Origin of the sequence: Granulicella sp. L60 (assembly GCF_009765825.1) — a bacterium.
GTDB lineage: Bacteria > Acidobacteriota > Terriglobia > Terriglobales > Acidobacteriaceae > Edaphobacter.
Genome location: NZ_LMUR01000003.1, coordinates 97,864 through 154,313 on the forward strand (window position 1 = coordinate 97,864; position 56,450 = coordinate 154,313).

Consider the following 56,450-nt stretch of genomic DNA (forward strand, 5'->3'; position numbering starts at 1 on the left):
GGGGGTTTGTTCGAGGAGGAGGCGGTTGGTGAGGTCTTCGGGGGTTCCGCCGCCGAGGGCGAGGACGGTGTTGCTGAGGGCGAGGGCGGAGGCGAGGGCGGTGGACTCGAGGCGGCGGAAGCGGGCTTCGCCGTGGAGTTCGAAGAGCTGGGGGATGGTGGCGTTGGTGCGGGATTCGAGGTGGGCGTCGAGGTCGAGGAAGTTCCAGTGGAGGCGGGCGGCGAGGAGGTGGCCGATGGTGGACTTGCCCGCTCCCATGAAGCCGGTGAGGACGAGGCGTTTGAGGTTGGGGAGGGTGGCTGGGGTTGCCGGGGTTATGGTGGGGGCGGTCTTGAGCACGGTCTTCGTGTCTTCCTGGCTGGCTGTGTTGGGTTCGGTGGACGTCATGGCTTCTCCTGGTAAGTGTTTCGTGAAAATGAAAGAGCCGCAACCTTTGTGGGTTGCGGCTCGGGAAGTTCGAAGACTCTGAAGGGTATTAGGTGTTTTCAGAGATGCATGCGAGAACTCCACTGGCCGCTGAGTAGCGCCAATAGGAGCAGGTAAAAAACACGTTCTGGAGACGTCTCGTCATGCTGGATAGACGATACACCTGGGGTGTGGGGGATGGCAAGGATTGTGGTGGGTGGGTCAGCTTCGAGTCTGGACAAGCGAAGTTGCCGAAAACGCCGTTTTCGGGGGGTGCCGATGAGAGTCGCCCGAAGGGAAGCCGCTGCTAGATGCCCAACTCATCTACTTATCACTTGGAAAGGGATCTGCGGTCGGGAGCAACTCTCTAGCATTTTTGCATCCCTTGTATCTCCACAGGCACCCGTAATCGTAGGCGGTGTAACGCTGCCGATCTGCTGCCGAAGCCTTAGGGGTCATATACACGGTGAACTCCAGATAGCGATACCGATCTGAGGAACGCCAGCCAGCGGCAACCGGCTCGGGTATAAGGCTACGACCCCAGTGTTCTTGCTCTAGTAGCCCTATGGATGACGGGTTGAACTCCGTCTTCTTCCCGATCCCGTATCCAGTATTCTTGCGCACGACGACTGAATCCTTCACGTCAAAGGCCACAACAAACGCCGCGCCTGAACCTCGCCACCACCGTGGAAGTTCAACATTGTCCATCCTTACAGCCCATTCGCAGACCGATCGATCACAGGGGCCGTTCGGATTGGCATCGATTCTCCTGGCCACGCGCTGAGCATCATCGAAAGTGGAATGCCCTAATTGGAGAGTTTCCATTTGACTGAAGAGATAGCGGGCCCGAATCGCTGGATAAAACAGGTAGGACATACAAAGCGCCATGAGAGCGGAGGCAGTCAGCCCTGCTATGAATACGAATCGGCGTCGAGATGCTTGCTTGATGCTCATATGTGAGCTGATGCTAACTGAGAATCATCACGAAGCTAATACTTCCCGCAAAGTCAGGTTTCTGCAAGTTGAGTTGTTCAAATCAAACTGACCCAGTGTTGGTAGTGGTCAGGCTGAAATTTATAGAGTGGGGCTAAATATCAAGTGCAGCAGGAAAGACCAGAAGCCATAATGAGCGATGTAATACACGCTCGCAGTGATCGCGAAGGTTAGCAAAAGCACATTTACCCAGGTGGGTAGTTTGTCTATGGCGCTTGAAATCACTCCCATGCCAGCGATGGTCTCATGCCTGTTAGAGGCCTACAAGCTCTTCCACCGTCGGTAGTGTACTGAATAGGTTTGCGGAGCGACTCTTAGTCGGCTATGGATTCGAAGAGGGCGGTGGATTCTTCTTCGGGCGTTTCTTGTTTTTTGTCTTTGTCTAGGGTGAGGGGGAGCCTTAGGGCGGCGAGGAACAGGATGGCGTGGAGGGCGCAGAGCAGGAGGAAGGCGGCGGTGAATGCGGTGGAGAGGGTGCTGCCGGTGGCGGCTGATCTGAGTCTCCAGCCGAGGAAGGTGGCGCAGAGGGTGGTGAGGGTTGGGCCGCCGAGGCGCTGGACGATGTTGAGCGAGGTGGTTGCCATGGGCAGGTCTTCTCGCTTGACCGAGGAGTAGGCGGCAGAGATGGAGGGGATGCCGACGGCGCTGAGTCCGGCTCCGCGGAGGAAGAGGGCGGCGACGAGGATGGCGAGGGAGAGTCCGTGGCTGGCGAGGTAGATGAAGGGCATGGTGCCGGCCAGGGCGAGGAGTGCGCCGGTGGCGGAGACTTTGCGGATGCCGAAGCGCTGGGTGAGAGCTCCCATCCATGGGTAGGAGACGATCATGCCGATGCCGAGAGGCGCGAGGAGCCAGCCGGTGGCGCTGGGGGAACGGCCACAGGCGCGGATGAGATAGATGGGGATGAGCATCTGTCCGGCGAAGGCTATTCCGTTGGACATGAACTGGGTGATGGCGGAGGCGGAGAAGACTTTGCCCTTGAAGAGCTGGAGGTGGATGAGGGCGGCGTTGCCTTTGCGGACGGCGTTCCGGAAGAAGAGGGCGAGCAGAACAATGGAGGCGAGGAGGGTGAGGATGCCTGCGCGTTCGCCGAGGTGGTCGGAGCTGTAGAGGAAGAGGACGAGGCCGGGCGAGAGAAGGAAGAAGCCGAGGAGATCAAGGTTGCGCGAGGTGGTCTCTTCACGGTCGTTGGGGAGGAAGAGGATGGAGAGCACGATGGCGAGTACGCCGACGGGCAGGTTGACGAGGAAGAGCCAGCGCCAGGAGGCATGTTGCAGGATGGCTCCGGCGATGACGGGTCCGAGGATGGGGCCGAGCATGACGGGGACGGCGGCGTATCCGATGATGCGCGCCATGTTTTTTCCGGCGACGCGGGCCATCATCATCTGGGCCATGGGGGCCATGAGGCCTCCGCTCATGCCCTGGAGGATGCGGAAGGCGATGAGGGAGTTTGCGGACCAGGCGAGGCCGCAGAGTCCGGAGGATAGGGTGAATGCCGAGAAGCACCAGAGATAGACGGACTTTGCGCCGATGCGCTCTACCAGCCAGCCGTTGAGCGGGAGCATGAGTGCGAGCGCGAGGAGATATCCGCTGGTGACCCACTGGATCGCCGTGAGGCTGCTGTGCAGCTCCACGGCGAGGCTGGAGAGAGAGACGTTGACGACGGTGGCGTCGAGCTGGGCGAGGAAGGAACCGAGCACGGCGACGGAGGTGATCTTCCAGACCAGTGGATCCAGGCGATCGCTTCCTTGGGAGGGTTTAGGCAAGGGAGGCGAGGACCTCGGCGGTGGAACGGACGCGGGAGAGGCGGGGGAAGATCTTCTCGAAGGCGAAGGTGTGTTGTTCGGCGTCCTGGGCGGAGCAGGCGTCTTCGACGACCACGAAGGCAAAGCCGAGGCCGGTACCCTGGCGGGCGGTGGATTCGACGCCGATGTTGGAGGAGATGCCGGTGAGGACGATGGTGTCGATGCCGCGGGAGGTGAGCTGCTGCTCGAGGTCGGTGCCGGCGAAGGCTCCCCAGTGGCGCTTGGTGACGAGGATGTCACCGGTCTGGAAGCCGGCGGAGGGGGCGATCTCGGATAGGGCGTCGGGGAGCGGGCCGTCGCCCATTCGCTGTGGCTGGTCTACGGGGAGCTTGCGGAAGTCGTTGAGGTCGACGCGGACGTAGACGACGGGGGCGCCGTGAGCGCGGAAGGTTTCGGCGAGCTTGCGGGAGTTTTCGACGACCTGTGCGGCAGGGTGCGGCACGGGGTTCATGGCGACGATGCCGTTCTGCAGGTCGATGAGGACGAGGGCCGTTTTCTTGGGGTCGAGCTGGAGTTCTGCCATGGGTTTCCTTTGGGTGGGAGATGCACTTTGGAATTCGAGGGTTCCCTCGACTTTATGTCTGTAGAATACGAGGGTGTCCTCGACTTCGTCAAATCCGGTTCGGGTTGCGCCACAGCAGGAACGCTCGGCTCGGAGGCTTGCGGGTTTTCTGGATGCAGCGGCGGAGTTGTTCGTCGAGGTGGGCTTTGAAGCGACGACGATGACTGCGATTGCGGAGCGCAGCGGGTCTTCGATCGGCGCGCTGTACAACTACTTTCCGGATAAGCAGTCGGTCGTGTTTACGCTGCTGAACCAGTATGCGCAGGAGCTGGAAGGGCACTGGAAGCCGTGGATGGAGCAGGCGGAGACGCTGAGTTACACGGAGTTCGCGGATCTGTTTATTGCAAGCATCACGGAGTTCGTGCAGGCGCGGCCCGCGTATCTACGGCTGCTGACTGCGCCGATTCGGCTGCGCCGCGATCCTGCGGCTCGAAGGGCGATTCGGGTTGCGATTGCGAGTGCATTTCGGGCGAAGAATCCTGCGCTGTCGCATGAGCAGGGCCTCCTGGCGGCGAATGTCTCGCTGCAGGTGATGCGGGGCATGATGGCGGTCTATGCGGACGCGGGGGCGAAGGAGAAGCCGCTGGTGGTGGCGGAGTTCAAGAAGGTGTTGACGCTTTATCTGGGAAGTATCTTGGCCGACTAGGCAGCGAGGATTTTTGCGTGTGCACGCACGAACGGCGCACCACTTTGCGAAGAGACCGCGAAGGATGCGCCGTTCGTTTTGTTGGAGAGGGGCTAGACGGTTTGGGGAATGGGCAGGTCGTCGTCTTCGGGGCCTTGTTGTTTGAGTTTGTTCTGGATGTTGCTCCAGACGGCGTCGCTGGGATCTTCTGTGGGTTCAAAGAGACTGCGGGCCTGATCGGCGATCGCTTCAAGGTCGCGGACGAGGGCGGCGCAGTCGGGGTTATTTTTGAGGAAAGTCTGGAGGCGCGGGTCGGTGCTGACGTGGCCGTCGCCGTTGGCGAAGAAGTCGGGCAGATATTTTTCGAAGTCCGCTTGGGTCATTGTGTCGAAGTCGGGCAGGCTGTCGGTCATACCGTCACCTCCTTCAGGCTGGCCGGCTGGGCGGTCGGTTCCGGTTGGCGCAGGAGTTCGCGGAGCTTGAGGCGGGCCTTGTGAAGCTGGGATTTGCTGTTTCCGGTGGAGCATTCGAGCATGGTGGCGATCTCGTTGTGTTCGAAGCCTTCTACATCGTGGAGGACAAAGACCATGCGGTAGCCGGGAGGAAGCGAGGCTACGGCGCGCTCGAGGGCGACACGGTCTACGGAGCCAGTGAGGTGGATGTCGCGGCTGCCGAAGTCGCGCTTTGGCGCGTCTTCTTCCGAAGGGTTGATGGTCTCTTCGAGGGAGACGAGGTTGAGGCCCTTCTTACGCAGATGCATCAGTACCAAATTTACCGTAAGTCTATGAAGCCACGTTGAAAAGGCCGACTCGCCGCGGAAGCTGCCGATCTTGCGGAAGAGGTGAAGGAAGGCCTCCTGGGTCATGTCTTCGGCTTCGGAGACGTTGCCGAGCATGCGGAGGCAGAGGGTGTAGACGCGGCGTTTGTGGAGGGCGTAGAGCTTGGAGAACGCCTCTGCGTCGCCGTTCTTCGCTGCTTCAATTGCTTCTGCTTCGCCGGCGATAGGCGGGTTGCGCTTGAAGACGCCGGGAGATGGTGTATTTTGTGTCATTTGTAGGCCTTGGACGTCCATAGCTAGACTCCGGACTAAGTAATCGTTCCCCGTTAAGTTTTCGCCTGCTTTGAGCCTACCGCAAACGTAATGATGCGCATTCCTGATTTGAGTGGGTTGAGGGTGGAAAGGTTGTGTGGAAGGAAGGGTGGTGGAACGTTATGTCCATGAGAATGCGGGGCTGCTGCGTGATGGATGTTGATGTGGGTGGAGGATGGGCGGGCGGTTTTACGATCCGATGAAACGGGTGTAGAGGGAGCGGGCGAGGGTGATGTCGGTGGTGCCTTGAATGAGGGCGCGGCCGTCGGGAAAGAGGGTGAGGGTGTGGGGGCCGCGGCGGAAGCGGAGTAGGAGTTCGTTGAAGCGGAGGTCCTGGATGTCGGTGTGGCGGCTGAGGCGGGCGCTCATGGAGGCGAAGTCCACGGGACGATGGTGCTCGTGGATCTGGACGGAGTTGCGGCCGCAGAGGGTGATGTGGGGGCGGCCTTCGCCGGCGAGGTGGGAGAAGATGCGCTGGCCGCAGACGGTGCAGTCAGGGTTGGGGGTGGAGGTGTTGATCTCGCTGCGCTCGTTGGTCCAAAGATCGTGCGACAGGAGGGTGCGGCGGATGAGGTGGGGCTGGTTGGTGAGGAGCTTAAGGGCCTCGTTGGTCTGGAGGGAGGCGGCGAGGTTGACGGCGGTGGAGAGAATACCGGAGGTGTCGCAGGTTTCGACGGGGCCGGTGGGGGGCTTGGGGAAGATGCAGGCGAGGCAGGCTGTGGGTTTCCAGGATGTGGGCGCTGGAGGTTCAACGGTGGGGATCGGAAGGATGTTCATGGTGGCGGCGTAGGCGCCTATGGCTGCGGCGTAGATCCAGGGTTTGGAGTGCTGGACGGCGTAGTCGTTGATGAGGTAGCGGGTCTCGAAGTTGTCGGTGGCGTCGAGGATCAGGTGGGCGGGGGCGAGGAGGTCGTGGATGTTGGCGGGGACGAGGTCGGCGATGTGGGGGTGGACGGTGATGGAGGAGTTGAAGAGGGTGATCTTGCGGCGGGCGGCCTCGGCCTTGGGGAGGGATTCGCGGGCGTCGGCCTCGTCGAAGAGGACTTGGCGCTGGAGGTTGGAGGATTCGACGAAGTCGCGGTCGATGAGGGTGAGGGTGCCTACGCCGGCGCGGGCGAGGAGCGAGGCGGTGGCGGCTCCGGTGGCTCCTACGCCTACGATGGCGACGTGGGACTGGGCGAGAAGCTGTTGGCCGGTGGGGCCGATGCCGGGGAAGAGGATCTGGCGGGAGTAGCGGTCGTGATCGGGGATGGGCTGGAGCGCGGAGCCGGGGTTTGCGGATGAGGAGGAAGGATCGAGAGCGGCGGCGGCGGAGGGGTTTGGATGCTGAGGCATGGTGTGTGACCGAACGCCCAAAGACGCTCCTGTTTCGTAGTATAGGGAAGGATGGATGCGCAGGGAACCGACACACGGTGACGGCTTTCGGCATCCAACGGGAAAAAAGGGCCTGGAACGATATAGAGGCTTGGATGGGTACGTTGCTGGACGGGTTGCGCTTTTTTTAGGGGGGACATGCGGAACTCCTCGATGAGAACAGGAAATGGTGGGTGGTTTTTTGGGTCAGGTGCAACAAGGTCGCGCGCGAATACTTCGAGGATTGAGGTATGGTTGCGTTCTGGCGATCGTCTGCGCGATGGTGGGTGCGGCGATTGGGCAGAGCGTGCCGGCGGCGTCGACGCCTGCGCAGACCCAGGGGGCGGACCAGAGTGGGGCGGCTGGGGCTACGCCGGCGCAGACACAGCAGACTGCTAAGCCGGGAGCGGATGCGAACCCCGATAACGCGATTCTGGATAACGGCGCGGGGCTGACGACGTCGGTGTGGCAGTGGAAGGGTCTGCGGGTCGACAAGATTTTGTTTGAGGGCGTGACGTTCGATAAGACGGATACGCTGCCGAATGAGTTGACGCAGCATGTGGGGGAGCCGCTGGATCCGCAGAAGGTGCGGGCGAGTATGCGGCGGTTGTTTGCGAGCGGACGGTATCGGGACATCGAGGTGCGCGGGGTGAGGCAGGGTGACGCGGTGACGCTGATCTTTGCGGGGCCGGTGAGGTACTACGTGGGGCGGGTGACGATCGATGGGGTGAAGAGCGATCGGCTGACGTCGCTGCTGGAGTTTGCGACGAAGCTTTCGCCGGGGACGGCGTTTCGCCAGTCGCAGATTGAGGCGGGGAGCGCGGGAATCACGGAGATTCTGAAGCAGCAGGGGTACTACGAGTCGAAGGTGGCGGTGAAGCAGGAGACGGATGAGGCGGGCGACCAGGTAAATGTAACGTATACGGTTGCAATTGGTCCGCAGGCGCGGGTGGGAGAGATCACGCTCGAAGGCGCCAATATGGGGCTGACGCCGGAGGAGTTTCGAAAGAAGGCGAAGCTGAAGAAGGGAAGCAGGGTTTCGCGGGATACGACGAGCAATGCGCTGGATCGGCTGCGCAAGCTGTATCAGAAGAAGGACCGGCTGGAGGCGACGATTACGCTGCAGAAGCAGACGTATGTGGAGTCGAGGAAGCAGGTGGACTATGAGTTCCATGTGAACGAGGGGCCGGAGGTGAAGGTGGCGGTGGAGGGTGCGAAGATCTCGAATAGCCGCCTGCATCTGCTGGTGCCGATCTATGAAGAGGGGACGATCGATAACGATCTGTTGAATGAGGGGATCTTCAACATTCGTGACTTTCAGCAGCAGCAGGGATACTTCGAGGCGAAGGTGGATGTGAAGGTGGTGGGGCAGGACACGGCTGCGGAGAGCGTGGTGTTTACGGTGGACCGCGGAGTGAAGCACAAAGTGCAGGACGTGATTTTGAAGGGCAACAAATACTTCACGGACGATCTTCTGCGGGAGCGGATGAAGGTGCAGAAGTCGAATGCGTATCAGCGGAGCGGACGGTATAGTCCGGCGCTGGTGTCGTCAGATGTGAGTTCGATCCAGGCGCTGTATCGGGCTAATGGATTCGATCAGGCGACGGTGACGACGAGTGTGAAGGATACCTCCGAGACGGCAGCGGGAAGGCCGCTGAAGGTGGGAGAGATCCAGGTGACGTACACGATCGTCGAGGGGCCGCAGCAGAAGTTCGGCACGGTGGCGCTGGTGGGCGTGGGTCCGAGCCGCGTGCAGGATGTGAAGGGATTGATGAATGCGCAGGAGGGACAGCCGTTTTCGCTGGTGACGCTCTCGGGCGATCGCGATACGGTGCTGCAGTACTACCTGAGCCACGGGTTCGACCAGGTGAGGGTGGAGATTAAGCAGACCAAGGAGAAGGCGGACGCGGACCACACGGACGTATCGCTGAATGTAACGGAGGGACAGCAGGTGTTCGTCAATCGGGTGCTGCTGTCGGGTGTGGTGCATACGAAGCCGAAGATGGTGGAGTCGCAGATCCTGGTGCATCCTGAGGATCCGCTGGACCAGACGGCGCTGCTGCAGACGCAGAGGAATCTGTACAACATTGCGCTGTTCAACGAGGTGGTGGCGGCGGTGCAGAATCCGGCGGGAGATGCGCCGCAGAAGAATGTGCTGCTGCAGTTGACGGAGGCGAAGCGATGGAATGTGACGTACAGCTTCGGCTTCGAGGCGCAGACGGGAACGCCGGTGTCGGGAACGATCTCCGAGGCTTCGTGTATTTTGCTGGGGCTCAATCCATGCAATTTGACGCAGGAGGGGAAGACGGGAGTGAGCCCGCGGGTTGGGCTGGATGTGTCGAGGATCAATCTACGTGGCACGGACGACTCGTTGACGCTGCATACGACGTATGGATTGCTAGAGCAGGTGGCGATCCTGACACTGCTGAATCCGCATCTGCGTGGGAAGAAGAATATCTCGGCGTCGATCTCGGGCGGCTACTCGAACGTGCAGGATATCTCGACGTTCTCGGCTTCTACGCTGCAGGGTGACTTTCGCGTGACGCAGAAGTTCAGGCTGCGGGATACGTTCATCTACGACTTTCAATATCGGCGGGTGCAGGTGAATAGTGTGCAGGTGTCTGCTGACCTGATTCCTTTGCAGTCGCAGCCGGTGCGCGTGGGCGGGCCGGGGTTGACGTGGTTTCACGATACGCGGTCGCCGGGGCCGCTGGACGCGGTGAAGGGATCGTATACGACGGTGCAGGGATTTTATGCGTCGTCGAAGTTTGGATCGCAGTCGGACTTCTGGAAGCTGGATGGAACAAACTCTACTTATTATCAATTTGGAAAACAGAAGTATGTGTTCGCGCGCAGCACGAGGATTGGATACGAGCAGGCCTCGGGGCCGAATCCGAATGTGGGGAGCGCGGCTTGCGCGAATGCGAACGGCGTCGATCTATTGACGACCAATCCGAGCTGCAATGCGATTCCTCTGCCGGAGCGGCTGTATGCGGGCGGCGCGAACTCGCATCGCGGATTTCCAATCAATGGAGCGGGGCCGCGGGACCTGCAGACGGGATATCCGGTGGGAGGCTCGGCGGCGTTTGTGAACACGTTTGAGATGCGGCTGCCGCCGCCTACGCTGCCGCTGGTGGGCAACAGCGTGAACTTCGTAATTTTTCATGACATGGGGAACGTGTTTCAGAATGCGAAGGATATGTTCCCGAGTTTTCTGCGGTTCAATCAGCCGGATAAGCTGACTTGCGCGAATGTTTCGACGAGCATCGGGACTTGTAACTTCAACTACTTTTCTCATGCGCTTGGGTTGGGAGCACGTTATAAGACGCCCGTGGGGCCGATTCGCGTGGATTTCAGCTATAACTTGAATCCGCCGGTCTATCCGGTGATTTATGACTTCTATAACAACCCTCCGCATGAGGCGCAGGCTGCACACTTCAACTTCTTCTTCAGTATCGGAGAGAGCTTCTAGATGCGTTTGAAGGCATTCAATTCGGCGGACCGCTGGGCGCGCGGGAGAGCTGCGCTTGCGATGATGCCGGTGTTGATGTGCTTATGGATGGGCGGGGAGAGCTGCGGGGCGCAGAGTGCTGCGGCGCAGGCTGCGGGTGCTCAGGTTCCAAGTGCTCCTGTTGCTGGTGCTCCGGCTACTGCTGCGGCGCAGGCGGGGTCGGCTTCCAGTGCTGCTGCGCTTCCGGGCACGGGACAGGGAGAGGTGTTGGACCGGATCGTTGCGGTGGTGAACGGGGAGGTGGTGCTGGAGAGCGATGTGGATGAGGAACATCGGTTCGAGGACATCCAACCCTATCGCAGGACAGCTGTGGACAGTTCGAGAGAGAAGACGGTGGAGCGGCTGGTGGACCGGACGCTGATTCTGCAGCAGTCGGCGCTGGAGCCGGAGGATGCGGTTTCGGATGAAGAGCTGGATCAACAGTTGGCGACGCTGCGTAAGGATATCCCGGACTGCAAGCAGTACCGCTGCGAGACGGATGACGGATGGAAGCAGTTTCTGAGTGCGCACGGATTTACGGTGGAGGAGTTTCGAGATCGCTGGCGGCAGAGGATGGTGTTGCTGAAGTTTATCGAGGTGCGGTTTCGGAATGGGATCACGATCTCGGACGATGAGATCAAGAAGTTCTATGAGACGAGGATGCTGCCGGAGTATGCGAAGCGGAATGTGACGCCGCCGAAGCTGGAGGCGATCTCGAAGCGGATTGAAGAGGTGTTGCTGCAACAGCAGGTGGGAGCGCTGCTGGTGGATTGGCTGAAGTCGCTGCGGGCGCAGGGGAGTGTGCGGCTGATGACGTCGGGTGAGGTGGCGCCGTGAGCGATCTGGAGAAGAGGCTGGAGCAGAAGAAGGACGAGCTGGAGGCCAGGGTCGCGGGGAAGGTCGCGAAGGTGAAGCGCTCGCTGGCCACGCGGATGGGGCGTGCGTTTTTGTGGACGGTGGGTGCGGTGCTGTTGCTGCTGGCGATTCTGTTTGGGATGTTTGCGTGGTATTCGACGACGACGGACTTTGACCGGCGGGTGAGTGCGGAACTGGTGAAGGTGCTCGGCGATGCGACGGGTGGGCGCGTGGAGCTGAAGACGATTCGTTTCGATCTTTGGCATCTGGCGGTTGAGGCGGATGGGCTGGTGATTCATGGAACGGAGGGGCCGGGTGAGGCGCCCTATCTGGCTGTCGATCAGATTAAACTTCGCGTGAAGATCTTCAGCTTCTTTTCGCATGTGTCGGGTGCGGGGATTGCGTCGCATGTGCGGCTGAACTATCTGGGCGTGGTGCATCCGCAGTTTCACCTGATTGTGGACAAGGATGGGAAGACGAATCAGCCGGAGCCGAAGCATCCGAATAAGAGCAATGTTTCGGTGACGGATACGCTGCTGGATCTGAAGGCGCAAGAGGTGGAGGTGACGGATGGGTTGGCGCTGCTGAATGATCGGGCGATTCCGTTCGATATGGCGGCGCGGGACCTGGGTGCGGAGGTGCACTACATTGCATCGACGGATCGTTATGGCATGACGATTGACCTGCGTGATCTGCGAACGAAGATTGCCAAACGGCCTGAGGCAAGCTCTGCGCTGCATTTGGCGGGAGAGTTGGGACGGGACGCGGCGGAGTTGAAGCAGCTGGATTTTTCGAGTGGAGGTAGTTCGAAGCTGCAGGCGACGGCCGGCATCAAGCACTTTGCGAAACCGGAGTGGCAGGCGGCTGTGAAGGGCTCGGTGGATCTGAAGCAACTTTCGATCATGGCAGATGTGGATGGGTTGAATGCAGGAACGGTGGATCTGGATCTGCATGGTCATAACTGCGTGACGTCTCCGGGAGTTGCGCAGAAGCATCCGCCGTTCTGGCGGCGAAGCCATCCGGCGGAGTCGACGGTACCGCCGAAGCCGCTGCCGCCTGACCCGGATTGCGTGGCGGGATATCTGCTGGTGGGGACGGCGAAGATTCACAAGGCGGCTTACCGGAATGAGGATGTGCGGCTGCACGATATCGATGGCGGTGCGACGCTGCATGTGACGCCGACGGAGCTTCTGCTGACGGCGCTTACGGGGTATCTGCCGGGCGGGGGGAGCGCGACGGGAGAGCTGCGAATCGCAAACTGGTTGGGCGAGGTGCCGTCGACGGATATTGAGGCCAGCTCAGCTTCGACAAAGGCCGCGGTGACGACGACCAACAAGGTGGCGAAGACGATTGGGGCGAAGGCTCCGATGGATGAGACGGTGAAGGTGCCAGCGGTGCAGACGGCGCATGCGTATCTTACTGCGACGCTGAACAGGATTCCGCTGCGGACGATTATGGACGTGACGGCGCCGGAGCATTATGGCGATCTGGGATTCGATACGGCGGTGAGCGGGCCGGTGAAGGTGCAGTGGGGCGGCCCAGCGAAGAACATCTCTGAGACGGTGGAGGTGGATGGGAGCTTGTCGTTTGCGCCGACTGGCGTGAAGCGGAGGGGCGCGCTGAACGATGTTCCGGTGACGGGGCAGACGGTGGCGCATTATACGGGACGGAATGAGACGGTTGTGATTCAGAAGGTCACACTGCAGATGCCGGCGACGAACTTTGAAGCGTCGGGCATTCTTGGTGTGAATGACGGCGACCCCTTGACGGATCTGCGGGTGGACCTGACGGTGCGCGATCTGTCGGAGTACAACCAGCTACTGACGACGCTCGACTTGGAGGCGAACGGGAAGCGCGGCAGGGCGGCGATTCCGGTGGATCTGCATGGTGCGATGCAGTTCAATGGGACGGCGAAAGGACGGATTGCGGATCTCGACGTGAAGGGACATCTGCAGGCTACGAATGCGGAGCTCGCGCTGGGAACGACGAATGTGTTGATCGATTCGCTGGTGACGGATGCGGAGTATTCGCCGAATACGGGTGTGGTGGTGGCGAGTTCGACGATCAAGCGTGGGAGTGCGGTGCTGAACCTGGAGGGCAAGATTGAGCCGCGGAAGGTTGTGTCGCGGCGTGGGAAGGTGACGTTCGTGTGGGATGGCGGGATGGCGCTGGATGCGAAGGCACAGCTGGCGAATGCGCAGATCGTTGATGTGTTGCAGATTGCAGGACAGCAGGAGAAGGTTCCGGTGACAGGAACGATTGCGTTGAATGGGCATGCGGCGGGGACGCTCGACAGTCTGAGCGGGGGAGGACATGTTTCGCTGATGAACGGCGTGGCGTATGACGAGCCGTTCGACTCGTTAGGCGTGGACCTGACGGTACAGGGGAAGGACGTTGAGGCGAACAACGTGGTGCTGAAGCTGCATGGGATGCAGGTTGCGGGCAACGGCGGATATGACATGGGAAGCAAGCATCTGCATGGACATGTTGAGGCGCATGCGATTCAGCTTTCGAAGTTTGTGGCGGTGCAGCATGCCAAGACGGATCTGGACGGCATCGTCGATGTAGTGGCGGACGCGAATGGAACGGTGACGGAGCCGGGGGTAAAGGCGAGTGTGAAGCTGACCGGGGCGACGTATCAGGGGCAGGGAATTGGGTCGGCTTCGGTGGATGTTCACAGCGCGGGATCGCTGATGTACTTCACTGCCCAGTCGATGCTGGTGGGAGCGACGTTGAACGCGACGGGACAGGTGGAATTGACGGGCGACTACCAGGCGCAGGCGAAGCTTACGGTTACTGGGCTGGATATCGGGAAGCCGATGGAGATGTTCGGGCCGGGCGGGATGAAGGCGCAGTCGCTGATTAATGGCGAGGCGACGGTGAGTGGGCCGATGAAGACTCCGAAGGCAATGAGCGGAAGTGCGGAGCTGAGCCAGGTGGATGTGAAGATGCAGGGTGTGGAGCTGAAGGCCGCCGAGCCGTTGAGGCTGAGTCTGCATAATGGCCTAGCGACGTTGGAGAACGTTCACATCACCGGCCAGGATACGGATATGCGGGCGAGCGGAACGGCGGAGGTGCTTGGAGCGACGGATCCGAAGGGCGGCAAGCTGGATGTGAAGGCGGTGGGAACGATCAGCATGACGCTATTGCATACCTTTGACTCGGATATTATTTCGACCGGTAAGGTGGAGTTCACGGTGGGGGCCGGTGGACGGGTGATGAATCCGGAACTGAAGGGAACGGTGCAGTTCGACAAGGTGAATATTGCGATGGACGGGGTGCCGAATGGTCTGAGCAATATGAACGGCACGCTGGCGTTCAACGGCGATCGGCTGGAGGTTAAGAGTCTGACGGCGACGACGGGCGGAGGGACGCTGAAGATCGGCGGGTCTATCCGGTACCGGAATGGAGTGTATGCCGACCTGACGGCGACGGGCGATGTGGTGCGGGTGCGGCTGTATGGGCTGAGTGCGACGGCGAATGCGAATCTGAAGCTGCAGGGAGGGATGCAGAGCACGCTATTGAGCGGCACGATTCTGATGACGCGATTCGGGATTGGACAGGATGTAGACTTTGCGGCGTTCGGCTCGGCTGGCGGCATAAGCGCGCCGCCGGATCCGAACTCGCCGGCGAACAAGATTCATCTGGATGTGCATGTGACGAGCGCGCCGCAGCTGGACTTTCAGAACTCGTATGCAAAGCTGGCAGGAACGGTGGACCTGCAGATTCGCGGGACGGCTGCGGTGCCGTCGGTGCTGGGGCGGATCGAGATCAACGATGGGAGCGCGACGTTCGCAGGGACGAAGTATCAGTTGCAGCGAGGGGATATCTATTTCACGAACCCTGTGCGGATCGATCCGATCATCGATCTCGATGCGACCGCGCAGGTGGAGAACTATGACATTACGATTGGGCTGCATGGAACCTCGACGAATCTGAAGCCGACGTACCGTTCGGAGCCGCCGCTGAGCGAGAGCGATGTGTTTGCGTTGCTGGCGTTGGGAAGGACGCAGGAGGAGGCGCAGCTGTACCAGGAGCGGCAGGTGCAGCAAGGGACCGATCCGACGACGAGCGCACTGCTGGGAGGCGCGCTGAACGCTACGGTGAGCAATCGTGTGGAGAAGCTATTTGGTGTGGGGAGTGTGAAGATCGACCCGGCGTTTGTGGGGACGCTGGGCGGGTCGTCGGCGAGGATTACGGTGCAGCAGCAGCTATCGCGGCAGATTACGGCGACGTTTGCGACGAATGTGAACACTTCGGCGCAGCAGCTGATCCAGGTGCAGTATGACCTGAACCACGATAATGCGATTGTGGTGTCGAGAGATGAGTCCGGCGTCTTCAGTGTTGTTTACAAGTTGCGGAAGAGATATCGGTAGGCGTTCTCGTATCGTCGTGAGATAGCATCACATTTGTTTAACGGGAAGACTTGAGGAGGCACGATGAGTTTGATGAAGAGTTTGAGGCGATGGGGTTTTGTTGTAGCGGCTGGTGTGTTGCTTGCAGGAGTTGGGATGCGAGCGTTGGCGCAGGCAGCGGCCGGTAGCGGGCCGAATGACGCGCAGATTCAGACAGCAGTGACGAAGGCTCTGGATAACAAGCGATATCAGGATGTGAAGAGTTCGGTGCAGAACGGCGTGGTGACGCTGACGGGGAGCGTGGATCTTTATAGCTCGAAGGTGGCTGCCGACGACCGGGCGCATCATCAAAAAAATGTGAAGGGTGTGGAGAATCAGATTGTGGTTGCGGGTCCGGCGGTGGATGATGTGACGCTGCGAAACAAGCTGGCGGAGAAGCTTGCGTATGACCGGGTGGGCTACGGTACGACGGCGTTCAATGCGTTTACGATCGGCGTGGAGAATGGAGTGGTGACGCTGGGGGGATCGGCGTATGGGCCGATGGATAAGGACTCGGCGATGAGCCTGGTGGAGAACTATCCGGGGGTGAAGGACGTCATCGACAATATTGATGTGGCGCCGGTGTCGCCGATGGATGATCGGATTCGGCTGGCGGAGGCGAGGGCGATCTATGGAACGCCGCAGTTGAATAAGTATGCGATCGATCCTGCAAAGCCGATCCGCATTACGGTGGTGAATGGCAATGTGACCTTGTCGGGCGTGGTGGATAACCAGGGGGATAAGGACATCGCCAATATTCGGGCGAATGGGGTTCCCGGAGTGTTCAAGGTGGTGAACAATCTGCAGGTTGGCGATGGTGAGCCGGATAAAAGCGGGAAATAGATGCGGTTTTATGGATTTGGCCCTGTCGGCTGTGTTGTGGCGGCCCCGACTCTTTTACGATAGAGAGATGGCCTCCTTGTGGAAGAGTACGGTTGTAACGCTTGAGATGATCAAGTGGGAGCACTCGGTGTTTGCGCTGCCGTTTGCGTTGACGGCGGCGGTGCTGGCTGCCGGCGGCTGGCCGACGATGCGAGTACTGGGATTGATTGTGGTGTGCATGGTGGCGGCGCGTTCGGCTGCGATGGCGTTCAACCGGCTGGTGGATGCGAGGCTGGATGCGGCGAATCCGCGGACTTCGATGCGGGCTCTGCCGGCGGGGGTGTTGAGCAGCGGATTTGTTGGTGGATTTGTGGTGGTATCGGTGTTGCTGTTTCTGGTGGGTGCGGCGATGTTGAACCGGCTGACGCTGGAACTTGCTCCTATCGCCTTGGCGGTGGTGCTGGCGTACAGCTACATGAAGCGGCTAACGCGGTGGTCGCACCTGGTGCTTGGATTGGCGTTGGGGATTGCGCCTTCGGCGGCATGGATCGCGGTGAGGGGATCGCTGGATGCGAGGATCGTAGTGCTGACCGCAGCGGTGTTGCTGTGGGTGGGCGGGTTCGATGTGCTGTATGCGTGCCAGGACTTTGAACACGATCGGAAGGTGGGGCTGAATAGTGTGCCGCAGGCGTTTGGACTGGTGGCAGCCTTCTGGATTGCGCGGTGCATGCACGTGGGAATGCTATTGCTGCTGTGCTGGCTGATTGTGCTGTTCGGGTTGGGTAAGGTAGCGATGCTGGGAGTTGGGCTGGTGGGAATTTTGCTGCTGTATGAGCACTCGATGATCTCGCCTTACGATCTGCGACGTATGAACGCTGCGTTCTTCACATTGAATGGAGTGATCTCGGTTGTGTTCTTCGGATTTGTCGCAGCGGATGTGTTGATGCGTTAAGGAGAAGAAGGCCCGCGTGATGCGGGCCTTCTTGTATAGCTGAGATTGATCGACGGAACTAGCCGTTGTGTTCGCGCTTCAGGTTGTCGAGCTTCTCGTTCACTTTGTCTTTGACATTCTGCGCAGTTGAAGTAATGCTCTCGCGCATGTTGTGTGCTGTGTTCTCGGTACGGTACTTCAGGTCTTCGCCTTGTACGTTAGCCTTGGCGCGCTCGTCATCGCGGACGACATTTGCTGTGTCTTTAGCGTTTCCCCAAGTCTCTTTCGCAGCGCCCTTGATCTGATCTGCGGCACCTGAGTTGGCGAGCTTTTGATTGCCAATTGCTTCGCCGACCGACTGCTTGATCTTTCCTGCTACCTGATCGAATTTACCTTCTACTTTTTCGGTGTTCATTGGATTGCTCCTTTACGTTTACAAAAAGTGGAATGGGAGGGCTGATATTGGATTTGCGTTGCGGCTATAGAGCCCGTCTACCGGACATTAGGTTGAAGATCAGCACAATGATGGCAAGGACAAGAAGGATGTGAATCCAGCCGCCCAACGTGTAGCTGCTCACAAGTCCCACAAGCCAGAGGATGAAAAGAATAATCGTGATAGTCCAAAGCATTTGAGTTGGTCTCCTGGCGATGTCCGGTTAGCTTCCCGGTTCGCAATCCTAATGGTTCAGCACTGTACCTTCTTGTGGTAAGTTGCCTGGCGGAGGGGCGAGGTTGCCAGTGCGAATAAAATATCAATTGCATAATTGGGATTGGGGTGACTTCGATTGAGGATTGCGATTCAGGGTGAGATGGGTTCGAACAGCCATATGGCTGCAGTGGCAATGCTTGGCGACCGAGGCGATCTAGAGATTGTCGCGTGTACGGTCTCGGCGCAGGTGCTGGCTAAGGTGACCGGAGGCGAGGTGGATGGTGCGGTGCTGCCGATTGAAAACAGCCTGCATGGGTCGGTTGCGGAACACTACGATCTGCTGCTGGAGCTGCCGGTTCGCATCGACCGGGAGAGCCAGTTGCGGATTCGGCATAACCTGATTGCGATGCCGGGAGTGAAGGTGAGCGAGGTGCGCAGGGTGATGTCGCATCCGGTTGCGTTATCGCAGTGCAGACGCTTTCTGGCTGAGCATCCGGAGTTTGAGGTGGTGCCCTTTTACGACACGGCTGGTAGCGTGAAACACCTAATGAGTGCGGGGTTACGGGATGTTGCGGGAGTTGCGCCGGAGCTGGCTGCAAGGGAGTATGGGGCTGAGATCTTAGTAGCCGGGGTAGAGGACCACGCTGAGAATTACACGCGATTCCACCTGGTGCGTTGTGAGGATGCTGCTGCGGAGGAAGAGAGTGCAGAGGCCGAAAAAATGAGTTTGGCGTTTGCTATTGAACACAGGCCGGGGACGCTGGTGGCTGCGCTGCAGCGGTTGGCTGAGGCAGGGGTCGATCTGACCAAGATTGAGTCCAGGCCGGTGCCGGGGAGCCCGTGGGAGTATGTGTTTTATGTCGATGTGAGGTTCGACGGGGCCAAAAGGGCGGAGATGGCTTTGGCGGCGCTGCGGGAGCATTGCAGAATGGTAAAAGTGCTGGGCCGCTATCGGGCTGCTCGGACCGGGTGAGGGGCTGACATAGGGGTGGCGCGCCTTCGGGTGGAGGCGTAGGATGCCGTTTATTGAATCGGGCTCGGCGTGCGGGAAAATTACGCTGCGGAGCGGCTTATTCGCTGTTTTTGTTTCTGAATCTCTCCTTTGGACGTGCTTCGCATCGGGCTTGGCTGAGTTGATTTCCACATATCGCGCTGATGATAAGGGAGTTATAGCCGATGGAGGGAGGGATGGGCTATCTCGCTACAGAGAAGAGGGTATGAGTTGCGACCAGATGAGGACTTGCTGCATCGAATAGTTGATAATCTGATAGAGGTACACTCAATGCCAAGCGATTTCGTAAGTGTGATTCAACCGACAGCAGCAAAGACAAGTGAAGGAACCGAAGCGTTGGAGGGTGGGAGACGGCCTGCTCCCGTGCTTCCGGTACGAGATACGGTTCTGTTTCCGCATGCGGTGCTGCCGTTGACGGTGGGCCGCGAGAGCTCGATCCAGTTGATTCAGTCGCTGGGCGAGGAGAAGACCATTTTGGTGGTGGCGCAGAGAGATGCGCGGCAGGATTCGCCACAGTCTGCAGACCTGTTTGCGATCGGTACGCGGGCGACGGTCCATAAGGTCGTGAAGATGCCGAATCAGAGCCTGTTTGTGTTTACCGAGGGCAATGAGCGCGTGCATCTGGGCGAGTTTACGCAGCTGGCACCGTTTATGACGGCACAGTATGAGCCTATCCCGGATGTTGAGCCGGAGAAGACGCCGGAGGCTGAGGCGCTGCAGCGCAATATCGTAAGCCAGTTTCAGCAGATTGTGACGTCTTCGCCGACGTTGAGCGACGACCTGCAGACGATTGCGATCAACATTGAAGAGCCGGGCAGGCTGGCGGACTTCATCGCTTCTTCGCTGCCGTTTTTGACGACGACGGACAAGCAGGAGCTGTTGGAGACGCCGGATATCGCGGCTCGGCTGGAGCGTTTGAACAAGCACCTGGCGAAGGAGCTGGAGGTGCAGCAGCTTCGCAACAAGATCCAGAGCGAGGTGCAGGACTCGGTACAGTCGTCGCAGCGGGACTACTATCTGCGTGAGCAGTTGAAGGCGATTCAGAAGGAGCTTGGCGATGTGGACGATACCCAGAAAGACATCGCTGAGTTGAAGGAGAAGATTGAGACGGCGGGTATGCCGGAGGATGTGAAGAAGGACGCGCTGAAGGAGCTTGGTCGTCTGAGCCGGATGAATCCTGCGGCTGCGGACTACTCGCTGACGCGGAACTATGTGGAGTGGTTGGCAGTGCTGCCGTGGGGGAAGACCTCTTCGGGCGAGGTGGACATTCTGAAGGCGAAGGCGATTCTCGATGAGGATCACTATGGCTTGAAGAAGGTGAAGGATCGCATTCTGGACTACCTTTCGGTGCGGCGTTTGAAGCCGGATATGAAGGGGCCGATCCTGTGCTTCGTCGGGCCTCCGGGCGTGGGTAAGACCTCGCTGGGACGGTCGATTGCGAAGGCTTTGGATCGCAAGTTCTCGCGGATTTCGCTTGGCGGTATGCATGACGAGGCGGAGATTCGCGGGCATCGGAGAACGTACATCGGCGCGCTGCCGGGGCAGATTATTCAGCACCTGAAGCGGGTTGAGGTGAAGGATCCGGTGTTCATGCTGGATGAGATCGATAAGCTGGGGCGCGATTTCAGGGGTGATCCCGCGAGTGCGTTGCTGGAGACGCTGGATCCGGAGCAGAACAATACGTTTCGCGATAACTATCTGGATCAGCCGTTCGATCTGAGTAAGGTGTTGTTTATCTGCACGGCGAATCAGCTGGATACGATTCCGGGGCCGCTGCTGGATCGTATGGAGATCATTGAGCTGACCGGTTATACGGAAGAGGAGAAGGTGAATATCGCCATCAAATACCTTATTCCGCGGCAGATCAAGGAGAACGGGATTACGGAAGAGAACATCGAGTTTCCGAAGGAGAGTGTGCATCTGATTGCGCGGCACTACACGCGTGAGGCTGGTGTTCGTAAGCTCGAGCAGCAGATTGGAACGGTGTGCCGCAAGGTCGCGCGCAAGATCGCGGAGGGTCATACGGACAAGGTCGTGATTACGCCGGAGATTGTGCATGAGTTTCTTGGCGGCATCAAGGTGCGTGTGGATACCGAGATTGCAGAGCGTACGAAGCGGGCTGGCGTTGCAGTTGGACTTGCCTGGACACCGGCGGGCGGCGATGTTTTGTTCATCGAAGCGAACCGGATGAAGGGCAAGGGCGGGTTCACGATCACTGGGCAGATTGGTGATGTGATGAAGGAGAGCATGCAGGCCGCGTTGACCTGGGTGCGCTCGAATGCCGCGTCGTTAGGGCTCGATGAGGACTTTACGAAGGATACGGACCTGCACATCCATGTGCCTGCGGGTGCGATTCCGAAGGATGGTCCGTCGGCTGGCGTGACAATGGCGACTGCGTTGGTGAGCTTGTTGACGAATACGCCGGTGCATCCGCTGACGGCGATGACGGGCGAGATTACGCTGAGCGGCAATGTGTTGCCGGTGGGCGGGATCAAGGAGAAGTTCCTTGCTGCGAAGCGGGCCGGAGTGCGGGATGTGATTCTGCCGCTGGACTGCAAACAGCAGGTGGATGAGGATTTAACGCCGGAGCAGACCGAGGGCGTGACGCTGCACTATGCGACACGGATTGAGGATGTGCTGGCGGTTGCGCTACCGAAGACTCGGGCGGAGAAGGTCGAGGATGAGGTGGTTCGGGAAGAAGTCATTCACGCTTCGGCGTAAATTGACCCTGACTGGCGACTGGAAGATGAGGGACGGTTCGGCGATTGCCGGGCCGTCCTTTTTTATTTTCAGGCCGCTTTTTTTGCGGCGTGGTGGAGGGCGTTTTTGCTGGGGTTTTTGCGAAAACGGTGGTGCAGGACGTGGTTTTTTGCTGGTGAGTTGTGGTGGTTAGCATGGTGAACGTGGTGGCTTAGCGGGTGTTTTTGGGGGGCGCGAAGTACGACAGGTTTTTGAAGTTTATTTTTGGGCGGGACTTTTTTGGGCAGCGGGGAAGTTGTAGAGGGTTTCGGCGTTGCCGCGGAGGACCATGCGGGCGAGTTCGGCGGCGCGGGCGGGAGTGATCTCGTTGTCGCGGATCATGCCGGTGAGGGCGATGCCGAGGGACTGACGGATGTTGCGGTTGGCGATGTAGGCGGCCTCTTCCCAGCCCATCGAAGAGGAGTAGGGATAGGCGTCGGTGGCATAGAGGACCTTTTCGGGGTAGAGCTCGAGCCATTCGCGGAGCCACGCAGACATGGTGCGGGGCGGGATCATGAGGGACTGCTGCGAGAGGTCGAGGAAGACGTTGGGTTTTTGCAGGAGGGCGCCGATCTCGTGGACGAAGGGCCAGCCGCCGTGGAGGAGGACGAAGTTGGTGTGGCGGAGGCGGGGATCGTTGAAGAGGGGTTCGAGGAGGAGCGGGTTGTCGCCAGCGATGGAGAAGTAGCCTCCTCCGCCGGAGATGGTGTGGAGGTGGACGGGGAGGCTGAGGCGTCCGCACTCGGCGGCGATGTAGCGGAAGAGAAAGTCCTGGAGGCGCTTGTACTGGGCGGGGTTGGGGTTCGGCTGATGGAGGAGCGAAGCGTAGATGCGGGCGGCTTCGGGCTGGGGGACGTCATCGAAGCCGAAGGAGCGGAGGTAGGCGATCTCGAACTTTTCGGCTACGGCTCCGTTGGCCTTTTGTTGTTGGAGGAGAGGTGTGACGAGTTGTTTGAGGTAGGCGTCGAGGGTGGTGGGGAGGGATGCGAGGCCGAGTTGACGGAGGTACTGCTTGCGAAGGGCGTCTTCGAGGGGGAAGAACTGTTTGCGGTCGGGTGTAGCAGAGGCGAGGCCGGAGTTGTCGAGCGGGAAGAGAAGGGTGTCGACGTAGGGGACCCAGCGGAAGCGCGGCGGCTGGACTCCGGTGCCCATGGCGACGCGGTTGGCGAGCATGGTTTCGATGTTGGCGTGGTCGAGGACGTAGGTGGAGTAGGACTCGTCTTGCTGGCTGCGGACGGCTTCGCGTGCGGCGTCGAGTTGTTTGAGGCCGGATGCGTCGAGTGGAGGAAGTTGGTTGAAGTGGTAGAGGGACTGCCATGCGTCGTGGAGGGCGGGGAGGGTGGGGCGCATGCCGGCGGGGTCGGTGTATGGCTCCATGGAGTCGACGGGGAGAGCGTCGAAGTTGCGGTCGGTGGCGTAGGCGGGCGGGGAGAGCATGGGGTGGGCGTGGTTGTCGATGGCAGGGATGGCTTCGATCTGGGCGGCGAGGGATGGGTCGATGGAGAGGTTGCCGGATTGGGCGTGGGTGTGGGTTGCGGCGGTGAGCAGGAGGAGCGTTGCGGCGATGAGGGTGTGGCGGGGTGTGAGCATGGGTGATTTCGATTGTATGAGGTGAGTGAATATTCTCGCCGGGAATCTCGGTGAAGACCGACGACGTATTCCATGACTTGCCTATGTCGCTTCAGATGAAGCGTGTTGTTGGGACGGGTCCGCGACTTTGCGCATGGTACGCTACGAGCGGGTGTCAACTCTTCGGCCGCGTCTGTTCGAAGGAGAGCTTCGCCCACCTACAAACAAGCTACATCTCAGCGCAGATAACCCTCAGTCTCTTCTCCCCTCAAGCCCTAGCAGGAGTCTTTCGTGCATAAGCGCAATCTCGTTCTCGCCCTCATCCTCACCCTCATCCTCGCCGCGCCTATGCTGGGCGCGCAGACAGCCAGTACGCTTCATCCGGAGAAGCACGAGTTCGTCATTCACAACTTCAAGACCGAGTCAGGGGTGGTGCTGCCCGAGGCGCGCATTGTGTATGGTACTTACGGTCAGCTCGATGCTGCGGGGGACAACGCCGTTCTGCTGCCTTCGCACTACATGGCCAAGCTCAACGGCTATGAGTGGCTGATGAAGACTCCTGCTTATCCCAACGGCGCTCTCGATACTACGAAGCTCTTTCTCATTACGTCCGAACTCTTCGGGAATGGGCGGTCGTCTTCGCCGAGCAATACGCCCGAGCCCTTTCACGGCCCACGGTTCCCGGTGATGACGATCCGTGACAACGTCAACGCGGTGCATCAGATGCTTATCGAACAGTTGCACATCAAGCATCTGCGTGCGGTCATCGGCTTCTCCATGGGAGCGCAGCAGGCGTTTCAGTGGGCTGTGAGTTATCCGACGTACATGGACCGCGTTGTTGCGACTTCCGGTACGGCAAAGACCTATGGCCATGGCATCGTTCGGCTTGAGGGCCAGATTGCAGCGATTACTGCAGACTCCACGTTTAATAAAGGCGACTACACGGCGCCACCGCAGAAGGGTCTCGAAGCCTTCGGTGTCGTCTGGCTCGGGTGGCTGCACTCGCAGGAGTGGTGGCGTGAGGAGCTGTGGCGTCGCGCGGATCGTCCCGACCTGACGCTGCAACAGGTCATCGACGATGCGCGTCATAACTTCATTCTTGGTGCCGATGCCAACAACCTCATTCTGCAGTGCCGCACGTGGGAGGCGAACAATGTTGGCAGTACTCCCGCGTCGGCTGCAGGTACGCCGCAGTCGGAGGCTCATCCGGCCTTCCACGGTGATGAGAAGAAGGCACTCGGCTCCATTAAGGTGCCCGTTCTCTACATGCCCTCGATCACTGATCTTTACTTCCCCATCACTGACGCTCGCTACGAGGCGCAGTATATTCCGGGTGTAACCCTGCTCCCCATTCCATCGCTGTGGGGGCATCCGGCCGGGGCAGCCGCGAGTCCAGCCGATAAGGACTTTTTGAATAAGAACATCACAGCTTTTCTCGCAGGTGAGAATGTGACTGGCGAGACGATCGTGACGGGTAAATAATTCTTTCCAAACAATAGCGCCGCAGCCAGATTCCGGTTGCGGCGCACGGGTGGATGACAGTAAAAAAAAGATTGCGACCGAACCTACTAGTAGGTAGTCTACTTGTACATGGACAACGATACAGCAACTCGAATTCGGGAGTCGGCGCATGACCTGATTGCTGCGAGGGGCTACTTTGGATTTAGTTATGCGGATATTGCCGAGGTGGTTGGTATTCGCAAGGCGAGCATTCACCATCACTTTCCCTCCAAGGTCGATCTGGTGGTTGCGACGCTGAAGGAGTATCGCGCAAAGCTGGTCGAGGGTGCGGGTGGTCTGGATAAGAGCGTGGACGACGCGCTGCAACGGCTTAGGCTGTATGTCCGCCATTGGCAAGAGTGCGTGCAGAGCAACAATCGTCCGATCTGCATTGCGGCTCTGCTGGGGGCTGAACTTCCGGCGCTTCCCGAGGAGATTCGGGCGGAGGTACAACTGCACTTCAGGTATCTTGTCCGCTGGGTTCGAGCCACATTGAAGGAAGGGGCCAGCAGCGGAAGCATCCATCTGCAGTACGGGGTGGATGTGGAGGCGCAGAGCTTTGTGGCGGTGGTTCATGGGGCGATGATCTCCGCGCGGGCACTGGGCTCTCCGGAGATCTTCAACTCGATTACGAAGAATGCATTGGATCGCTTGCGGCCCTCGAGTTGAAGGTGGTTCTTAGATTCGGGATTTTTAGCAGAGGTAAGTTTTATCTAATTATGACTACCTACTAGTAGGTAAAACAACCAACGGGCTTTGCCCACTACTTGGCGATTGCTTAATCGCCGTTCTTTGGAGAATGATATGTCGATCCTGATCTCTGCTTTCGTGTTGGGCGTCGCGTGCGGTCTGCGCGCTGTGGTTGGTCTTGCCGCTGTGAGTTGGGCTGCAAGCAGTCAGCAGCTTCCGCTTCAGGGAACGTGGCTTTCTTTTCTCGGCAACCGGGTGACGCCGTATATCACCAGCGTGTTGGCGCTCGGAGAGATGATCAACGACAAGCTTCCCAAGACTCCTAGCCGCCTTGTTCCTCCGCAGTTCGGCGCGCGCGTCGTGATGGGAGCGCTGGTTGGGACAGCCATTGGACTTTCGCATGGGCAGCTTGTGATGGGGGTTCTGGCTGGAGTCGTCGGCAGCGTCGTCGGAACACTCGCTGGTTCCAAGGGCAGGGCGCTTGCGGCTAGGCTGTTTGGGCGGGATCTACCCGCTGCCTTGCTTGAAGATGTTATTGCTGTCGGGCTGGCTGTTGTGGCTATCGTGATACTCCGGTAAGGCAGATGCATCTATTTGGCCTGGCCTCGCGATGGAGGCCGGGCCAAAGCTCCGCTTCGCATGGCGGATTGTCTAAAAAAGGCAAAATGAAGGGTTTCACGTACAGTGGGTCTGCTCGGACGCGAACAGAGATAAGCGAAGTGATGAAGGTCCGGATCGCTTAGAGGTTCTTTGGCTGAACGAGGCTGAATCCATTTCCAAACGGGTCTTTGAAGACTGCTTCGACACCATAGAACTGATCTTTTGGCTCGGATAGAAACTCGACACCTCGGGCTTTTAGCTCCGCATAGGTCTTTCGACAATCAGAGGTATGGAAGGAGCCGGAGCTGACCATACCTTTTTTTATCAGGGCGATCATGGCTTCGTGATCGTTGGAATCGGCTGTTGTCTGACTGCCGGCTTTCATGGCGATGAAATCGGCTCCGCCGCCAACTTTCATGAGTGCGATCTGCATGTCTATCTGGCCTTTGGGCGCGACTGCGAGCCAACGGAAGCCGCTATCGGGAAAGGTGTGGTCGACCTTCAGCTCAAAACCCAGCTTGTCGACGTAGAAGTCTTTGGCTACATCCTGATCGAGCACATAGATGGCAGTGTGTAACATTTTTTGAATCATGGGTTTCTCCTTTTGCAGAAGAATAGAAGGATGATGGCAAAGAGCGCTTCTCGATTCTTGCTTTTGCTTTACGGCCGGAACAAAAGGCACTGCGGCACCATGAGGACGTGCCACGGTGCGCTGTAGCCGAAGATGCGGCGCGTCTCCCGCTGAAACTCGCTGGGGCTGCACCCGAAGCGCATGCGAAATTTGCTGCTAAATGATCCGAGGCTTTCGTATCCGATGTCGAAGCAGACCTCCGTGACCGGATTGCCAGAGGCGAGGAGTTGACGGGCGCGCTCCAGGCGGAGCCGGGTGAGGAACTGATGCGGCGTTTCGCCAAATGCAGAACGAAAGAGCCGATGGAAGTGAAATTAAGAGAGACAGGCTTCTTGTGCAGCCTGGGTGAGGAAGATGTGGGACTGATACTCCGATGCAAGGAGATCGCGGCCTCGGCAGAGACGGCGGAAGGTGTCGTCATGAAGCAGAATGGGCACAGCGAGGATGATACTACGCAGCTTGATTGCTTTTGGGACTCGATAAGAGAGGCTGGTTGAGGTTAGCCTGTATGTTCGACCGGCGGGAGATTTGGCTTCGGTTCGCGTGAACGCAGAGGCGTCAGGTGGTGATGGGATGATGACGATTGGGCATTCGACGTTGGAGTTGGAGGCGTTTTTTCGGGCGCTGGTGGAGAACAGATGCAGGACGCTGGTAGATGTGAGGCGGTATCCGGGTCGCGGAGGCATCCGCAGTTTGGGCAGGCGAGGCTGTTTGATTCGCTGGAGGCGGTGGGGATTCGCGGGGTGTGGCGGGAGGGATTGGGTGGACGGCGGGTGGCGCGGAAGGACAGCGTGAATACGGGGTGGAGGCATGAGAGCTTTCGCGGATATGCGGACTATATGCAGACGCCGGAGTTTGCGGCGGAGATCGACTGGCTGATGGGGCTGGAGGAGTTTGATGCGGCGGTGGTGATGTGTGCGGAGGCGGTGCCGTGGCGGTGTCATAGATCGCTGATTGGGGATGCGGTGCTGGCTCGGGGTGGGGTGGTGGAGGATCTCTTTGTGACGGCTGCGGGAGAGAATACGAAGAAGGCGCATGCGATGACGGGGTTTGCGCGGGTGGAGGGTGGGAGGGTTTGGTATCCGGGGGAGGCTGGGTTGTTTGTTTGAGTGGTTGGGGTGATGGTGGGGTATGGAGTTTGGGACGTTGAAGTTATGAAAGAGGATGCTGATTCGGATGAAACCTTGTGGGGCTGAGATGGTTCTTATGGCTCGAGGTGATTTCGATGGCGACTGCGAAGAGGAGTGCGGTGAAGAAGATTGTGATGAAGAAGAGTGCTGTGAAGAGCAGCATGGCTAAAAAGAGCGCGCCGAAGAAGAGTACGAGGTCGATGCCGGCTGCGGGGAAGGATCCGAAGGGCGGGCTTACGGCTGCGGGCCGCGCGTTCTATAGGAAGACGGAGGGGGCGAATCTGAAGCCGGGGGTGAAGGGGAGGGCGGATACTCCGGAGAAGATGAAGCGGAAGGGGTCGTTTTTGACGAGGCACTTTACGCATCCTCGGGGGCCGATGGTGAAGGATGGCAGGCCTACGCGGCTGGCGCTGAGTGCGCAGGCTTGGGGCGAGGCCGTGCCGAAGACGGATGCGGCGGCGAAGAGGCTGGCGGCGAAGGGACGGAAACTGCTGGAGGAGTACCATTCGGCGCAGGAGAAGAAGGGGTGATCTTCTAAGCGTGGCCGCGGGTGGGTACGGTCGCGATCAGGATGGCTTCGCGGTTGCTGACAGTACATCTCCTGAGGGTGATCGAGAGGGCAGGCTGTCGTCGGATATGCTGATGGGATGCGTGTGCGTGTGGTTTGTTTTGGGGTGTTGCGAGATAAGCTGGGCGGCGGCGAGGGATTTCTCGATCTGGAGGATGGGGCTATCGTTGCAGACGTTCTGAACGTCTACAGAGAGCGTGTGCCTGGATTTAGCTGGGATTCGATTGCGGTGGCGGTGAACCAGGAGTATGCGCAGGTTGGTGATGTGTTGCGGGACGGCGATGAGGTGGCGTTGCTGCCGCCGGTGAGTGGCGGGAGCGAGGGTTTGATGCGGGTCGAGATTGTGGATGAGGAGATTCGGGCGGCGGAGATTGTGGCCGGGGTGAAGGCTGGGAGCGATGGCGCGGTGTGCGTCTTCGACGGGGTGGTGCGGGACAATACGCGGGGGCGGAGGACGCTGCATCTGGACTATGAGGCGTATCGGGAGATGGCGCTGGAGAAGATGCGTGGGCTGGCTGGCGAGGCGGTGGAGCGGTTTGGAGTGAGGGATGTGGCATTGGTGCATCGGCTGGGAAGGCTGGTGGTGGGGGAGACGAGTGTGCTGATTGTGGTGGCTTCGGCGCACCGGGGTGCGGCGTTCGATGCTTGCCGTTGGCTGATCGATACGCTGAAGAAGACGGTACCGATATGGAAGAAGGAACAGTTTGTCGACGGGGCGGTGTGGGCGGATGGGGAGCCGTTTCCGGAGGAGATTGCGGTGCGGGCGGGTCGGGAGGTTGGGTCTGGTGAGCTGTAGAACGGTAGTGCTGGCAGGGATGATTTTGATGCAGGGCGGGCTGTGGGCGCAGGCTCCTGTGGTGCGGCGGCCGCCGCCTGTGGATGGGACGCAGGCGCCGCAGAGTCCGCAGGATGTGACGCAGCCTTCGACGGACGCGGGGCCTACGCAGACGATTCATGTGCAGACGCGGCTGGTGAATGTGGCGTTGAATGTGGTGGACGGCAAGGGTGCGCCGGTGGGTGGGCTGGGCAAGAGCGACTTCGAGATATTGGAGGATGGGAAGCCGCAGAAGATTGCGATCTTCGAGAGGGAGACGACGACGCCGCTGTCGATTGTGCTGGCGATCGATACGAGCGAGAGCGTGTTGACGAATGAGCGGCTGGAGAAGGAGGCGGCGAAGCACTTTGTGCATGCGCTGTTGCGGGATCAGGATGAGCTGGATCTGATGGAATTTTCGGACGTGGTGCGGGAGGTGGTGCCGTTTACGAACGACAAGAAGCGGATCGATAACGGGGTGAATGATATTCAACGGGGCGATGCGACGGCGCTGTATGACGCGGTGTATCTGGCGTCGCAGAGGCTGGGTGAGACGTCGGTTGCGAATGGGCGGCGGCGGGTGATTGTGCTGATTACCGATGGCGGGGATACGGTGAAGAAGGGGTCGAAGTACATGCAGGCGCTGGAGCAGGCGCAGCGGGCGGGGGCGATGGTGTATTCGCTGATTATTGTGCCGATCTACTCGGATGCGGGGCGGAATACGGGTGGGGAGCATGCGTTGATTCAACTGGCGGAGGATACGGGGGCGAAGTACTACTACGTGACGGACCCGAAGGATCTGGAGCCGGCGTTTGCGCATGTGTCGGATGATCTGAGGACGCAGTATCTGCTGGGCTACTACGCGCCGCGGCGGGGGGCGGATACGTCATACCGGACGATCAAGGTGAGGATGGCGGATGCGGGGCTGCGGGAGAAGTACGATCTGCGCTATAGGGCGGGGTACTATGCGGACGCGCACTAGGGGCTTCGCGGTTGGTATAGAGCAAGAACAACAGCAAGTGCAACGGCAAAGACGCAATACGGGGTTTCTTCGCTTCGCTCAGAATGACGACCTTCCGAATCAGAAGACGACGTTCTAAATCAATCGATGGAGTTCTGGGTCCGTCGATCAGTAGCTCTACAGCAGAAGCGAAACGGTTCCAGGGTGGAGGCTCACGCGTCGGCGGTGGTGGGATCGATGATGGTGGTGATGGCGGTGATGAAGTTCGCAGGAAAGCCGCCCTCTTCGGCGTGGCGGCGGATGATGTCTTCGTTGGGTGCGATGTAGATGCAGTAGATCTTGTCCTGGGTGACGAAGGAGTGGAGCCACTGGATCTCGGGGCCGATGGCTCGGATGACGGAGCAGGATTTTTGCGAGATGGCGACGAGTTGCTCGGGGGTGAGTTCGCCGGCGGCGGGGATGTTGCGTTCGATGAGGAACTTCGGCATGGCGGGACCTCGGGGGATCTTTGGGATTCCGGTGATGATGTTTGATTCCGGGCCGGCTTGCGTGGGGCAAGGTAGTCTGGTGAGAACGATAGCATTCGGCTGGTTGTCCGGTCGACGGGAGATTTTGCGATGGGAATGGTGAAGAAGTTCGATTTCGCGCATGTTGCTGAGGGGATTGCACGGCAGGCTGGGGCGCTGCTGCGCGGGTTTTATACGAAGGGTGTGACGACGGAGTATAAGGGCGATGTGGACCTGGTGACGGAGGCGGACAGGGCGAGCGAGGAGCTGATCGTTACGAAGCTGAAGGCGGCGTTTCCGGAGCATGGGGTGTATGGCGAGGAGGGAACGCGGAGTGGGCTGGATAGCGAGTATCGGTGGTATGTGGATCCGCTGGATGGGACGACGAACTTTGCGCATGGATTTCCGGCGTTCTGCGTGGTGCTGGGGTTGGAGCGGAGGGCTCCGGGGCTGGCCGAGGGTGTAGATGGGGAGATGGTCGCGGGGGTGATCTACGATCCGCTGCGGGATGAGATGTTTTCGGTGGAGCGGGGCAAGGGCGCGTGGATGAATCATCGGCGGCTGGCGGTGTCGAAGACGGCGAAGCTGCAGGAGTCGCTGACGGCTACGGGGTTTCCGAGCAAGAAGCGGCATGAGAGCCCGAATATCTATTTTTATAACGAGATTACGCTGCGCTCGCATGGGGTGAGGCGGGCGGGAAGTGCGGCGCTGGATATGGCGTATGTGGCGGCGGGGAGGCTGGATGGGTTCTGGGAGTTCAATCTGAATCCGTGGGATACGTCGGCGGGGTATTTGTTGGTTGAGGAGGCGGGCGGGACGGTGACGCACTTCGACGGCGGGAGGTTTACGCTGGACAGCCGCGAGGTGCTGGCGACGAATGGATTGATTCGAGGGGAGATGGTGCATCTTTTTGGGGAGATGTTCGCGGGCCGGGAGATGGGAGCGATTCCTACGGCGGCGGAGTTTGCGAAGAGAAGGGCTGAGGAAGGGCGATAGGTTTTTGTCGCGATGGCGGATGTTCCCGGTTTGCAGCGGGGAGCGGTTGTGCTGGTAGAATTTAAGCACGAGCTTAGTTTTGGGCGGCGACTTTAGAAGTTGATAAGGGAGATTTTCAGAGATGGCTTATGTGATTGCGGAACCGTGCATCGGGACGAAGGATTCGGCTTGCGTGGATGCCTGCCCGGTGGATTGTATCCATCCGAAGAAGGACGAGAACGGGTATAGCGACGCGGTGCAGCTTTTTATCGATCCGGTGGAGTGTATCGACTGCGGCGCGTGCGTGCCAGTGTGTCCTGTGTCGGCGATCTATGCCGGGGATGATCTGCCGGAGAAGTGGGCGGAGTTCCAGGTAAAGAATGCTGCTCACTTTGGGCGGTAGGGTTTTTGAGTTTTTGAAAGACGCGCGGCCTGACGGCTGCGCGTTTTTCTTTTGGAATACAAATGGGTTGAGCAATGATACAGCGGGTGGGTGAGGCGATTGTGTTGCGGGCGTGGCCGTTCCAGGAGGCGGACCTGTTGGTGAGCCTGTTTACGCGGGAGCAGGGGCGGGTGAAGGGGGTGGCTCGTCATGCGATGCGGTCGCGACGGCGGTTTGGCGGAGCGCTGGAGCCGATGACGCATGTGCGTGCGACGTATGCGGAGAGGCCGAGGCAGGAGCTGGTGCGGTTGGATGCGTTTGAGATTCTGAGTTCGCCGCTGTCGCGGCCGATTGATTATGCGCGGACGGCGGCGCTGCAGTTTGTGGCGGAGGTGGTGGAGGAGGCGCTACCGGAGCAGGCTCCTGAGGATGCGGTGTTTCGGCTGGTGCTGGCGGTGCTGGAGGAGTTGCAGGTGGGCAGGGTGTGGATGCCGGTGACGTACTTTGCGCTGTGGATGAATCGGCTGATGGGGTGGATGCCGGAGCTTGGGCATTGTGTGATGTGTGGGCTGGATCTGCGTGGGGGGACGGTGTGGTACTCGGCTGTGAGCGATGGGGTGACTTGTGAGGATGACCGGAGGCCGGGGAGTGTGGCGCTGTCGGCGGCTTCGGTGGCGGAGGCGCAGAGAATCTTTCGGGGGACGGTGAAGGGGCTGGCGGAGGAGAGCTGGCCGAAGGAGCGGGCGGCGGATCTGCGGCGGTTTGCGGTGGAGATGCTGGAGCGGGGGCTGGAGCGGCGGCTGGTGAGTGCGAGGGCGATGGGGCGGGCGTAGGATCTTCTTGATTTTGCGCGTCATTGCCAGGAGAGGTGTCGGACGGGTAATTTATTTGGATTGCGAAATAAATGGGGAGTTCGATGCGAATGGATTCGGTAAGGGGACGTGTATTGGTCGGCGTGTTGCTGGTCGTGATGGGGCATGCGGGGGCGCAGACGATAAAGCCTGTGACGTACTGGGTGGGGTCGTGGGCTGCGTCGCAGCAGACGCCGGAGCCGCGGAACGCTCTTGCTCCGGAGGATCTTCGCGATGCTACGCTGCGGCAGGTTGTGCATCTGTCTGCCGGCGGGAGTCAGTTGCGGGTGCGGGTGTCGAATGTGTTTGGGACGGCGCCTTTGCGTCTGACGTCGGTGCATGTGGCGAAGCCGGTTTCGGCGGCGAGTTCTGCGATTCAGGTGGATAGCGACAGGGCGGTTCTGTTCGATGGTGCGGCGGATGTAATGATTCCTGCGGGTGCGGAGTATCTCTCGGATACGGTGGCGCTGCCAGTGGCTGCGCTCTCTGACCTGGCGATCTCGATCCATCTGGATCAGCCGCCAACGGGTCAGACGAGTCATCCGGGGTCGCGTTCGACGACGTACCTGGTGCATGGGGATATGGTCTCGGCGGCGAGCCTGACGGGGGCGAAGACGGTGGAGCACTGGTATCAAATCTCGGGTGTGGATGTGGTTGCGACGGCGGGGACGGCGGCGATTGTGACGCTGGGAGATTCGATTACGGATGGACATGCGGCGACGACGAACGGGAACGATCGTTGGCCGGATGTTCTGTCTGGACGGGTGCAGGCTGCGGCGGCGACCAAGGGGATGGGTGTGTTGAACGTCGGGACTGGTGGGAACAGGATTCTACTGGACGGGCTGGGGCCGAATGCGCTGGCTCGGTTCGATCGGGATGTGCTGGTGCAGGCCGGGGTTCGGTATGTGATTGTGCTGGAGGGGGTGAACGACCTGGGTACGCTGACGCGGGATGGAGCGGTCTCGGCGGTAGAGCATCAGGCGCTGGTGAAGCGGATTGAAGCGGCTTATGCGCAGATGATTGCTCGGGCGCATGCGCATGGGGTGAGGGTGATTGGGGCGACGATTCTTCCTTATGGCGGTTCGAACTACGGTCGTCCGGAGCTGGGGACTGAGGCGGATCGGCAGGCGATTAATGCGTGGATCAGGGATGCTAGCCACTTTGATGGGGTGGTGGACTTTGATCAGGTGACGCGTGACCCGGCGCAGCCTGATCGCATGCTTCCGGCTTACGATTCGGGGGATCATCTGCATCCGTCGCCGGCGGGGTATAAGGCGATGGGTGAGGCGGTGCCGTTGACGTTCTTTACAAGATGAGGCTTGTCCTGCCGGACGGGCCCACTGCTCTCGGCCACCCCACGAACGAAGACCTGTTTGTGGGGACCCCGGTTCGGTCGGTCACTTCGTGACTTGTATACGGCTTCGGGTGGGCCTCCCGTTGGTCGGCTTTAGATTCCGACCAGCGGGAGGAGTAGGGTGATGATCCTGCCGCGACAAGGTATACGCGTCACGAAGTGACCTCCCGCTGAGTAAGCGGCCCGTCCGGCAGGACATGATCTCTTAGTGACTCATGGCGTCGTTGAACTGCTGGAAGAAGGCCGCGTATTTTTCGGTGCCGTTTTGTTCGGCGAAGCGGAGGGGTTTGACGCGCTCGACGAGGATCTCGGTGGCGTTGGGTTGGGTCTTGAGGAGCTCGATGGTCTCGGCGATGTAGTCCTTGAGAGGCATGGCGCGCGGGTCGGCTGCCTGGGCGCTGCCCATCAGCTCGGTCTGGACGTAGGGCGGGACGATCTCGATGACTTCGACGCTGGTGGATTTGAGCTGGTAGCGGAGGGACTGGCTCCAGGAGTGGATGGCGGCCTTGGTGGCGTTGTAGGTGGGGACGAGGGCCATGGGGATGAAGGCGAGGCCGGAGGAGACGGTGAGGATGGCGGCGTGGGGCTGCTTCTGCAGCTGGGGGAGCAGGGCAGCGGTGAGGCGGATGGGGCCGAGGAGGTTGGTGGTGATGGTGGCTTCGGCGGTGATGAGGTTGTCGGCGGTTTCGGCGGCTTTGAGGAGGTTCTCCGGGCGCATGATGCCGGCGTTGTGGATGACGACGTTGAGTGCGGGGTAGCTGGCGACGAGCTGGGCGGCTACGGCAGTGATGTTGGCGGGGTCTTCGATGTTGAGGACGACGGAGGACATGCCGGGGTTGGCGGCGGTGGTCTGGTCGAGGGCGTGCTGACGGCGGCCGGCGATGATGACGTGGTTGCCGAGCTTCTGGAAGGACTCTGCGAGGGCGCGGCCAATGCCGGAGCCGCCGCCGGTGATGAGGATGGTGTTTCTTGTGATTTTCATAGCGATGATTCTCCCAAAGTGATATTAGGATGGTTTGTATCTGTTGGGAAGTAGGCACCTGAAAGATTCATACTTACCTAAAAGAGAGTGAGGGGGCTATGGGAACTGTGCTTGTTCGGAGTGCTAATGCTGTTGCGGAGATGAGGAAGAAGATGGCTGGAGTGCCTCCGAAGGAGACGGACCCGAAGCTGGATGCGCTGGTGCGGGAGATTATCGAGCTGGTGGCGGATAAGTGGACGATGCTGGTGCTGGAGGCTCTGGAGGAGCATGGGGTGGTGCGGTTTACGCGGCTGGGTGAGCTGGTGGGCGGGGTGAGCCAGAAGATGTTGACGAAGACAGTGCGGCAGATGGAGCGGGATGGCTTGGTGACGCGGACGGTGTATCCGGTGATTCCTCCGCGGGTGGAGTATGCGTTGACGGAGCTGGGGCACAGCCTGGGTGCGGCGTTTTGCGGGGTGTGGATCTGGGCAGAGGAGCATGGGGATGAGGTGATGAGGGCTCGCGAGGCGTTTGGGCGGGTGGGTGCTGCTAAGTGACGGCGACTTGATGTGGCGGGGTGGGCTAAGTTCTGGCATACTGCCGGGATGAGGCGGTTTGGGGTTTTGCGATGTGACCGGAGTATGGGGCTGATCGCGAGATCGCTGTGTGCGTTGCTGGTTGCGGTGGGGCTGGGTGGAGCGGTGATGGTGGCGCAGGATCAGGAGGCGCCTACTCCTACGCTGCATGTGTACGCGAATCTGATACAAATTCCGGTGTTGGTGCTGACTTCCAGCTTGGGCAAGGTTGCGCCGATTGCATCGAACAAATTTTCCATCAGTCTGGACGATGGGCCGCTGTTTCGAGCGACACATGTGCGGCTGGAGGGGGACGACCCTATCTCGCTGGCAATTTTTCTGGATACGGGGGAGGCGCAGGAAGGACTGCTGACGAAGATCGATGAGGCTATTGCGGGGCTTGCTCCGGGCTCGCTGCGTACGCAGGATCAGGTGTTCGTCTTTGCGATGAACTGTACGCAGCTCAAGATAGTTAAGCATGTGCGGCCAGAGCACGAATCTTTGAAGGAGGCGGTCGATAATGCGCTGCAGGTTTGGACGAGCCGGGCGGGTGAGAAGCATAGGGATAAGTGCCCAGCGAATCAGCTTCCGCATCTGAGGAGCGCGATGATGTATGCGATGCGGACGTTGGCGAATGAGCCTGGGCGCAGGGTGATGCTGGCGGTGACGGATGGCAACGACGGCGGTGGGGCGCATCTGTGGAATGAGGTGAGAAAGTTTGCAGGTTCGTCGGGGATAGCGATCTTTGGGATGACGTACGAGTCGGGCGAGATGGGTTGGTCTATGCGATGGGCGGCGGATGACAATGATGCTTTCCGGTGGATGTGCGAGTCCACGGGGGGATTGAAGTTTCAGGTGACCAAGGCAAATGTCGGCCAGAGGATGACGCAGTTTGTGACGGAGCTGCGTGGTCGATACATCGTCGAGTTTCCGCGTCCTTACGATACGACGGGCGGAGAACATGATTTGGTGGTGAAGATTGAGAGGAGCAGGTATTTCGTTCGGCCTGCGGGAATCTCGGTTCCGATTCCTGACAAGGCTACGCTGGCCGATCCGATGACGGTACCTTCGGATCCGAAGCTGGCGCCGGAGTTGGGGACGAGGCGTGTGGTGTCTCAGATGCAGTGATGGGAGCGGGTCGTTTGAGGAAGATCGCTTGCGGAAGAACGTGGGGATGGACGTTCGGGCGGTTAGAATCGAAGGATCTGGAATCGAAACGATCGCTGCATTTGAAGAGAGAGTTATGACTGGGTTGGTCTCGGGTGTTCCGAAGAAGAGGGCTCTGACGTTTCAAGAGCTTTTGTTTACGCTGCAACGGTTCTGGGCGGAGCGGGGATGCGTGCTGCAGCAGCCGTATGACGTTGAGGTGGGCGCGGGAACGATGTCTCCGGATACGTTTTTGCGCGTGCTGGGGCCGAAGCCGGTGAGGATTGCGTATGCGCAGCCTTCGCGCAGGCCGGCGGATGGGCGGTATGGGGAGAATCCCAATCGATTGTTTCGGCATACGCAGCTGCAGGTGATTCTGAAGCCGCCACCGGTGAATATTCAGGAGATGTATCTGGAGTCGCTGGTGGCGATCGGAATCGATCTTCGCGAACACGATATCAAGTTTGAAGAGGACAACTGGGAGTGGCCGGTGGGCGGCGCGTGGGGCGTGGGCTGGCAGGTGATGCTGGACGGGCTGGAGATTACGCAGTTCACATATTTTCAGCAGTGCGGCGGGATGGATCTCGACCCAATCTGCGGAGAGATTACTTATGGGCTGGAGCGGATCGCGGGATTTTTGCAGGATGTGGATTCGATCTACGACATTGTGTGGGCGGTGGAACCGGATACGGGCCGCAAGGTGACGTATGGGGAGATGCGGCTGCCGGAGGAAGAGCAGTTTTCCGCTTACAGCTTCGACTATGCGGATGTGGGGTCGCTGTGGAAGCACCTGGATCTGTATGAGGCGGAGTGCCTCGGATTACTTGAACAGGCGAAGGGCTTTGAGGACATGGATGCGCTGCAGTTGAAGCGGTTTCCGGTGCTTGGGGCGTATGAGCTAGCGCTGAAGTGCTCGCATGTGTTCAATCTGCTGGATGCTCGCGGGGCGATCTCGGTGACGGAGCGCGTGGGCGTGATGGCGCGGATTCGGACGCTGGTGGTGGGTGTGGCGAAGGCTTATGCGGCGCAGGGGGTTGCGCTGACGGGCGCGGAGAAGGAAGCTGTGGTGTGTTGAGGGGCTTGCACTCCCACTCATCGCGATGCTGCTGCGATGGATGGGGCACCCCGACTTTTGTGTTTGGTTGGATTTGAGATGCGCCCTTTGCGGCGGGATTTGAGTTGAGGACGATGGCTGATTTTTTGTTTGAGATTGGGTTGGAAGAGGTTCCGGCGCGGATGATTGCGGGCGCGCAGGCTGAGCTGGAGCAGCGCGTGGTGAAGATGCTGGAGCGCGAGCGGCTGGTGCGGTCGGGTGTGCGGAGCAGAAGCTTTGCGACTCCGCGACGGCTGGCGGTGTGGGTGGATGGCGTGGCGGAGCGGCAGGAGGATCTGGCCGAGGAGCTGGTGGGGCCTTCGGTGAAGGTGGCGTACAAAGATGGCGTGGCGACGCCGGCGGCGGTGGCGTTTGCGAAGAAGGCGGGCGTGGCTGTGGAGGAGTTGAAGACGGTTACGAACGCGAAGGGCGAGTACCTGGCGGCGACCTCGGTGAAGGCGGGCAGGGCTGCGGCTGAGGTGATTGCGGCGGAGATGCCCAAGGAGCTGGCGGGGATCTATTGGGCGAAGAATATGTATTGGCGGCCGGGTAAGCCGGAGCGGTTTGTGCGGCCGGTGCGCTGGCTGGTGGCGCTGCTGGGCGGTGAGGTTGTGCCGGTGGAGTTTGGCGGATATGTAGCGGATAGAGTTACGTATGGGCATCGGGTGTTGTTTGGCGATGGAGTGATCACGCTGAAGGTTCCGGGTGAGTACGAGGATGCGCTGCTGGGCGGCTTCGTGATTGCGGATGTGGAGGTGCGGCGCGAGAGGATTCGGAAGGCGCTGGATCGTGTGACGAGGAGTGTGCCGGGTCTGCGATGGCGCGAGGACCATGGGCTTGTGGATAAGCTGACGCATCTGACGGAGTGGCCTTCGGTGTTGCTGGGAGGATTTGAGAGGGAGTATCTCGCGCTGCCGGAGGAGGTGCTGGTGACGGTGATGCGGGATCATCAGAGCTACTTTGCGGTGGAGGATAAGGATGGCGGGCTGGCTCCGCACTTTCTCGCTGTGCTGAATACTGAGGCGGATGAGGCTGGGGTGGCGGTGATTCGGCATGGGAATGAGCGGGTGCTGCGGGCTCGGTTCAACGATGCGCGTTTCTTTTGGGAGTTCGATCAGCGGGTGCCGCTGGTGGAGCGGGTGAAGCTGCTGGAGAATGTTACGTTTCAGAAGGATCTGGGGAGTTATGCGAAGAAGTCAGAGCGGGTGCGTGGTGTAGCGGCGAAGCTTGCAGGGTTGGTTGCTGCGGGTGGAGTTGCGGTGGACGCGGAGGCGCTGGATCATGCGGCGCGGTTGGCGAAGGCCGACCTGACGGCGGAGTTGGTGAAGGAGTTTACGGAGCTACAGGGCGTGGTGGGTGGGTTGTATGCGCGGGCGCAGGGATTTCCGGCTGCTGTAGGGGACGCGATCTATGACCAGTACAAGCCGGAGTCGATGGAGGACGCGGTGCCTCGGACGGTTGAGGGCGCGTTGCTGGCGATTGCGGATAAGGCGGATACGATTGCGGGGATGTTTGGGCTGGGGCTTGAGCCTACGGGGTCGAAGGATCCGTTTGCATTGCGCAGAGCTGCGAATGGGATTGTGAAGACGTTGGCAGAGACGCACGCTGCGCTGCCGTTGACGCTGGATGATGTGGCGGCGGTGGGTTCGAGTGAAGCTGCGGTGTCGGCGAAGGTGAGAGCTTTTTTTGCGGAGAGGCTGGAGTTCTATCTGCGGGAGGCTCGTGCGCAGGCGTATGACGTGGTAAAGGCTGTGCTGGCTGTGGGTTCGAACGATGTGCGGGATGCGGTGGTCCGGGCTGAGGCGGTGACGGCGGTTCGCGGGGCGTCTTCTGGGGCTACGGGTGATTTTGTTGCGGTCTCGGCGGCGTTTAAACGGATGAAGAATATTCTGGCGCAGGCGAAGGAGAAGGGGGTCGCTTCGGCGACTGGTGTGGATGCCGCGCTGCTGACGGAGCCTACGGAGAGAGCTCTGGCGGAGCGGTCGGCTGAACTGGCTGTTCGGGTGACGACCCTGCGTGGGGAGAAGAATTATGTTGCTGCGCTGGAGCAGATTGCTACGCTGAGGCCGCAGGTGGATGCGTTCTTCGAGGCGGTGATGGTGATGGCTCCGGATGAGGCGGTGCGGGCGAATCGGCTGGCTCTGCTGGAGAAGGTGTTGGGGGATTTTTCGGGGATTGCGGACTTTTCGGAGATTGTGGTGGCTGGGTAGGGAGACATATCCCTGGACTGACGCCACGCGCTTGCGTTCTGTGGGACGTAAGCGCTAAAGCCGTAGGCTGCGCAGGAAGCAAAGACAGAATACAGGGGTTCTTCGCTGTGCTCAGAATGACGACAATATTGATTTGCCGAATGACATGGTCTATCTGAACGAAGCGAACGAACGATACCTTGATTCGAATGAGTTACAACTTCAATTCGGATGGACGTCAGCTTCAGTTCGAATGAACGATGACATCGATCTCGAACGAACGCATCGTTCTTGATGAGCGGCAGCGTCGATTCAGATGAGCTACGGCGTCTATTTAGACGGCGATCTTGAAGACTCGGTGTTGCTAGTCTGCGATGAGCATGACGCCGAGCATGAAGAGGAAGATGGCGAAGAGAGAGCCGATTGGTATGAGTACGCCTTCGCAAAGATTAGTCCAGCTGCTGCAGGACTGACTGCCGTCTTCGGCGCGGGCGGTGGATTGGAAGGTTGAAGCATCCTCGATTCGTGGGGTGTATTGCATATTCTTTTCCTGTTTCTTTCTTTGTTACGAGACCTGAGAGGTTGAGGCAGAGCTCGCTGCGTTATGTTCTACGACGTACCTTGCTGCGAGTTGCGAGTTGAGGTTCGAGCACTGCTATCGATCTTCTGAACTTTGTGGACGCATCATCCATGATGGCGATGATGGGGTGCAAGAGTTATGACGCAGGGAGTGCCGCGGGCGTTATCTCCCTGCGGTACGTGGAACGGCCACCTTTCACAGCTGAAGTTGGACCAGGTCCGCGTGCTGCTGCGGGCGCAGGAGGTGGATGGAAGACATGTCTTCGGGCGAGGGAAGTTCGCCGATGGCCATGGCGGTCTCATCGCAGGCGTTGCGGCGAGCGCAGCGGATGCAGTCCTTGAGAATCTTGTCGCGGAGGGCGCGGTGTTCGGCGAGGTGAAAGTTGAAGTGCTCGAAGAAGCTGGGAATGCGGGTGAAGAGGCAGACGCAGCGGATGCCGCAGGCTTCGGCCTGGTCGAGGATGGCTTGAACGAGGAGGCCGCCGGCTCCGTGGCCTTTGATGTCGGGGCGAACGACGATGGAGCGGACCTCGGCGAGATGCGGACCGTAGACGTGGAGGGCAGCGCAGCCGATGAACTGGTGGGCGTCGGACTCGACGACGGTGAAGGTGCGGATGTTCTGGCAGATCTCGGTGTAGGAGCGGCGGAGGAGGGTGCCGTCGTAGGAGAAGCTGTCGATGAGTTGATGGATGGCGTGGGCGTCCTGCAACTGCGCGGGGCGCGTGTGCATGGAGGACTTAGTCAGCTGGCTGGGGGTGGGGGCGATGCGGGAGGTAGGCAGGGCTGCGGCGTTGGTGCTGGTTGAGGGGAAGGAAGATACGTGGGCCGAGGGTAAGGGGGCGGGCGGCGGTTCCAGTACTAAGGACGATGACATATGCCACTGCACTTTTCTTTTTTTGTTGCCGTCGATGGATGCTGACGGGAGTTGAGGTTGAAGGCAGACGATGGGGAGGTATAACTCCTGCCTGTGGGCGGACATTTCATAACGACTTGCGTGCGTTATGAAGCCGCGTTAGCAGCCGTAGTGGCGGCCTTCGCGGCTGGGCTCCCAGGGAATCGGAGCAAAGGTGCGCTGGAAGAAGGTGTTGTCGACGATGTAGCGCTCGCGGTTTTCGCCTTCGATGATCCAGTCGCCGGGGTAGGCTTTGCGCTGGCCGGCGTCGGTGAGGATGAGGGTGGAGCGTTGGCATTGCGTGGCGTTCACGAGAAGCGGTCTACGGGTGCGAAACGTGTTCATCAGGCTGTCTCCTGTCGGCCCTGTTCTGCCGACAAGATCTATCTCAACACCGGGTTCATAAAAACGGCATAACGAATTTGGAAAAGGTTCGTAAAGGCGCAGGATGGTGCATCTGTTGGGTTTGCGGGAGGGTTTTGCGGGAAGAATTGCCTGGGAGGCGCGATGGTGGCGGCTTTTTGCGGAGCTCTGAGGCGGATTGCAGCGTGGGAGCGTCTTACTGGTACGGCTGTATGAAGGCGGGGGAGAGTCCGGCCTTGGCGTGGGATGCGGAAGGATCGTTCGTGGCGATGGGTTTGGCGGCGCAGGTGGGCTGAGGCTGCTCTCGCTTTAGGTTTGGGGCTTATGGAAGGCGAGGATTGCGGTTGATGGAGCTGACTCATCCAAAGGCGCGGAGGATGCCGGAGCTGGACGCGCTGCGGGGGCTGTTCCTGGTGTGGATGACCTTTACGCACATGCCGACGAGGTTCAGCGACTTTGTGAACCAGCCGGTGGGGTTTGTGTCTTCGGCGGAGGGATTTGTCTTTCTGTCGGCGATGCTGGTGAGCCATGTCTATCTGCGCGAAGCGATGGACGATGTGGGAGCGATGTGGACGAAGCTTTGGCGAAGGACGCTGAAGATCTACGGCTATCACCTGCTGATGCTGACGTTCGCGTTTACGATTGCCGCTGCGTTTGCGACGAAGACGCACCGGCCGGCGATCTACAATCTGATCAACTTTTATCTGGCGCATCCGAAGGTGGCGGTTATCGGAGGCGTGCTGCTGATTTATTGTCCGCCTCTGCTGGATATTCTGCCGATGTATGTGCTGTTTCTGTTTATGACGCCGGTCGCGTTGACGGTGGGTGTGCGCTACGGCTGGCGGTTGGTTCTTGGAGGGAGCGGCGCGCTTTGGCTATGGGCGCAGTTCGGGCTGCGAGAGGCCGTCCATTCGTGGCTGGTGCAAGTGACGCATCTGCAGATTCCGTTGCAGGAGACGGGGGCGTTCAACCTGTTTGCGTGGCAGGCGGTGTGGATTGCGGGGCTGTGGCTGGGGGTGAAGACGGCTCAGAACGATATGCCGTTGAAGCGGGTTCCGGGGTACATGGTGGCTGTGTGCGGGGTGGTCTGCATGTTTTTTCTAGGGGTGCGGCATCAGTGGTTGGGGCAGCATCTGACGCAGCAGGCGTTGGGGATCAGCCTGGACAAGTGGCAGATTGGACCGATGCGGGTGATCAATTTGGCTGCGTTTCTGATCGTCTGCTACTGGATGCGGAGGTATCTGCTGAAGCTGGTCTCGATTGAGCCGTTTCTCACGCTGGGGAAGGCGTCGCTGCAGGTGTTCTGCGCGCATGTGTTCTTTGTCTTCGCGGGGCTGGCGCTGCTGTATGGAGATATTCCGCAGCTACATGGGGCGAGGGCTTATGGGATGCTGCTGCTGACCTTCTCCGGGTTGATGCTGGTGGCGATGCGCGAGGCCAGGCTGCGCCGGGAGGCTAAATCCAGGGCTGCTGCCGGGCCGTCTGTGGTTAGTTGAGGCGTTGGAGGCGGTCGATGAGCTTCTGGGCGAGGGGTTCGCCGGATTCGGTCCAGAGGAGGCGGCTGCTGATGCCGCAGTTTTTTTCTACTGAGAGAGTGAAGGCTAGGAGCATCTCGACGTTTTGCTGGATATGTTTGGCGGCGGCCGCGTCGAGCTGTTCGTCTTCGAGGGTCTCGGCCAGCCATGGGGTGTCGAGGCCGAAGTCGATGCGGATGTGGCCGTTCTGCTCGAAGCTGGCGTCGTCGAAGGTGGGGCCGAAGCCGAGGAAGCGGACGGTGGAGAGCTGGAGCTTCCAGAGGGGATCGAGGGCTGCGGTTTGAAGCTCGGGGTCGATGTCGTCGTCGGGGTCGCCGGTGGGATTGGGGTAGTTGGAGTTGAGCTCGGGCGTCCAGAGCTTCCAGCGCATTTCGAACTCGTAGGCGGTGTCGTCGTGGAGCAACTCGGTGGCTTCGGCGACGGCGCTTTCGATGATGGAGGCGGAGGTGTCGCGGTTCTCTTCGGCGCGGTCGTCGTTGACGTAGATGCGCTGGTAGGTGGGGGCTTCGGTGAAGCTGATGGGGTACGACGAGGCGGCGAGGACACGCTTTTCGCCGCTGATGAGGGCGAACTGGCGCATGACCGAGACGAGGGTCGCGGGGAGGGTGTCGAAGCGGAAGTTCGGAAACCAGAGGCTAAGGTAGAGCTGATCGGCCATAGGGATAGTTTAGTCCCTATGAGGCCTCGGGACTTATCGAGCTATGGTCTGTGTTCTGTGGTGAAGGCAATGGCCTGCCGGCCGCCCTCCTGCGCGGAGGGCGGTCACTTCGTGACTTGTATAACCCTTCGGGTGGGGCTCCCGCTGGTCGCCAGGAAGATTTTGGGCTGAACTCTGAGATCGCGGCTTGATGATTCCTATGCCGTGGGGTGAGAAGATAGAGGGGGATGAACGTTTCGGTAGAGCGGCTTCGGGTCTGGTTGCTGGCGGGTGCGGTGCTGCTGGTGATTGTGATCGCCGGCTTTCTGGGGTATGCGCACTATCGGACGCACCGTTTTCTGACGAATCTGCCGAAGAAGCTTGGGGTGAATATTCGACGGGAGACCAATGGGGTTACGTACTCGCAGTCGGTGCAGGGGCGGACGGTGTATACGATCCATGCGGCGACGGCGGTGGAACGCTCGGATGGAAAGCTAACGCTGCATGATGTGGGGATTGTGCTGTACGGGCGCAAGCAGGATCGGGCTGACCGGATCTATGGGAAGGAGTTTGAGTACGACCAGTCGGCTGGGGTGGTGAAGGCGGTTGGTGAGGTGCATATCGATCTTCAGGCTCCGTCGGCGGCGGATTCGAATGCGAAGATGGACTATGCGGCAGGGAAGGATCTGCATGACGCCGGGAAAGGGGGGGCGCAGGAGAAGAAAGACGAGCGGCTGGTCCATGTGACGACGAGCGGTCTGGTATTCATGCAGAAGCTTGGCATAGCGGCGACGGATAATGGCATCGAGTTTGACTCGGGTGGGATGACCGGACATGCAGTTGGAGCGGACTACAACTCGGATACGGGTGTGGTGGTGCTGCGCTCGGCGGTGAAGGTGAATGGGCTGCAGCATGATCGTCCGGTGGTGTTGACGGCGTCGCGTGCGGAGCTGGACAGGCCGAATCAGAAGATGGTGTTGACGCAGGCGAAGTATATGTCGGTGGGTGGTGGGGCGGGGCAGACGGCCCAGGGGCAGCATGTGGTGGTGCATCTGCGTCCGGATGGTTCGGCGGAGCGGGTGGAGGCCGAGGGCGACGTGACGCTGACCAATGGGATGGGCGGGACGGTGACGGGACCGCGAGGCGAGATGACTTTGAATGCGCGGAGCCAGCCTGAGACGGTGGTGATGACGGGCGGGGTGAGGTATTCGGAGGATGGATCGCTGCGGCAGGCCAAGGGCGAGGCGGCGGAGGGACGGGCGGCGTTCGATAAGCAGGGGCGGCCGGAGCATGTGGTGATGACTGGCGCGGTGCATCTGCATGAGCGGGTGCGGGCGCATGATGCTGCGGGTGAGCCGTGGAGTGAGCGGGACTTGAGTGCGAAGGCAGTGGAGCTTGCGCTGACGGCGGATAGTGCCGGGAAGGCCGAGCTTCGGGATGCGAAGGCGACGGGAGATGCGCGGTTGAAGGTGCTGAGCGCGACGTTGAAGGGTGCGGCGGTGGAGACGTCTGACAGTGCGTTGGCTGCGGAGGTGCTGACGGCTCACTTTGTGCACGTGGGGAGTGCGGATCATATCGCCGAGGTGCATGGCGATGGGCATGCTTCGATGCGGAGGGTGAACGCGAAGGGTGTGGTGAATACGAGCTCGGGGGATTCTCTGGTGGCGCACTTTCGCCCTGTAGCAGAGGGTGGAGGGCGTGACTCGAAGTCGGCGGCTGGTGTCGGCGATGTGGCGAAGAAGGAGGGAGCCGGTCAGGGTGCGGATGCGGTTTCGGATGCGACTGAACAGGGGCATGTGGTGATGACGCAGACTCCTGCTCGCAAGGCGGGAGATACTGCGGCGCCAGTGGAGGAGAGGGTAACGGCGGAGAAGGCGGTTTATAGCGGCGGCATGGGTGTGGGCGAGTTGGAGCGTACGACGCTGACGGGCAATGTGCAGGTGACCGACGGGACGAGCGTGTTGTGGGCGGATCGGGTGGTGGCGGAGCAGCAGAGTGGGGATGCAACGGCGGATGGTTCGGTAAAGGCGAGCTATGCACAGCCGGGGAGGACGGGGGAGCCGGTGCATGTGCTGGCGGCGCGCGCGGAGATGAAACATGACTCGCAGATTGCGACTTTTTTTGGAGTGGCGGGAAAGCCTGCGCGGCTTTGGCAGGGAGGCTCGCAGATGGATGCGCCGGTGCTGCAGTTTGAGCAGAAGCAGAGGCGGCTGCTGGCTCATGGTGTTGGGCAGGGCGCGCCGATGGCGGTGCATACGGTGTTGGTGAGCCAGGGTGGTGTGGCTGGGGCTGGGAGTGCGAATACGGCAACGCCTGTGACTACAACTGCGAATACGGCAACGATTGCGACGAAGATCGGAACGACGCGCAAGGCTGCTGATGGTGGAAAGACATCCGTGATTCGAGTGGCGAGTCGGGAGCTGGTCTATTCGGATGAAGCGCGGCGGGCGGACTTTACCGGTGGAGTGGAGATCGAGGACGCGGATGGCAAGATGCGTGGACAGCAGGCGGTTGTGTATCTGCAAGCTGCACCGGGCGGAGGTGCGGCAAAGGGAGTACAGGCTGGTGGCAAAGCTGTGAGTGGGCCGTCGCACGTCGAGGCGAAGGGGAATGCTCTGCCGGCGGCAGGCGGTTTTATGGGCGGTAGTGTGGAGCGGGTGGTGGTGAGCGGGAGTATAGAGATGGAGCAGACCGGACGTCGTGCCAGCGGCGAGCAGTTGGTCTATACCGCCAGCGATGGCATCTTTGCGCTGACGGGGACGCCTGCGGTGCGGCCCAAGGTCGTCGACGATCAACGCGGAACGGTCACAGGGACTTTGCTGCGATTCCATGCGGGAGATGAGAACGTTGTGGTTTCTAATGGAGGAGAGAATAACGCGGGCCAGAAGGTGCGCACGGAGACGCGGGTGAAGAACAAGGAATGAAGACACTATCGACGGAGGAGATTGGAAAGTCGTACGGCGGCCGCGAGGTGGTGCGAGGCGTGAGCCTGGAGATTGAGCAGGGCGAGGTGGTGGGCCTGCTGGGGCCGAACGGTGCGGGCAAGACGACAAGCTTCTACATGATTGTGGGGCTGGTGCGGCCGGATACGGGGCGGGTGCTGGCGAATGGACACGACATCAGCCGATTGCCGATGTATCTGCGGGCGAGGAACTACGGGATCAGCTACTTGCCGCAGGAGCCTTCGGTGTTTCGCAAGCTGACGGTGCAGGACAATATTCTGGCGGTGCTCGAGGCGCAGGATCTGAGCTGGGAGAGCAGGCGGATGCGCACCGAGAGGCTGATCGAGCAGCTCAATCTTGGGCATGTGCGCAAGACGCGCGGTTATGCGTTGAGCGGCGGCGAGCGCAGGCGGGTGGAGATTGCGCGCTGTCTAGCGATTGAGCCGGCGTTTATTTTGCTGGACGAGCCTTTTTCGGGCATCGATCCGATTGCGGTGCTGGATCTGCAGGAGATTATCTTCGGGCTGAAGAAGAGTGGGATCGGTGTATTGATTACTGACCACAACGTGCGGGAGACGCTTTCGGTGACGGATCGGGCGTACATCATTACCGAGGGCAGGATCTTTCGGCACGGGACGCCGGGTGAGTTGGGACGCGATCCTGAGGTGCGGAGGATCTACCTGGGTGAGAACTTTTCGATGGGCTAACCGCTACAACTTCTGTGGTAAGGCTGGGTTGCTATCGGTGCAGTTTCCGCAGTCGTTGGCAGGGTTAGACTTACAGCCAGACAGCAACCGATGCGTGTAGACTGTGGCCAAGCTGAGAGAATGGCACTCTGGTTGCTTGCGGTTCGTACCGGGCTGCGGAAAAATAGCAAAGAACTATCACCAGCAGAATGAACAGTAGGGCCAGACGTCAGCCGATGAGAGGTTAATGTGTTGTTGCAACCGAAGCTAAACTTGAAGGTCTCCCAACGCCAGGTGCTGACGCCTGGCCTGGTGCAGATGGTCAGCGTACTGGCGCTGAACAAGCTTGAGCTGAGGGAGATGATCAACACCGAAATGGTGGAGAATCCGGTTCTGGAGGAGCTGGAGGAGTCGGTCGTCTCGCTGGATGAGAGGGCAGGGCTCGAAGGAGATCGGGAGCGGTCGGCTGAGGATGTGGCTGCCGAGAGCGAGAGGGTGGAGAAGGACCCGTTCGATGAGATCGACTTCGGAAGCTACTTTCAGGACTATCTCGATCCGGGATTTCGCACCTCGTCGAACTTTGAGGAGTACGACAAGCCTTCGTTCGAAAATTTTCTGTCTCAGCCAAGCACGTTGAGCGATCATCTGACGTGGCAGCTGGGCTCGCTGACGTTGAGCCCGGAGATTGCTGCGGCTGCGGAGCTGGTGGTCGGTAATCTGAACGAGAACGGCTACTTGACGGCGAGCGACGAGGAGCTGGCTGTGTTGCTGGCTCAGTTCGATGACCCGGTGCGGTCGGAGCCGATTCCGTTTGAACGTGGCACGAAGGGCCGGTTGGTGCATCTCTGGCACGGGCCAGAGGTAGAGGAAGGTGGGGATGTCGCTGCGAAAGACGAGCCGCTGGAGATAGCGGCTGCAGCGGAGGATTCGCTCTCGTCCTGGCTGATTGCCGTTCGAGAGGCTCGGACGATCATCAATTTTCTCGACCCCGTGGGTGTGGGTGCGCGTGACCTGCGGGAGTGCCTGTTGATCCAGATCTGTGCTCAGCAGGGTGAGGCGGCGATCGTACTGCGACGCAGGGAGATGATGGCGGCACGGAATGGATCGGAGGAAGACAGCGGTTATGTTGCGCCGGTGCCGGCTGTCGTGGACGATCCGGGCAGGGTGGATATCTTTGCCGTTGCGACGCATGTTGTGACGCACTGTCTGCCGCTGCTACAGAAGAAAGACATGCGCGAACTGACGCGGAGCTGTGGGCGCACCGCTGACGAGGTGAATGCCGCGGTGGACTTTATCCGGACGCTGGATCCTCGGCCAGGGCAGCGCTACAACCATAGTGAGACGAGGCTGATTGAGCCCGATGTTGCGTTTGTGAAGCGCGACGAAAACTATGTGGTGGTTATGAACGAAGAAGATATGCCGACGCTGCGTTTGAACCAGGGCTATCGCAAGATGTTGCAGCAGAAGCAGACAGAGAAGGACGTCAAAGAGTATGTGAAGGAGCGGTACAAGTCCGCGATCCAACTGCTGCGAAATATCGAACAGAGAAAGAATACGATTCTGCGGACGTGCGAGGTGATTGTGCGGCGGCAGACAGAGTTTCTGGAGCACGGCGTGAATGCGCTGAAGCCGATGATGATCAAGGAGGTCGCGGAGGAGATTGGGGTGCATCCTTCGACGGTCAGCCGTGCAGTGGCGAACAAGTATGTGCATACCTCGCAGGGTGTCTTTGAGTTGCGCTTTTTCTTCTCGGAGGGCGTAAACGGGCCGGAGGGCGGGGATCTGCCGCTGGTGCTGTTGAAGCGCAAGGTGAAGAAGCTGATCGAGGATGAAGACTCGCGGAAGCCGCTGACGGATGATCAGCTGGCCGCCGAGCTGCAGCGGCAGGGAATCCAGGTGACGCGCAGAACGGTTGCCAAGTACAGGGAAGATATGCAGATTCCAAGCACGCACCAACGTCGTGTACGCTGATCGCCGGCGGATGATTCGCATCGGCTGCGGTACGAGGTGAACGAATGAACGTTGAGTACACCGGTAGACAGACAACCATTACGAAGAAGTTGAAGTTGCAGGCTGAGGCGGGGCTGGAGCGGATCGCTAAGATCGTGGGGAGCTCTGCCAACGTACATGTGATTTTGACCACGGACAAGTACAGGCATAACGCAGAGGTAACGGTGCAGACCAGGCATCAGAAGCTGGTCGCGAGTTGCGAGGCGACGGAGATGGAGGTCGCGTTGCACGATACGCTGGCCAAGCTCGAGAAGCAGGCGATACGGCATAAGAAGAAGTTCGGAACCATCAAGCGACATCCGAAGGCGGATGTGAAGGGCGAGATCGCGGAGGTTGTGACTCCTGCGCCGAGGAAGGTTGCGGCGGTGAAGATCGCTGCGGTCAAGATCGCGACCAAGACCAGCGTAGGACGGAAGGCGGTGCCTATGCTGGTGCACTCCTTTCCTTCGCAATCGCCGCTGGCGGAGCCGCATATTGTACGTTCGACGGATGGGATTGCGCTGCGGCCGATGTCGCTTGAAGAGGCGGTGAAAGAGGCAGCGTTTCGCGACCGGGACGTGTTTGTGTTCCGCGATCATGGAGGCCGGGCGATGGTGTTGCATCGAAAGCGCGATGGAAAGATGGAGCTGATCGAAGTTCCGTAGGGCAGGGTTCCGTGGTGGATGCTAGGATTTCGAGCATGGCGAGTAAGCGGGTCACGAAGCGAAGTGGGAAGGTAGATGCGAAGGCCAAGGCCGTCCGGGCTCCGGAGTATCGGGGCGAACTGGTGGTTTTGACGGGGCTTTCGGGTTCGGGAAAGCTGTCGGCGCTGAAGGCGTTTGAGGACCTCGGATACTATTCGGTCGACAATCTGCCGCTGGAACTTGTTCCTCGGTTTGCGGACCTGGTGCGGCAGTCGCCGGAGATTGAGCGGGCTGCGCTGGTGGTGGACGTGCGCGAGGGGATGCGGTTGGACAAGTTTCCGGCGATCCTGAAGAAGGTGCGCAAGGTGCTTCCGACGCGTGTTGTGTTTCTGGAGGCCAGCGATGATGCGTTGGTGAGGCGCTTTTCGGAGACGCGGCGGCCGCATCCGCTGGGGCGGAGCGAGACCGTGGCGAAGTCGATTCGGGCGGAGCGGAAGCGGCTGGATCCGATCCGCAACGTGGCAGACATCGTGCTCGACACGACGAAGTTCAATGTGCACGATCTTCGCGCGCACATCAACACGCAGTTCGAGCGCGATGCGAGCGATCAGAGTCTGATGATCTCCTCGAACAGCTTTGGGTTCAAGAACGGAGTGCCGACGGAGGCCGATCTGGTGTTCGATGTGCGCTTTTTGCCGAATCCTCATTTTGTGCCGGAGTTTCGCAAGCTGACGGGAAAAGATCCGAAGGTGGCGAAGTATGTTCGACAGTTTCCGCAGACGAAGGAGTTCCTGGATAAGACAACGGACATGTTGACGTTTCTTCTGCCTCACTACATCAAAGAGGGGAAGAGCTATCTGACGGTGGCGTTCGGGTGCACGGGCGGGCAGCATCGATCGGTATTTATCGCGGAAGAGATGAAGAAGCGGCTGGCGGCGGCGGGGTATCGGGTAAAGACTGCGCATCGCGATATGCCGAAGTAGATGGGTAGGAATCGCCGGTGCGCCCCTTGCCACCATAGAATAGTAAGATGCGCGGTGCGATGACCATGGACGGGAGAGTGAAGGCTTGAGGCGCATCTGGCGATTGCTTTTATATATTCGGCCGTATGCGCTGTACTCGCTTCTGTCGGTCGTGTTGATGGCTGTGGTTGGAGCGATGGCCGCATTTCGCATCCTGCTGGTGAAGCCAATCTTTGACAATGTGCTGAGTCCGGAGGCGCCGCCAGGGCTTGTGCTCGTCTTTCGCATTCCGCACACAGAGTATGTCGTCAACATGCAGCGCCTTCTGCCGAGCTACTTTCACAATGCGTGGACGGTGGTGGCGGTGGCTCTGGTAGGGTCGGCATTTTTGAAGTCGGTATGCGATTACTTTGGAACGTACCTTGTGAATCGCGCTGGGTTCGGCATGATCACCGATCTGCGCAACGACCTCTACAACGCAGTACTACGCCGGTCGGTTGGATTTTTTCAGAAGCATACGACGGGGACACTGCTGTCGACGTTGATCAACGATATCGAGAAGGTTCAGTTTGCGATGTCGAGCGTGCTGAGCGATTTTCTGCAGCAGTTTTTTACCTTGATCTTTACGGCGATTGCTGTGGTGATCGTGGGTGGCAAGCTGGCGTGGGTGCTGCTGCTGTTTGTGCCTGTGGTGATCCTGTCGGCGAGGCGCATTGGACGGCGGGTGCGGCAGACGACGCGCAAGGGACAGGATAAGCTGGCCGAGATTCAGAACATTATTCACGAGACGATTACCGGCAATCGCATCGTGAAGGCATTTGGCATGGAGCTTTGGGAGATGAATCGCTTTCGCCGGGCGGCGCGAAGGTTGTTCGATGCGAATCTGAAGTCGGTGAGCGTACAGGCGATCAGTTCTCCCCTGATGGATCTGATTGCTTCGATCGCGATTGCGCTACTTCTGTTGCTTGGACGGATCAGCATTCAGCGCGGACAGATGACGGCGGGATCGTTCATCACGTTCTTGATTGCGGTGTTTACGCTGTACGATCCGGTGCGGAAGTTCGCGGGGTTCTACAACAGCTTTCAGCAGGCGCTGGGGGCGAGTGAAGATATCTTCAAGTTCATGGAAGCGCAGGATGACGTTCAGGAGAAGAAGCGCGCCCATGTGTTGACGGGCTTCGGCGAAGGTATTCGGTTTGAGCATGTCGGCTTTGCGTATGAGAGCGATGGCGAGGTGAAGCAGGTACTGCGTGACATCAATCTGTCGGTGACGCCGGGTGAGGTGATCGCCTTTGTAGGACCGAGCGGGGCGGGGAAGTCTTCTCTGGTGAATCTGATCCCGCGCTTCTTCGATGTGAATGAGGGCGCTATTCTGATCGATGGACATGACCTGCGGGATGTGACGATCGCCTCGCTTCGGCAGCAGATCGGAAAGGTGACGCAGGAGACGGTGCTGTTCAACGACACGGTGCGGAACAATATCGCATATGGGCAGCCGGATGTTCCACTGGAGAAGGTGGAAGAGGCGGCGCGGATGGCGTTGGCGCATGAGTTCATTCTGAATATGCCGGATGGTTACAACACGAAGATCGGTGAGAAGGGCACGAGGCTGAGCGGCGGCGAGAGGCAACGTTTGGCGATCGCGCGAGCCATTCTGAAGAATGCGCCGATCCTGATTCTGGATGAGGCGACCTCCGCTCTGGACACGGAGAGCGAACAGTTTGTGCAGGCGGCGCTGGCGAACCTGATGAAGGGACGGACGGTGTTCGTGATCGCGCACAGGCTGTCCACGGTGCGTCGTGCCACGCGGATTGCGGTGATTGAGAGTGGACAGATTACGGAGATCGGGACGCACGAGGAGCTGATGCAGCACTCGGGAACGTATCGGCGGCTTTACAATTTGCAGTTCGACGATGGCGATGTGGTGACGGTGGGCGGCGGCGAGCCGGCGCTGACGTTGGGATTGGAGGGAATTGCTTGAGTGCGATCTATTCGATGACGGGATACGCGAGTCTGCGGGGTTTGGTAAGGGAGACGGTTGCTTTTACGCTGACGATCAAGAGCGTCAACCATCGGTTTCTGGATCTTCACCTTCGGCTTCCGTCGTCGTGCGATGGGCTGGAGGTGCAGATGAGGAGGATGCTGAAGGAGAGTCTGCGGCGCGGTCATATCGAGGTGACGCTGCAGCTGGAGCGGCGCGGGGACTCTGAGGTTCAGTTGAATGCGGGGTTGCTGGACGCCTATATGCGGGCATTTCGGCAGGCTGCTGAGGCGCATGGGTTGGCGAGCGATCCGGACCTAAATACGATGCTGCGCATACCTGGAGTGATGAGTGCGGAGAGCGGCGGACCGGCGGCGGAGGTCGAGGGTTTGGACGCGGCGGTGCTGTTGCAGATTGCTCCGCTGGTGCAGGGGCTGAACGAGGGGCGAAGACAGGAAGGTGCATCGCTGGCGGCGGAGCTGCGGGCTTCTATGCTGCGGCTGCAGTCATTCGCAGAGGAGATGGCGGAGCTGAGGAGCGGTGTGCGTGAGGTGCAGTTTGAGCGTCTGCGAAGCCGTCTGCTGGAGCTTACGCAGGGTGTTCCGGTGTCGGAGGAGCGGCTGTTGGCTGAGGCTGCGGTGCTGGCGGAGAAGAGTGATGTCGAGGAGGAGATCGTTCGGTTGCGGACACATGTGGAGCGCTTTGTCGCGATGCTGGATGAGGGCGGAGAGTTGGGCAAACGGATGGACTTTCTGCTGCAGGAGCTGAATCGCGAGGCGAATACGATGCTGTCGAAGACCAGCGGAGCTTCGGGAGGAAATAGTCTGCGGATCACCGAGCTTGGGCTGGAGATGAAGGCAGAGATCGAGAAGGCGCGGGAGCAGGTTCAGAATCTGGAGTAAAGCTTCGTTGTTACACTGTCAGGGCTGCAGACAGATTTTTTGAACTCTTGGGAGCGCATGGCAGGCATACTTTTTATTATTTCGGCGCCCTCCGGGTCGGGCAAGTCGACGTTGGTGAGTCAGCTACGGACGCTGGTGGAGGGATTGGACTTCTCCATCTCGTATACGACACGGGCGCCGCGGGGTTCGGAGACGGATGGGCGCGAGTACCACTTTACGACGCGGGCGGAGTTTGAGCGGATGATTGCGGCGGGGGACTTCCTGGAGTGGGCGGAGGTCTTCGGGAACTACTACGGTACGGCGGTCTCGACGCTGGCACATGCGAAGGACGCGGGGAAGGACCTGCTGCTGGACATCGATGTGCAGGGCGCGGTGCAGGTGATGCGGAAGCTGCCGGCGGCGGTGTCGATCTTCATCCTTCCTCCGAGTCCTGAGGTGCTGGAGATGCGGTTGAGAAACAGGAGCGAGGCGGAGCAGGTAGCCTCGAAGACCGCGGTGGCGGAGACGGTGATTCAGAGCAGGCTCGCCGAGGCGCGGACCGAGTTGAAGCAGATGCAGGACTACAAGTACGCGCTGGTGAACGACGTGCTGGATCACGCTGTGGCCGAGATGCGGGCGATCGTGTTGTGCGAGCGCGGCGTGCGGGACGGTGTACAAGCCGTGGCTTCGAGTTGCAGGACCGATGCTGCTTCGCCGCGTCTGAAGGCGGCTCTGGCGACATTTATTAAATAGAGACGCGTTATCCACTGCGAATTATGTAGGGCATTTCGCTGCGCTGAGTTATAAACTCAGACTACGGGGTGAAATGCATGACGATTGAGAGTGCTTTCCACAACAAATACAGCCTGGTTAAGGGTGCGGCTCGCCGGGCTCGGCAGTTACAGTCCGGTGCATCGCCGTTGATCGTGGCCAAGTCGATGAAGGCTTGCCGCGTCGCGCAGGATGAGATCAAACAGGGCCACGTGAAGTTCGTTCTTCCGGAACGAGTGGTCGAGCCTGTGGTCGATCTTCCACTGCACTAGCACCGAAACGCAACGCGACACAGATACCGCGCCAGGCGCGATACCATAGAGCCATGGCAGGTGAAGCAGAGCAGCAGTTGCGGGCTTACGTCGAATATCTTCGACACATGGGTATCCACGACTTTTATCGTCGGGGCGAACCTGTGTTTCTCGATAGCGTAGCTGCGGTCGCTGCGGAGACGGTGCTCCCGCTGCCGGTGAAATCTGCTATCGCTGCCGTTCGGGTTGAGGCGCCGAGAGCTGTTGGGGTTTCCTCTGCGCGTGTTCCTGTTCCTGCTGCCGTTCCTGTTGCTGCTACTGTTTCTGTTCTTGCTGCGTCTGCTGCTGAGGCTGATGCTGATGCTGATAGCGTTTCGAGTCGACCTGCCTTTCTGGAGCCTCCGATTGCAAAGCTTGTGAGTTTCGATGACCTCGCTCCGCTGCCGGAGAGCAGGGTGGCTGCTCCGAAGAGAGTGGAGGCGCTGGCTGTGATCCGGACGGAGATCGGCGACTGTACGCGCTGTCCACTGGCATACGCGGGTCGGCGTTCGATCGTCTTCGGCGATGGCGATGCCAATGCGCGGCTGATGTTCGTCGGCGAGGGGCCTGGTGCGGATGAAGATACCTCGGGCGTTCCGTTTGTGGGCAAGGCGGGACAGCTTTTGAACAACATGATCCAGGCGATGGGTCTGAAGCGCGAAGAGGTGTACATCGCCAACATTGTGAAGTGCAGGCCGCCGAACAACCGGGTGCCGGAGCCGGTGGAGGCGAATACGTGTGACCAGTTCCTGCTGCAGCAGATCGATGTGGTGCAGCCGCAGGTGGTGGTGGCGCTGGGCGCGACTGCGGCGATGTATCTGCTGGGCGTGAAGCAGTCGCTGAGCGGACTGCGCGGCCGGTGGCATAGCTGCCGGGGCGCGAAGCTGGCGGTGACGTACCATCCGGCGTTCCTGTTGCGCGATCCGCGGCAGAAGGGCGAGGCCTGGAAGGATCTGCAGATGGTGATGGCGGAGCTGGGGTTGAAGGCGGCGGCTCGGGGTTAGTGTTCCTGTGTGCAGGGTACCCCCTCCCCTGGGGGTAGTCCTAGTCAAAACCCTTACTTTCAATAATTTACAAAATT

General features: G+C 59.8%; 51 protein-coding genes and 1 pseudogene. 34 read left to right on the forward strand and 18 right to left on the reverse strand.

Annotated features, from left to right (window positions below):
* From GSQ82_RS01130 to GSQ82_RS01145, 4 genes are all read right to left on the reverse strand, one after another.
* On the reverse strand, positions 1–387 hold a 387-nt coding region (locus tag GSQ82_RS01130), incomplete at its 3' end, for a shikimate kinase (protein ID WP_305794657.1).
* 342 nt (positions 388–729) lie between these two features.
* Positions 730–1,281, reverse strand: a complete 552-nt coding sequence (locus GSQ82_RS01135) for a hypothetical protein (RefSeq protein WP_158790184.1) — start codon at positions 1,279–1,281, stop codon at positions 730–732.
* A 431-nt stretch (positions 1,282–1,712) separates the two neighbouring features.
* Positions 1,713–3,161 carry a DHA2 family efflux MFS transporter permease subunit gene (locus GSQ82_RS01140; RefSeq protein ID WP_158790185.1) on the reverse strand — a complete coding sequence of 483 codons (1,449 nt, stop codon included), beginning with the start codon at positions 3,159–3,161 and terminating at the stop codon, positions 1,713–1,715.
* Positions 3,154–3,723, reverse strand: a complete 570-nt coding sequence (locus tag GSQ82_RS01145) for a hydrolase (protein WP_158790186.1) — start codon at positions 3,721–3,723, stop codon at positions 3,154–3,156. Before GSQ82_RS01145 ends, GSQ82_RS01140 begins: the two co-directional genes overlap by 8 nt.
* Positions 3,724–3,796: 73 nt before the next feature.
* Between GSQ82_RS01145 and GSQ82_RS01150 the strand changes: the two genes are divergently transcribed.
* Positions 3,797–4,408, forward strand: coding sequence for a TetR/AcrR family transcriptional regulator (locus tag GSQ82_RS01150; protein ID WP_158790187.1), 612 nt, complete (start codon positions 3,797–3,799; stop codon positions 4,406–4,408).
* Between the two features lie 92 nt (positions 4,409–4,500).
* On the opposite strand, the gene GSQ82_RS01155 is transcribed toward GSQ82_RS01150, so the two are convergent.
* From GSQ82_RS01155 to GSQ82_RS01165, 3 genes are all read right to left on the reverse strand, one after another.
* Positions 4,501–4,800 carry a hypothetical protein gene (locus GSQ82_RS01155; protein ID WP_158790188.1) on the reverse strand — a complete coding sequence of 100 codons (300 nt, stop codon included), beginning with the start codon at positions 4,798–4,800 and terminating at the stop codon, positions 4,501–4,503.
* A complete protein-coding gene (locus GSQ82_RS01160; RefSeq protein WP_158790189.1) occupies positions 4,797–5,459 on the reverse strand; it encodes an RNA polymerase sigma factor in 663 nt (220 codons plus the stop codon). The genes GSQ82_RS01155 and GSQ82_RS01160 overlap by 4 nt, the downstream gene beginning before the upstream one ends.
* Positions 5,460–5,666: 207 nt before the next feature.
* Positions 5,667–6,833, reverse strand: a complete 1,167-nt coding sequence (locus GSQ82_RS01165; RefSeq protein ID WP_254061335.1) for a ThiF family adenylyltransferase — start codon at positions 6,831–6,833, stop codon at positions 5,667–5,669.
* Positions 6,834–7,017: 184 nt separating this feature from the next.
* Between GSQ82_RS01165 and GSQ82_RS01170 the strand changes: the two genes are divergently transcribed.
* From GSQ82_RS01170 to GSQ82_RS01190, 5 genes are all read left to right on the forward strand, one after another.
* Positions 7,018–10,302, forward strand: coding sequence for a POTRA domain-containing protein (locus GSQ82_RS01170; protein ID WP_254061336.1), 3,285 nt, complete (start codon positions 7,018–7,020; stop codon positions 10,300–10,302).
* Positions 10,303–11,157 (forward strand): SurA N-terminal domain-containing protein, encoded by an 855-nt coding sequence (locus GSQ82_RS01175; protein ID WP_254061337.1) that lies wholly within the window; start codon positions 10,303–10,305, stop codon positions 11,155–11,157.
* Complete coding sequence (locus GSQ82_RS01180; RefSeq protein ID WP_158790190.1) at positions 11,154–15,551, forward strand: translocation/assembly module TamB domain-containing protein; 4,398 nt, start codon at positions 11,154–11,156, stop codon at positions 15,549–15,551. The genes GSQ82_RS01175 and GSQ82_RS01180 overlap by 4 nt, the downstream gene beginning before the upstream one ends.
* A 63-nt stretch (positions 15,552–15,614) precedes the next feature.
* Positions 15,615–16,412, forward strand: coding sequence for a BON domain-containing protein (locus tag GSQ82_RS01185; RefSeq protein WP_158790191.1), 798 nt, complete (start codon positions 15,615–15,617; stop codon positions 16,410–16,412).
* A gap of 67 nt (positions 16,413–16,479) precedes the next feature.
* On the forward strand, positions 16,480–17,343 hold the full coding sequence (locus GSQ82_RS01190) for a UbiA-like polyprenyltransferase (protein ID WP_158790192.1): 864 nt from the start codon (positions 16,480–16,482) through the stop codon (positions 17,341–17,343).
* 58 nt (positions 17,344–17,401) lie between these two features.
* Here the strand turns inward: GSQ82_RS01190 and GSQ82_RS01195 are convergent, their stop codons facing one another.
* Both GSQ82_RS01195 and GSQ82_RS01200 read right to left on the reverse strand, forming a co-directional pair.
* Positions 17,402–17,737: a CsbD family protein gene (locus tag GSQ82_RS01195; RefSeq protein WP_158790193.1), complete on the reverse strand. Its 336-nt coding sequence runs from the start codon at positions 17,735–17,737 to the stop codon at positions 17,402–17,404.
* A 64-nt stretch (positions 17,738–17,801) separates the two neighbouring features.
* A complete protein-coding gene (locus tag GSQ82_RS01200) occupies positions 17,802–17,951 on the reverse strand; it encodes a lmo0937 family membrane protein (protein ID WP_158790194.1) in 150 nt (49 codons plus the stop codon).
* Between the two features lie 156 nt (positions 17,952–18,107).
* Between GSQ82_RS01200 and pheA the strand changes: the two genes are divergently transcribed.
* Positions 18,108–18,944: a prephenate dehydratase gene (pheA, locus tag GSQ82_RS01205; protein ID WP_158790195.1), complete on the forward strand. Its 837-nt coding sequence runs from the start codon at positions 18,108–18,110 to the stop codon at positions 18,942–18,944.
* A 309-nt stretch (positions 18,945–19,253) separates the two neighbouring features.
* On the forward strand, positions 19,254–21,704 hold the full coding sequence (gene lon, locus GSQ82_RS01210) for an endopeptidase La (protein ID WP_158790196.1): 2,451 nt from the start codon (positions 19,254–19,256) through the stop codon (positions 21,702–21,704).
* A gap of 237 nt (positions 21,705–21,941) precedes the next feature.
* On the opposite strand, the gene GSQ82_RS01215 is transcribed toward lon, so the two are convergent.
* Positions 21,942–23,312: an amidohydrolase family protein gene (locus tag GSQ82_RS01215; RefSeq protein ID WP_158790197.1), complete on the reverse strand. Its 1,371-nt coding sequence runs from the start codon at positions 23,310–23,312 to the stop codon at positions 21,942–21,944.
* Positions 23,313–23,582: 270 nt separating this feature from the next.
* Between GSQ82_RS01215 and GSQ82_RS01220 the strand changes: the two genes are divergently transcribed.
* The 3 genes from GSQ82_RS01220 to GSQ82_RS01230 all read left to right on the forward strand — a co-directional run bounded on the left by GSQ82_RS01220 (position 23,583) and on the right by GSQ82_RS01230 (position 26,060).
* Positions 23,583–24,773 (forward strand): alpha/beta fold hydrolase, encoded by a 1,191-nt coding sequence (locus GSQ82_RS01220; protein WP_158790198.1) that lies wholly within the window; start codon positions 23,583–23,585, stop codon positions 24,771–24,773.
* A 108-nt stretch (positions 24,774–24,881) separates the two neighbouring features.
* Positions 24,882–25,460 carry a TetR/AcrR family transcriptional regulator gene (locus GSQ82_RS01225; RefSeq protein ID WP_158790199.1) on the forward strand — a complete coding sequence of 193 codons (579 nt, stop codon included), beginning with the start codon at positions 24,882–24,884 and terminating at the stop codon, positions 25,458–25,460.
* 135 nt (positions 25,461–25,595) lie between these two features.
* A complete protein-coding gene (locus GSQ82_RS01230) occupies positions 25,596–26,060 on the forward strand; it encodes a DUF4126 family protein (protein ID WP_158790200.1) in 465 nt (154 codons plus the stop codon).
* A gap of 160 nt (positions 26,061–26,220) precedes the next feature.
* Here GSQ82_RS01230 and GSQ82_RS01235 read toward each other — a convergent pair whose 3' ends face one another.
* Both GSQ82_RS01235 and GSQ82_RS01240 read right to left on the reverse strand, forming a co-directional pair.
* Complete coding sequence (locus tag GSQ82_RS01235) at positions 26,221–26,673, reverse strand: VOC family protein (RefSeq protein WP_158790201.1); 453 nt, start codon at positions 26,671–26,673, stop codon at positions 26,221–26,223.
* Positions 26,674–26,741: 68 nt separating this feature from the next.
* Positions 26,742–27,011, reverse strand: a pseudogene (locus GSQ82_RS01240) (helix-turn-helix domain-containing protein); the annotation flags it as partial.
* Between the two features lie 339 nt (positions 27,012–27,350).
* On the opposite strand from GSQ82_RS01240, the gene GSQ82_RS01245 reads away from it, so the two are divergent.
* The 4 genes from GSQ82_RS01245 to GSQ82_RS01260 all read left to right on the forward strand — a co-directional run bounded on the left by GSQ82_RS01245 (position 27,351) and on the right by GSQ82_RS01260 (position 30,206).
* On the forward strand, positions 27,351–27,821 hold the full coding sequence (locus GSQ82_RS01245) for a DUF488 family protein (RefSeq protein WP_254061338.1): 471 nt from the start codon (positions 27,351–27,353) through the stop codon (positions 27,819–27,821).
* Between the two features lie 116 nt (positions 27,822–27,937).
* On the forward strand, positions 27,938–28,372 hold the full coding sequence (locus GSQ82_RS01250; RefSeq protein ID WP_216846980.1) for a DUF6321 domain-containing protein: 435 nt from the start codon (positions 27,938–27,940) through the stop codon (positions 28,370–28,372).
* A 117-nt stretch (positions 28,373–28,489) separates the two neighbouring features.
* A complete protein-coding gene (locus GSQ82_RS01255; protein ID WP_158790202.1) occupies positions 28,490–29,206 on the forward strand; it encodes a molybdenum cofactor biosynthesis protein MoaE in 717 nt (238 codons plus the stop codon).
* On the forward strand, positions 29,196–30,206 hold the full coding sequence (locus GSQ82_RS01260; protein ID WP_254061339.1) for a VWA domain-containing protein: 1,011 nt from the start codon (positions 29,196–29,198) through the stop codon (positions 30,204–30,206). The genes GSQ82_RS01255 and GSQ82_RS01260 overlap by 11 nt, the downstream gene beginning before the upstream one ends.
* A 191-nt stretch (positions 30,207–30,397) precedes the next feature.
* On the opposite strand, the gene GSQ82_RS01265 is transcribed toward GSQ82_RS01260, so the two are convergent.
* Positions 30,398–30,673 carry a DUF4242 domain-containing protein gene (locus GSQ82_RS01265; protein ID WP_158790203.1) on the reverse strand — a complete coding sequence of 92 codons (276 nt, stop codon included), beginning with the start codon at positions 30,671–30,673 and terminating at the stop codon, positions 30,398–30,400.
* A 129-nt stretch (positions 30,674–30,802) separates the two neighbouring features.
* Between GSQ82_RS01265 and GSQ82_RS01270 the strand changes: the two genes are divergently transcribed.
* The 4 genes from GSQ82_RS01270 to GSQ82_RS01285 all read left to right on the forward strand — a co-directional run bounded on the left by GSQ82_RS01270 (position 30,803) and on the right by GSQ82_RS01285 (position 34,215).
* A complete protein-coding gene (locus GSQ82_RS01270) occupies positions 30,803–31,687 on the forward strand; it encodes an inositol monophosphatase family protein (RefSeq protein ID WP_158790204.1) in 885 nt (294 codons plus the stop codon).
* A 121-nt stretch (positions 31,688–31,808) separates the two neighbouring features.
* A complete protein-coding gene (locus GSQ82_RS01275; protein WP_158790205.1) occupies positions 31,809–32,069 on the forward strand; it encodes a ferredoxin family protein in 261 nt (86 codons plus the stop codon).
* A 74-nt stretch (positions 32,070–32,143) separates the two neighbouring features.
* A complete protein-coding gene (gene recO, locus GSQ82_RS01280; protein WP_158790206.1) occupies positions 32,144–32,881 on the forward strand; it encodes a DNA repair protein RecO in 738 nt (245 codons plus the stop codon).
* Between the two features lie 89 nt (positions 32,882–32,970).
* Entirely contained in the window at positions 32,971–34,215 is a 1,245-nt protein-coding gene (locus tag GSQ82_RS01285) for an SGNH/GDSL hydrolase family protein (RefSeq protein WP_254061340.1), read from the forward strand.
* A gap of 243 nt (positions 34,216–34,458) precedes the next feature.
* Here the strand turns inward: GSQ82_RS01285 and GSQ82_RS01290 are convergent, their stop codons facing one another.
* Complete coding sequence (locus GSQ82_RS01290) at positions 34,459–35,235, reverse strand: SDR family oxidoreductase (RefSeq protein ID WP_158790208.1); 777 nt, start codon at positions 35,233–35,235, stop codon at positions 34,459–34,461.
* 98 nt (positions 35,236–35,333) lie between these two features.
* Between GSQ82_RS01290 and GSQ82_RS01295 the strand changes: the two genes are divergently transcribed.
* The 4 genes from GSQ82_RS01295 (at position 35,334) to glyS (ending at position 40,238) form a co-directional block, all read left to right on the forward strand.
* Positions 35,334–35,771 carry a helix-turn-helix domain-containing protein gene (locus GSQ82_RS01295; protein ID WP_305794658.1) on the forward strand — a complete coding sequence of 146 codons (438 nt, stop codon included), beginning with the start codon at positions 35,334–35,336 and terminating at the stop codon, positions 35,769–35,771.
* 84 nt (positions 35,772–35,855) lie between these two features.
* A complete protein-coding gene (locus GSQ82_RS01300; protein ID WP_158790209.1) occupies positions 35,856–36,917 on the forward strand; it encodes a hypothetical protein in 1,062 nt (353 codons plus the stop codon).
* A gap of 115 nt (positions 36,918–37,032) precedes the next feature.
* On the forward strand, positions 37,033–38,010 hold the full coding sequence (locus GSQ82_RS01305) for a glycine--tRNA ligase subunit alpha (protein ID WP_158790210.1): 978 nt from the start codon (positions 37,033–37,035) through the stop codon (positions 38,008–38,010).
* 113 nt (positions 38,011–38,123) lie between these two features.
* Positions 38,124–40,238, forward strand: coding sequence for a glycine--tRNA ligase subunit beta (glyS, locus tag GSQ82_RS01310; protein ID WP_158790211.1), 2,115 nt, complete (start codon positions 38,124–38,126; stop codon positions 40,236–40,238).
* A gap of 343 nt (positions 40,239–40,581) precedes the next feature.
* On the opposite strand, the gene GSQ82_RS01315 is transcribed toward glyS, so the two are convergent.
* The 3 genes from GSQ82_RS01315 to GSQ82_RS01325 all read right to left on the reverse strand — a co-directional run bounded on the left by GSQ82_RS01315 (position 40,582) and on the right by GSQ82_RS01325 (position 42,033).
* Positions 40,582–40,758, reverse strand: coding sequence for a hypothetical protein (locus tag GSQ82_RS01315; RefSeq protein ID WP_158790212.1), 177 nt, complete (start codon positions 40,756–40,758; stop codon positions 40,582–40,584).
* 234 nt (positions 40,759–40,992) lie between these two features.
* Positions 40,993–41,670: a GNAT family N-acetyltransferase gene (locus GSQ82_RS01320; protein ID WP_256370028.1), complete on the reverse strand. Its 678-nt coding sequence runs from the start codon at positions 41,668–41,670 to the stop codon at positions 40,993–40,995.
* Between the two features lie 138 nt (positions 41,671–41,808).
* Entirely contained in the window at positions 41,809–42,033 is a 225-nt protein-coding gene (locus GSQ82_RS01325) for a hypothetical protein (protein WP_158790213.1), read from the reverse strand.
* Positions 42,034–42,398: 365 nt separating this feature from the next.
* On the opposite strand from GSQ82_RS01325, the gene opgC reads away from it, so the two are divergent.
* Positions 42,399–43,547 carry an OpgC domain-containing protein gene (opgC, locus tag GSQ82_RS01330; RefSeq protein WP_158790214.1) on the forward strand — a complete coding sequence of 383 codons (1,149 nt, stop codon included), beginning with the start codon at positions 42,399–42,401 and terminating at the stop codon, positions 43,545–43,547.
* Here opgC and GSQ82_RS01335 read toward each other — a convergent pair.
* Positions 43,540–44,244: a hypothetical protein gene (locus GSQ82_RS01335; protein WP_158790215.1), complete on the reverse strand. Its 705-nt coding sequence runs from the start codon at positions 44,242–44,244 to the stop codon at positions 43,540–43,542. The two genes, opgC and GSQ82_RS01335, sit on opposite strands and share 8 nt — an antisense overlap.
* A gap of 227 nt (positions 44,245–44,471) precedes the next feature.
* Between GSQ82_RS01335 and GSQ82_RS01340 the strand changes: the two genes are divergently transcribed.
* The 10 genes from GSQ82_RS01340 (at position 44,472) to GSQ82_RS01385 (ending at position 56,373) form a co-directional block, all read left to right on the forward strand.
* A complete protein-coding gene (locus GSQ82_RS01340) occupies positions 44,472–47,147 on the forward strand; it encodes an LptA/OstA family protein (RefSeq protein ID WP_158790216.1) in 2,676 nt (891 codons plus the stop codon).
* Positions 47,144–47,872, forward strand: a complete 729-nt coding sequence (lptB, locus tag GSQ82_RS01345) for an LPS export ABC transporter ATP-binding protein (RefSeq protein WP_158790217.1) — start codon at positions 47,144–47,146, stop codon at positions 47,870–47,872. Before GSQ82_RS01340 ends, lptB begins: the two co-directional genes overlap by 4 nt.
* A 228-nt stretch (positions 47,873–48,100) precedes the next feature.
* Entirely contained in the window at positions 48,101–49,822 is a 1,722-nt protein-coding gene (gene rpoN, locus GSQ82_RS01350) for an RNA polymerase factor sigma-54 (RefSeq protein WP_158790218.1), read from the forward strand.
* A gap of 44 nt (positions 49,823–49,866) precedes the next feature.
* Positions 49,867–50,505, forward strand: a complete 639-nt coding sequence (gene hpf / locus GSQ82_RS01355) for a ribosome hibernation-promoting factor, HPF/YfiA family (protein ID WP_158790219.1) — start codon at positions 49,867–49,869, stop codon at positions 50,503–50,505.
* A gap of 35 nt (positions 50,506–50,540) precedes the next feature.
* Positions 50,541–51,467: an RNase adapter RapZ gene (gene rapZ / locus GSQ82_RS01360; RefSeq protein WP_158790220.1), complete on the forward strand. Its 927-nt coding sequence runs from the start codon at positions 50,541–50,543 to the stop codon at positions 51,465–51,467.
* An 85-nt stretch (positions 51,468–51,552) separates the two neighbouring features.
* Positions 51,553–53,427, forward strand: coding sequence for an ABC transporter ATP-binding protein (locus GSQ82_RS01365; RefSeq protein ID WP_174243018.1), 1,875 nt, complete (start codon positions 51,553–51,555; stop codon positions 53,425–53,427).
* Positions 53,424–54,329 carry a YicC/YloC family endoribonuclease gene (locus GSQ82_RS01370; RefSeq protein WP_158790221.1) on the forward strand — a complete coding sequence of 302 codons (906 nt, stop codon included), beginning with the start codon at positions 53,424–53,426 and terminating at the stop codon, positions 54,327–54,329. The genes GSQ82_RS01365 and GSQ82_RS01370 overlap by 4 nt, the downstream gene beginning before the upstream one ends.
* Before the next feature lie 57 nt (positions 54,330–54,386).
* Entirely contained in the window at positions 54,387–55,061 is a 675-nt protein-coding gene (gmk, locus tag GSQ82_RS01375; RefSeq protein WP_158790222.1) for a guanylate kinase, read from the forward strand.
* 77 nt (positions 55,062–55,138) lie between these two features.
* Positions 55,139–55,351 carry a DNA-directed RNA polymerase subunit omega gene (gene rpoZ / locus GSQ82_RS01380; protein WP_158790223.1) on the forward strand — a complete coding sequence of 71 codons (213 nt, stop codon included), beginning with the start codon at positions 55,139–55,141 and terminating at the stop codon, positions 55,349–55,351.
* Positions 55,352–55,404: 53 nt separating this feature from the next.
* Positions 55,405–56,373 carry a uracil-DNA glycosylase gene (locus GSQ82_RS01385; RefSeq protein ID WP_158790224.1) on the forward strand — a complete coding sequence of 323 codons (969 nt, stop codon included), beginning with the start codon at positions 55,405–55,407 and terminating at the stop codon, positions 56,371–56,373.
* Positions 56,374–56,450: the final 77 nt, after the last annotated feature.

What these genes read in the sequence shown, in the direction of transcription:
- GSQ82_RS01135 (WP_158790184.1), bottom strand. Translation starts at nt 1,281, where the DNA reads ATGTCCTACCTGTTTTATCCAGCGATTCGGGCCCGCTATCTCTTCAGT.
- GSQ82_RS01145 (WP_158790186.1), bottom strand. Translation starts at nt 3,723, where the DNA reads ATGGCAGAACTCCAGCTCGACCCCAAGAAAACGGCCCTCGTCCTCATC.
- GSQ82_RS01155 (WP_158790188.1), bottom strand. Translation starts at nt 4,800, where the DNA reads ATGACCGACAGCCTGCCCGACTTCGACACAATGACCCAAGCGGACTTC.
- GSQ82_RS01160 (WP_158790189.1), bottom strand. Translation starts at nt 5,459, where the DNA reads ATGGACGTCCAAGGCCTACAAATGACACAAAATACACCATCTCCCGGC.
- GSQ82_RS01170 (WP_254061336.1), top strand. Translation starts at nt 7,018, where the DNA reads ATGGTGGGTGGTTTTTTGGGTCAGGTGCAACAAGGTCGCGCGCGAATA.
- GSQ82_RS01175 (WP_254061337.1), top strand. Translation starts at nt 10,303, where the DNA reads ATGCGTTTGAAGGCATTCAATTCGGCGGACCGCTGGGCGCGCGGGAGA.
- GSQ82_RS01185 (WP_158790191.1), top strand. Translation starts at nt 15,615, where the DNA reads ATGAGTTTGATGAAGAGTTTGAGGCGATGGGGTTTTGTTGTAGCGGCT.
- GSQ82_RS01190 (WP_158790192.1), top strand. Translation starts at nt 16,480, where the DNA reads ATGGCCTCCTTGTGGAAGAGTACGGTTGTAACGCTTGAGATGATCAAG.
- GSQ82_RS01195 (WP_158790193.1), bottom strand. Translation starts at nt 17,737, where the DNA reads ATGAACACCGAAAAAGTAGAAGGTAAATTCGATCAGGTAGCAGGAAAG.
- GSQ82_RS01200 (WP_158790194.1), bottom strand. Translation starts at nt 17,951, where the DNA reads ATGCTTTGGACTATCACGATTATTCTTTTCATCCTCTGGCTTGTGGGA.
- lon (WP_158790196.1), top strand. Translation starts at nt 19,254, where the DNA reads ATGCCAAGCGATTTCGTAAGTGTGATTCAACCGACAGCAGCAAAGACA.
- GSQ82_RS01215 (WP_158790197.1), bottom strand. Translation starts at nt 23,312, where the DNA reads ATGCTCACACCCCGCCACACCCTCATCGCCGCAACGCTCCTCCTGCTC.
- GSQ82_RS01225 (WP_158790199.1), top strand. Translation starts at nt 24,882, where the DNA reads ATGGACAACGATACAGCAACTCGAATTCGGGAGTCGGCGCATGACCTG.
- GSQ82_RS01230 (WP_158790200.1), top strand. Translation starts at nt 25,596, where the DNA reads ATGTCGATCCTGATCTCTGCTTTCGTGTTGGGCGTCGCGTGCGGTCTG.
- GSQ82_RS01235 (WP_158790201.1), bottom strand. Translation starts at nt 26,673, where the DNA reads ATGATTCAAAAAATGTTACACACTGCCATCTATGTGCTCGATCAGGAT.
- GSQ82_RS01245 (WP_254061338.1), top strand. Translation starts at nt 27,351, where the DNA reads ATGCAGGACGCTGGTAGATGTGAGGCGGTATCCGGGTCGCGGAGGCAT.
- GSQ82_RS01250 (WP_216846980.1), top strand. Translation starts at nt 27,938, where the DNA reads ATGGCGACTGCGAAGAGGAGTGCGGTGAAGAAGATTGTGATGAAGAAG.
- GSQ82_RS01255 (WP_158790202.1), top strand. Translation starts at nt 28,490, where the DNA reads ATGCGTGTGCGTGTGGTTTGTTTTGGGGTGTTGCGAGATAAGCTGGGC.
- GSQ82_RS01265 (WP_158790203.1), bottom strand. Translation starts at nt 30,673, where the DNA reads ATGCCGAAGTTCCTCATCGAACGCAACATCCCCGCCGCCGGCGAACTC.
- GSQ82_RS01270 (WP_158790204.1), top strand. Translation starts at nt 30,803, where the DNA reads ATGGGAATGGTGAAGAAGTTCGATTTCGCGCATGTTGCTGAGGGGATT.
- GSQ82_RS01275 (WP_158790205.1), top strand. Translation starts at nt 31,809, where the DNA reads ATGGCTTATGTGATTGCGGAACCGTGCATCGGGACGAAGGATTCGGCT.
- recO (WP_158790206.1), top strand. Translation starts at nt 32,144, where the DNA reads ATGATACAGCGGGTGGGTGAGGCGATTGTGTTGCGGGCGTGGCCGTTC.
- GSQ82_RS01285 (WP_254061340.1), top strand. Translation starts at nt 32,971, where the DNA reads ATGGATTCGGTAAGGGGACGTGTATTGGTCGGCGTGTTGCTGGTCGTG.
- GSQ82_RS01290 (WP_158790208.1), bottom strand. Translation starts at nt 35,235, where the DNA reads ATGAAAATCACAAGAAACACCATCCTCATCACCGGCGGCGGCTCCGGC.
- GSQ82_RS01295 (WP_305794658.1), top strand. Translation starts at nt 35,334, where the DNA reads ATGGGAACTGTGCTTGTTCGGAGTGCTAATGCTGTTGCGGAGATGAGG.
- GSQ82_RS01300 (WP_158790209.1), top strand. Translation starts at nt 35,856, where the DNA reads ATGGGGCTGATCGCGAGATCGCTGTGTGCGTTGCTGGTTGCGGTGGGG.
- GSQ82_RS01305 (WP_158790210.1), top strand. Translation starts at nt 37,033, where the DNA reads ATGACTGGGTTGGTCTCGGGTGTTCCGAAGAAGAGGGCTCTGACGTTT.
- glyS (WP_158790211.1), top strand. Translation starts at nt 38,124, where the DNA reads ATGGCTGATTTTTTGTTTGAGATTGGGTTGGAAGAGGTTCCGGCGCGG.
- GSQ82_RS01315 (WP_158790212.1), bottom strand. Translation starts at nt 40,758, where the DNA reads ATGCAATACACCCCACGAATCGAGGATGCTTCAACCTTCCAATCCACC.
- GSQ82_RS01320 (WP_256370028.1), bottom strand. Translation starts at nt 41,670, where the DNA reads ATGTCATCGTCCTTAGTACTGGAACCGCCGCCCGCCCCCTTACCCTCG.
- GSQ82_RS01325 (WP_158790213.1), bottom strand. Translation starts at nt 42,033, where the DNA reads ATGAACACGTTTCGCACCCGTAGACCGCTTCTCGTGAACGCCACGCAA.
- opgC (WP_158790214.1), top strand. Translation starts at nt 42,399, where the DNA reads ATGGAGCTGACTCATCCAAAGGCGCGGAGGATGCCGGAGCTGGACGCG.
- GSQ82_RS01335 (WP_158790215.1), bottom strand. Translation starts at nt 44,244, where the DNA reads ATGGCCGATCAGCTCTACCTTAGCCTCTGGTTTCCGAACTTCCGCTTC.
- GSQ82_RS01340 (WP_158790216.1), top strand. Translation starts at nt 44,472, where the DNA reads ATGAACGTTTCGGTAGAGCGGCTTCGGGTCTGGTTGCTGGCGGGTGCG.
- lptB (WP_158790217.1), top strand. Translation starts at nt 47,144, where the DNA reads ATGAAGACACTATCGACGGAGGAGATTGGAAAGTCGTACGGCGGCCGC.
- hpf (WP_158790219.1), top strand. Translation starts at nt 49,867, where the DNA reads ATGAACGTTGAGTACACCGGTAGACAGACAACCATTACGAAGAAGTTG.
- rapZ (WP_158790220.1), top strand. Translation starts at nt 50,541, where the DNA reads ATGGCGAGTAAGCGGGTCACGAAGCGAAGTGGGAAGGTAGATGCGAAG.
- gmk (WP_158790222.1), top strand. Translation starts at nt 54,387, where the DNA reads ATGGCAGGCATACTTTTTATTATTTCGGCGCCCTCCGGGTCGGGCAAG.
- rpoZ (WP_158790223.1), top strand. Translation starts at nt 55,139, where the DNA reads ATGACGATTGAGAGTGCTTTCCACAACAAATACAGCCTGGTTAAGGGT.
- GSQ82_RS01385 (WP_158790224.1), top strand. Translation starts at nt 55,405, where the DNA reads ATGGCAGGTGAAGCAGAGCAGCAGTTGCGGGCTTACGTCGAATATCTT.